Origin of the sequence: Actinomycetospora flava (assembly GCF_037400335.1) — a bacterium.
GTDB lineage: Bacteria > Actinomycetota > Actinomycetes > Mycobacteriales > Pseudonocardiaceae > Actinomycetospora > Actinomycetospora flava.
On the sequence record NZ_JBBEGM010000001.1, the window covers coordinates 843,576 to 900,171 of the forward strand.

A 56,596-nucleotide genomic window follows, 5' to 3' on the forward strand; every position below is an offset into this window, starting at 1 on the left:
TCGCGGCGTTCGACGAGCTCGCCGACCTCGCGGGTCTCGACGACGTCGACCGCGACGCCGCCCTGACCTTCCTGCTCGACGTCACGCGCGCGGCGGCGCTGGTGGAGCAGCAGTCGGCGGGCGGCGACGACCCGGCGGCGTGGTGGGCGGCGCGGGCCCCGGTACTCGGCCAGGTGCTCGACCCCGAGCGCTTCCCCCGCGCCGTGCGGGTCGGCGCGGCCGCGGGCGCCGCGCAGCAGTCGGCGCGCGACCCGGACCACGCCTGGCGCTTCGGCCTCGCCCGCGTGCTGGACGGGCTCGCGGCGCTGGTCGGCTGAGCTGCGCCGTCCGGCGCCTTGGCCCGCGCCCGCGGACACGCTTCCCTGGTCCGGTGGCGACGATGGTGCTCGTGCACGGCGGGTGGCACGGCGGATGGGTCTGGCACCCGGTCGCCGAGCGCCTCCGGGCGGCGGGCCACGAGGTGCACGCACCGACGCTGACCGGTGTCGGCGAGCGCGCGCACCTGCACGGACCGCACGTCGGGCTCGCGACGCACGTCGAGGACGTCGTCGCCCTGCTGGTCATGGAGGACCTGCACGACGTCCTGCTCGTCGGGCACAGCTCGAGCGGCGCGGTGATCACCGGCGTCGCCCAGCGCGCCGCGGACCGCCTCGCGGGGCTCGTCTACCTCGACGCCTTCGTCCCGGAGCCCGGGCGGTCCCTCCACGACCTCATGGCGCCGGCCCGCCGCGAGTTCTTCCTGAGCCGGGTGGACGGCGACGACCGGATCGTGCTCGACCCCGACGAGGCGATGGACGGCTGGGCGATCCGGGACCCCGCCCTGCGCGCCTGGGTCGGGCCGCGCCTGACCCCGCAGCCCCGGCGCGTGCCCGACGACCCGTTCCCCGACCTGCCGGTCCCGCCGCTCCCCCGCTGGTACGTCCACTGCACCGACAAGCCGGGTCCCGACGCCTTCGCGGGCATCGCGGCCGCCGCCCGCGAGGACGGGACGTGGCGCGGCGTCGAGGTCCTCGACACCGGCCACGACGCCATGGTCACCGACCCGGACGGGACCGTTCGGGTTCTGCTGTCGGTGCTGGGCTGAGCACGTGCCGGTCCCGCCCGGCGCCCCAGCCGACGATCACCAGCGGCACGACGAGCACCAGCATCACCGCGATCGGCACGGTCCAGCCGCCGCTCGCGTCGTGCAGCGCGCCGAGGGCGAACGGCCCGAGAGCGGCGAGCGTGTAGCCGATGCCCTGGGCCATCGCGGAGAGCTCGGCGGTGTGCTCGGTGTCGGGCGAGCGCAGCGTGATGAGCAGCAGCCCGAGGGCGATGTTCGAGCCCTGCGCGATCCCGAGCACCACCATCCAGAGGGCGGCCAGCGAGCCGGGGGCGACGAGCAGCCCCACGTAACCGACGACGTAGAACAGCGTCGTCGTCACGACCACCGCGCTCTGGGACGGGCGGCGCATGGCGAACGACGGGGCCGTCGCCGAGAACACGAGGCCGACGAACCCGGCGAGCGAGAGCAGCAGCCCGCCCTCGGCCGGCGTGCGCCCGGCGTCGACGAAGATCGTCGGGATCCAGGCCGACATCGCGTAGAACTGCAGCGACTGCAGGCCCATGAACATCGTGACCTGCCACGCGAGCGGGTCGCGCAGCAGCGCGCTGCGCAGCGTCTGGCCCTCCCGCGCGGGCGGCGGGGGCACCGTGCGGCGCCGGGCCCGCGGCAGCCACACCACCAGCGTCACCAGCGTGAGCAGGCCCCAGAGCCCGAGCGTGTCGCTCCAGTCCAGGCCCGTGACGCGCTGCAGCGGCACCGTGACCGCGGCCGCCACCGCGCCGCCGCCGGTGAGCACCATCGAGTAGGCGCCGGTCATGGCGCCGGTGCGGTGCGGGAAGTCGCGCTTGACCAGCGTCGGCAGCGACACGTTGCCGATCGCGATGGCGGTGCCGACGAGGATGCTGCCGACGAGGATCACCGCGAGCGCCGAGACGAGCCGCAGCGCGATCCCGACCGCGAGCACGACGAGCGCCGCGACGAGCAGCCGCTCGAGTCCCCAGCGGCGCGCGAGGCGGGGCGCGACGGGCGCGAGGAGGCCGAAGCAGAGCACGGGGAGGCTGGTCAGCAGGCCGGCGACGCCGCTGGAGACGCCGAGTGCCTCGCGGGCCTGGTCGACCAGCGGCGCCACGCCCACCACCGGCGGGCGCAGGTTGGCCGCGAGCAGCAGGACCGCGAACGCCGCGACGAGGCCGCCGCGGCGCACGGCGGTGGCACCGGTCGTGTCGGCCGGGGCGCTCACGACCAGGCCTGCGCGATCTCGGCCGCCCGGGCCCGCCCCTGCTCCCGTCCGGCGCGCGCGGACGCCGGCATCGACGCCGGGTCGAGGACGTTGGTGCCGAACGCCGCGACGGCGGTCTCGTCGGCGAGGACGGCGACCGCGGTGGTGTCCGGGTGCTGCTCCTGGCGGTGGTCGATCTCCTGGGTCACCGAGCGGAACGGGCCGCCCGCCGGCGGGTCGAGCGGGGCGACGACGAGCAGCCGGCCGGCCGGGCCCAGGAGGTCGAAGCCGTCGTCGTCCGCGCGCGCCACGTGCACGATCGAGGCCACACCGCCGTCGATGTAGCGCCGCGTGCCGACCGTCATCGGCGGCCACACACCGGGCACCGCGCAGCTCCCGGCGACGGCGTCGACGAGCCCGACGCGGGTCTCGCGGGTGAAGACCGCGAGGTGACCGGTCTCGGCGTCGACCGCGGTGATCCGCAGGTCGGTCTTCGGCCACTCCTTCACCGGCAGGCGGGCGTCGATCACCTCGCGGCGCTCGGCCTCGGGCGGCGTGTCCGCGGCGAGCGCCCAGGCGCCGAGCCGGGCGCGCATCTCCCCGGCGTCGCGGGCGCCGTCCATGGCGGCGGCGAGCTCGGCGCCGAGGGCCTGCATGTCGAGGTTCGGGGGCGGGGTGCCGGTGCCGCCGGAGGTGCCGGCGAGGTGCTCCTCGTGGACGGCGGCGAGGTCCACGCCCGTCGTGAGCAGGGTGCCGACGACCGAGCCGGCGGAGGTGCCGACGACGCGGTCGGCGAGCCCGAGGTCGACGCCGCCCTCGGCGAGACCGACGAGCACGCCCACCTCCCACGCGATGCCGGCGAGGCCGCCGCCACCGAGGACGAGCGCGCGGACGGGGCGGGAGCGATCGGCGTCGGTCACCGCGCCACCCTCTACCCCGTCGGCACGTTGCGCACAGCCGATGTCACGGATTGCACGATTCACGCCGGCGGCAGGCGCACGAGGAGATCGTAGAGGCGGGTGGTCTGGTCGGCGTCGAGGTTGTCGTCGCTCACGAGCAGGACCCGCAGCGCCCCGTCCGGGGTGCGCCCGAGCACCGTCATGCCCTCGATGTTGTCGAGCAGCGGGTTCGTCTGCGCCTGCCGCGTGCCGGCCCCGAGGCTCGGGCAGGTGCCGAGGTCGGCGAGCAGGGTGCGCGGGAGCTCCGGGGGGTCGCCGCGGGGGTCGGCGAGCGCGAGGTGCACGGTGTTGCCGACACCCGAGGTGTAGGAGCGCTCGAGGACCAGGAGGCGCCCGTCACCGGTGGCGGTCAGGTCGGAGACGTCGAGACCGGGGTCGGGGCGGTAGGTGTACCCCGGACCAGGCCAGGTGAGGAAGCGCCGCACCCCGGGGTCGTCGCCGTCGAGCGGGCCCTCCATGGCGGCCACGACCGCGCCGTCGCCCAGCACCGCGACGCCTTCGAGGGTGCTGTTGTACGAGGCCCGGTCGGCGACGTCCGCGGGGACGTCGAGCCGGCCGAGGAGCCGCCCGGAGGGGTCGAACCGGTAGACGGCGGGCTCGGTCTCCGACGTGACGAGGCGGGTGCCGCCGGCGTCGACGGCGAGACCCTCCGCGTCGAGGGCGTCCCCCGCCCCGTCGGCCAGCGGGAACGCGCCGGTGGGCTCGCGGGTGCGGGGGTCGAGGGTGAAGAGGACCGAGCGGTCGCTCAGCGCGAGCAGCGTGCCGTCGCGGTCGACCGCGAGCCCCGAGAGCCCGGCGACCGGCCACGTCCGACGCGCCCCGTACTCGCGGCCGTCGAGGGCGTCGGAGAAGCCGGTGATCGCCACGCTCGGCGAGCACGGCTGCGGGGCGACGGCGGCGGACCGGGCGCCGGGCGCCGACCCGCCGCCGCACGCGGCGAGCACGATCAGCAGGAGCGCGAGAGCCGCCGCTCTGGTCACCCTGCGCAGCGTGCCGCATCGGGGTGAACGACGGGGATCCCTCGCGCTTCCATGATCGAGGTGGCGTTGCGGACACTGGACGTCAGCGGCGCCACGCCGCTGACATTCAGCCGCCGCCCCGGGACTCGGCGTCGGCCACGCGTTCGATCACGGTGAGCACACTGTCCGGGTTCAGGGACATGCTGTCGATGCCCTGCTCGACGAGGAACTCCGCGAGGTCGGGGTGGTCGCTGGGGCCCTGACCGCAGATGCCGACGTAGCGGTCCTTGGCGTGCGCCGCCTCGATCAGCATCGTGATCATCTTCTTGACCGCGGGGTTCCGCTCGTCGAACAGGTGCGTCAGGCGGTCGTCGTCGCGGCCGATCCCGAGGGTGAGCTGGGTGAGGTCGTTGGAGCCGATCGAGAAGCCGTCGAAGCGGTCGGCGAACTCGTCGGCCTGCAGGATGTTCGACGGGATCTCCGCCATCACGTAGACCTGCAGCCCGTGCTGCCCGCGCTCGAGGCCGTACTCCGCCATCGTCTCCAGCACCCGGTCGGCCTCCTCCGGTGTGCGGCAGAACGGCACCATGACGATCACGTTGGTGAAGCCCATGCCCGTGCGCACCCGCTGCAGCGCCCGGCACTCGAGCGCGAACGCCTCGCGGTAGTCGTCGCTGTAGTAGCGCGACGCCCCGCGCCAGCCCAGCATCGGGTTCTCCTCGTCGGGCTCGAACTGCGTCCCGCCGAGCAGCCCGGCGTACTCGTTGGTCTTGAAGTCCGACAGCCGCACCACGACCGGCTCCGGGTACTGCGACGCGGCGATGGTCGCGACCCCGCGGGCGAGGTGGTCGACGAAGTACTCGCCCTTGTCGTCCCAGCCCGCGGTGAGCTCCTCGATCTGCTGCTTCGCCTCGGCGTCCTCCACCTCGTCGAGGTGCAGCAGGGCCAGCGGGTGCGCCTGGATGACGTTGTTGACGAGGTACTCCATGCGCGCGAGCCCGATGCCGTGCGCGGGCAGGCGCCACCACTGCATCGCGGCGGCCGGGCTGCCGATGTTCATCATCACGCGCGTCCTCGGCTGCGGCACCGACTCGAGGTCGAGCTCCTGCTCCTCGTAGGCGAGCAGGCCCTCGTAGACGTGCCCCTCGTCGCCCTCGACGCACGAGATCGTGACCTCGCGGCCGTCGGCGAGCTTCTCGGTCGCGTCGCCCGTCCCGACGATCGCGGGCACGCCCAGCTCGCGGCTCACGATCGCGGCGTGCGACGTCCGTCCGCCCCGGTCGGTGACGATCCCGGCGGCGCGCCGCATGATCGGCACCCAGTCCGGGTCGGTCATCTCGGTGACCAGGACCTTGCCGTCCTCGAAGCTGTCGACGTCGTCGGCCGACGCGATCACCTGCACCTCGCCGGCCGCGATCGCCTGGCCGATCGCGAGGCCCGAGACGAGCACCTCGCCGGTCTCGGTGAGGCTGAACGTCGAGAGCGTCCCGGCCCCGGCGCGCGACTGGACGGTCTCGGGGCGGGCCTGGACGACGAACAGCTCGCCGCTGCGCCCGTCCCGCGCCCACTCGACGTCCATGGGGCGCTCGTAGTGCGCCTCGATGACCGTGCCCCAGCGGGCGAGCTGGAGGATCTCGTCGTCGTCGAGGACGAGCGCGCGGCGCTCCTCGTCGGTGGTCTCCACGTTCTCGGTCGGCTCGTCCGCAGGGTCGGTGGCGTCGGTGTAGACGAGCTTGCGCTCCTTGGCCCCGACCGTCTTCGCGATGATCGGGACGAGCTCCTCGTGCTCCAGGAACGGCTTGTAGACCGTGTACTGGTCCGGGGTGACCTCGCCGCCGACGACGTTCTCGCCGAGCCCCCACGCGGCGTTGATGATGGCGGTGTCCGGGAAGCCGGTGTCCGAGTCGATCGTGAACATGACGCCCGCCGACCCGAGGTCGGAGCGCACCATCTTCTGCACGCCGATCGAGAGCGCGACGTCGGTGTGCTCGAAGCCCTGCTCGACGCGGTAGCTGATCGCGCGGTCGGTGAACAGCGACGCGTAGCAGTCCTTGCACGCCGCGAGCAGCGCGTCCGCGCCGGTGATGTTGAGGTAGGTGTCCTGCTGGCCGGCGAAGCTCGCGTCGGGCAGGTCCTCGGCGGTCGCGCTGCTGCGCACGGCCACATCGACGTCGCTGGTCCCGTACCGCTCCCCCAGCTCGGCGTACGCCGAGCGGATCGCCTCGGCCGTCGCCTCCGGGAACTCGGCCTGGTCGAACAGGTCGCGGACGGCCTGCCCGGCGTCGGCGAGCTCCCGCGCGCCGTCGGCCAGCTCGCCGAGGATGCTCGCGATCTTCTCGTCCAGCTGGTTGGCCTCGAGGAACGAGCGGTACGCCGCCGCCGTGGTCGCGAAACCGCCCGGGACCCGGATGCCCTTCCCGGCCAGGTTGCCGATCATCTCGCCGAGCGAGGCGTTCTTGCCGCCCACCTCCTCGACATCGCCGGAACCCACCGTCTCCAGCCACCGGACCTCGTCGGCCACCGTGTCCTCCTCCTCCGTGGGCCGCGCGCGCCGTCGTTCCCGCCACGGCGGTTGCGCACGGCCGAGCACCGGGCGGAGTCCCCCGCCCGGTACCCGCGGGAAACGGCGGAACGATTCAGGTGCGGCTCGGGTCGGACCAGGGCGGGTCAGGCCGGGTCAGGTCGGACGGACCAGCCGCGCGACGAGGCGCTCGATCTCGGCGTCCGGGTCGTCGGTCAGTCCCGTGTGCACCGGGCCGGGCTGCAGGACGGTGCTGCGCGGCGCGGTCAGCCAGCGGAAGCGCTCGCCCGGCGACAGCACCGCCGCCGGCCCCTCCCCCCGCACCGCGCGCTCCCAGGCCTCGACGGCGTCGCGCACCGCGTCGAGGTCGGCGCCGGCGTCGAGGGCGCGCACGCGCTCGACGTCGAGCGCGGTCCGGGCGTCGAGGTGCTCGCGGTGGCGGCAGTGGAGCAGGACGCCGACGTTGACGAGCTCGCCGCGCTCGATGTCGGGCACCACGCGCAGCAGGGCGTACTCGAACGTGTCCATCAGGCGGGCACCCACGCTTCCCGCGCGGCGAGGCGGCCGAGCAGGTGCTCGACGTAGGCCTCCCGCAGCGCGTCGGGCGACCGCTCGGCGTCGTCCAGCCAGACGTCGGGCACGCGGTAGACGACGTCGAACAGCAGGCCCCGGTCGATCCGCCCGGCGAGGTCCGCGTCGGCCTCCGCGCGCTCGGTGGCGACGGGGCCGAGGACGTGGTCGCTCGCGTCGTAGGGGCGCGCCACCGCGGCGGCCGCGCGGGCCCAGGAGTGGTGGAAGTACAGGCTGGCGCCGTGGTCGATCAGCCAGAGGTCGCGGTGCCAGCGCAGCAGGTTCGGGTTGCGCCAGGACCGGTCGACGTTCTCGACGAACGCGTCGAACCACAGCACCCGCGACGCCTCGGCCGCGTCGACGCGGTGGGCCACGGGGTCGAAGCCGATGGCGCCGGGCAGAAAGTCCATGCCGAGGTTGTCGCCGCCGCTGCGCGCGAGGAGCTCCTGGACCTCCCAGTCGGGCTCGGCGCGCGCGATCACGGGGTCGAGCTCGAGCACCACCAGCTCGGGGACCCGCAGCCCGAGCCGCCGGGCCAGCTCGCCGGCGATCACCTCGGCCACCAGCGCCTTCGGCCCCTGGCCGGCGCCGACGAACTTGGCGACGTAGGTGCCGAGGTCGTCGGCCTCGACGAGCCCGGGCAGCGACCCGCCCTCGCGCAGCGGGGTGACGTACCGGGTGGCGACGACCCGGCGCAGCACGGACACGGGCCCATCCAACACGCTCAGGGGGCGCCCGTTTCCGTGACCACGCCGAGGCGGCGCAGCAGGAACAGGCACGCCACCGCGATGTCGTTCCACGCCGTCACCGCCTCCGCCCGCGGCCAGTCGATCTTCTCGCGGAGGGCGCGCGCGGTGGGGAGGACCTTGGACAGGTCGCAGGCGTGCTCGTTCAGCGCGGCGAGCTTGCCGATGATCAGGTCGGTGGCCTCGACGACGGGCATGCGCACCGAGAGCACCTCCTGCTCGACGGCCCGGTCGAGCAGCGCCTCGTCGACGGGCTCGCTCGCCAGCCGGAACAGGACGTCGACCAGGGCGCCGTCGCTGTCGACCTTGAACAGCCAGTCCTCGGGCGGGTGCCGCACGGCGAGGCCGGCGGCGGCGAGCACCTCGGCGGCCCGGTCGGCCTGCGACTCGGCGACGACGAAGTCGACGTCGTTCTCCGGCTCCGGGCCGCCGAGCGCCCAGCCCGCGTAGCCCCCGGCCAGCGCGAACCCGATCCCGCCCTCGCGCAGGGCGACCGCGACCCGCTTGAGCGCCTCTCGGCGCTGCTCACCGCCCGGTTCGCTCATGCCGTGATCGCTACCCGCGTGGGCACGGCCCGAACCGGGGAACCATGGGTCTCGTGCGACTCGGGACCTGGAACGTGCTGCACGGCGCCGCGACCGCGACCGGCCCCGTCGACCTGCCCCTGTTCACCGACGCCGTCGGCGCGCTGGACGTCGACGTGCTCGGGCTGCAGGAGGTCGACCGGGCCCAGCCCCGCTCGGGCGAGGCCGACCTGACGAAGGTGGCCGCCGAGGCGATGGGCGCGACCGAGTACCGGTTCGCGCCGACCCTCCACGGCGTGCCGGGCGCCTGGGCGCCCGCGCCGGACGGGGAGCCGGGCGACACGCCGGCGTACGGCGTCGCCCTGCTCTCGCGGTTCCCGGTCAGCGCGTGGCGGGTGGTGACCCTGCCGCGCCTGCCCCGCGACGTGCCGCTGGTGCTCGGGCATCCCCGCCGCCTCGTCGTCGTCCGCGACGAGCCCCGCACCGCGCTGGCGGCCCGCGTCGAGGCCCCGCAGGGCCCGGTGACCGTCGTGACGACCCACCTGTCCTTCATCCCCGGCTGGAACCTGCACCAGCTGCGCCACCTCGTGCGGGCGCTGCGCGACGAGACGCCGCTCGTCGTCACCGGCGACCTCAACCTCGGCGTCCGGCGCGCCCGGCTGGGCAGCGGGCTGCGCGGGCTCGTGTCCGGGCGGACCTTCCCCGCCGAGGCCCCGCGCCGCCAGATCGACCACCTGCTCGGGCGCGGCGTCGTCGCCTCCACGCCGCGCGTGCACCACCCGCCGCTCTCGGACCATCGGGCGCTCTCGGCGACCGTGGTACCGGCGCCGTGACGGTTACTGGCTGGTATCGCTCGTTCAGCGAGCGGTACCAGCCAGTAACCGCGCGTCGGCCGGGGTGCGGAGCGAGGCGCGGAGCATGGCGACGGCGAGGCCGACGGTGCCGACCGCCTCGAACAGCTCGACCTGCAGGCCCGTGAGCACCGGCGCCTCGGGCAGCGGCACGAGCACGCCGAGCGCCGAGAGCACGAAGGCGACGCCGATCCAGCGCGGCACCGGCCCGTGCACGAGCAGGGCGACACCGACGAGCAGGACGCCGGCGACGAAGACGAGCCCCCCGACCGTTTGCAGGGTGACGAACGACGGCGCGTCGAGGATGGTGCCATCGGCGGGGACGAGGTCGGGGCGAATCCCGACGATCTCGCGGGCGACGAAGCCCTCGACGACGAGGTGCGACTGCGCCGACAGCGCGTTGCCGACCATGTAGAGGCCGAACCCGGCGAGTCCGAGCAGCCCGACGCGCGGGGCGAGCCAGGCGTACGCCGCGGGCAGCCCGAGCATGAGCAGCACCGCGCCGCCGTAGAGCAGCAGGTAGGCGGGTGGGCCGCCCTCCGCCGTCATCGAGGCCACCGAGTGGGACCGGCCGCCCACGACCGGGTGCAGCATCCCGCCTGCGAGCCCGGCGATGCCGGACGCGGCGAGCGCGGTGGCGCCGAGGGTGTGGACGAGACGGCGGGTGACGATCACAGGGGCTCCCGGGCTCCGCGGAGACCCGTTCGGCCTCCTGCTCCCCGTGATCGTCACCGTCCGTACTTGTGAACGGCTTGCAGACCGTCGCGCAGGCTCGTGGCCTCGGCGAGCCAGTGGGGCGCGCCGATACGCCGGGCGAGGTCGGCGGCGCGGTCGAGGGCCGCGGCGGCCTCCCGGGGCTCGCCGGCGGCGACGGCGGCGCGGGCGAGGACGAGGTCGACCGGGGCGAGGACGAGCTGGCCGTTGACGGTGTGCACGAGCCGCCCGCACCACGGGGCGAGGTCGGCGCGCGTCCTCTGCAGCACGGTCTCGTCGCGCAGGCGCGCGGCGGCCAGGCACTGCAGCGCGGTCTCGAGCAGCCAGGTCCCCTCGCGCGCCAGTGGCGGCAGCGGCCACCCGGTCCGGGCCCGCTCCTCCTGCCCCGCGTCGAGGCGGGCGTGCACCAGCAGCACGGCGACGAGCGCCGGGTCCCGGACGGCGATCTCCTCGACCTCGGCGAGCATCGGGGACGCGTCGCCCGCGGCCACGGCGAGCGTGGTCATCGCCCAGGCGCGGATCACGCGGCCGTTGGGGTCGCCCGTCGCGGCGAGGCGGGCGGTGAGGTCGTCGAAGGCGGCCCGGGCGACCTCGGTGCGGCCGGCGACGAGGTCGAGGGTGGCCTCGAACAGGGCGACCGAGAGCAGCAGGACCGGGAGCTGCCCGCCGGTCGCCGTGGCGGCGGCGTCGTCGAGGTGACGCCGTGCCTCGTCGAGCGCGCCCCGGCCGACCGCCTCGGCCGAGAGCACGAGGTGGGCGAGCGCCCGGTGCTCGGGCAGGCCCGCGCCGGTGGCGAGGGCGAGCATCTCCTCGCCGGTGCGGCGGTGGTGGTCGGGGTCGGGCACGGCGAAGGTGTGCAGGTACTCGACGTTGAGCGCGCGGCACAGCAGCCGCGCGTCGCCGATCCCGCGGGCGAGCGCGAGCGCCTCCACCGCGGCGGGCCGGCCGATCTCGAGGGCCCACGGCTCGCACTCGTGGGCGAGGGCGAGCAGCAGGTCGACGCGCAGCTCGCGGTCCTCGTGGCCGACGGTCGCGAGGAGCTCCTGCAGCCGGGCGATCGCGGGGCCGTTGTCCTCGTCGCTGGGCCGGGTGCTCCACAGCGTCGTCACGTCCCAGCGCCACGCCCGGGCCTCCACGGTGAGGTCGCCGAGGGCCCGGGCCGCGGCGACCGCCCGGGCGCGCTCGGCGCGGGCGGCCACGAGGTCCCCGCTCGCCGCCAGCGCGCGCACCAGCTCGCCCTGGGCCGCGATCCGGCTCGCCGGGGTGCCGGCGCCGAGGTCGTGGGCGCGCAGGACCGCGCGCCACCAGCGCACCGCGTCGTCGACCGCGCCGGCCTCGCGGGCGTCTCCGGCACCGCGCTGCAGGTGGGGCAGGGCGCGCGGGGCGGTCGCCGCCGACAGCGCGACCTCGGCGTGGTGGGCCAGCGCGTGGACGCGGTCGGGGTGGTCGCGCTCGAGCACGTCGAGCAGGGCGAGGTGCAGGCGCGCGCGGCGCAGCGGCGGGGTGCGCTCGGCGAACGTGTCGCGGATCAGCGCGTGCGCGAACCGCAGCCCGGTCTCGGGGCGCTCGACGAGCAGGCCGGCGACGACGCCGGTGTCGAGGTCGTCGAGCAGGTCGTCGTCGGCGAGCCCGCCGCGCAGCGGGTCGACGGCGAGCAGCAGGTCGACGTCGACATCCCGGCCGAGCACCGCCGCCCGGGTCAGCGTGGCCACGGCGCGCGCGGGGAGGCGCTCGACGCGGCGGTCGATCAGCTCGCGCACCCCGGCGGGCACCCCGCGCGCGGCGACCTCGACACCCTCCGACGCGACGAGGCGCCCGAGCTGGCCGAGGAACAGGGCGTGGCCCGCGGCCCGCTCCACCAGCGCGCGCCAGATGCCCTCGGGGAGCTCGCGCCCGGCGACCCGGCGCAGCAGCGTGCGCGCGGACGCCTCGTCGAGGCCGCCCAGCTGGACCCGGTCGGCGGTGCGCCCGGCGAGCAGCGCGAGGGTGCGGGCGAGGTCCTCGGACACCTCGTCGTCGCGGAAGCTCGCGAGCACGAGCACGGGATCGATCGACGTCGTGACCAGGTGGCGCAGCACCTGCAGGGTCTCGCCGTCGGCGCGGTGGACGTCCTCGACGATGAGCACCGCGAGCCCGTCCGTGCGCGCGGCGTCGAGGGCCGCCGCGAGCTCGCCGGCGAGCGTGAACGCGTCCCGCGCGGCGGGCGGTACGCCGTGCCGGCGGGTGAGCAGGTCGCGCCACGCCCACCCCGGCGGGGCGCCGTCGACCTCGGAGCACTGCGCGCGCAGCACTCCGCCGCCGATCTCCCCGGCGACCTGCTCGAGCAGCGCCGACTTCCCGCTGCCCGCGGCCCCCTCGACCCACGCGACGGCGGCGCCCCGCCCGCCGGCGGTGGCCCGGACCGCGCGATGCAACCGCGCCCGCTCCTGGGCGCGCCCGAGGAACGCCGTGCTGGTCGCAGCGAACGTGGCGTTCGCTGCTTCTACGCGCCCGAAGTCCCCGTTCGCGCCGCCTTCCGGGGTCGCCGGAGTGTCAGCGGCGTGGCGTCGCTGACGCTGAACGTCCGTAGCGCCACGCGCTCGATCGGGGCGGGGGGCGACCTCCCCCGCGAGGACCGCCGACTCGGCGGCGCGGAGGTCCGCGCCCGGGTCGACGCCGAGCTCGTCGGCCAGCCGCTCGCGGGTGGTCCGGACGAGCGCGAGCCCGTCGGCCTGGCGCCCGGCGGCGGCGAGGGTGCGCGCGAGCACGGCGGCGGTCCGCTCGCGCAGCGGGTCGTCGCGCAGGACGGCCTCGAGGTCGGCGAGCGCCTCGTCGGGGCGTCCGACCGCGGTGGCCGCGACACCCGCGAGCTCGGCGGCCGAGGCGCGGGTCGCGGTCAGCCGGTCGACCTCGGCCGCCGCCCACGGCTGGTCGGCCGAGGCCGCGTAGGGCGTGCCGGCCCAGCGTGCCCGGGCCACCGCGAGGTGCGCGAGGGCGCCGTCCGGGTCGTCGCCGGCCAGCGCCTGACGCGCCGCGGCGACGAGCGCGACGTAGTGCCAGGCGTCGACGGCCTCGGCGGGCAGCTCGAGCCGGTAGCCGGGGGCGGCGCTGACCAGCACCCGGGCGGGCCGGCGCGGTCCGCGGTCGGGCTCGAGCACCCGCCGCAGGTGCGACACGTACGCCTGCAGCGCGCCGATCGCCCGCGGCGGCGGCTCGCCGGCCCAGAGGTCCTCGACGAACCGGTCGGTGGGCACCACGGCCCCGTTCGCCGCGACCAGCAGCGCCAGCACGGCGCGCTGGCGGGGGCCGCCGAGGTCGAGGCGGCGACCGTCGAGGTGCGCCCGCACCTCGCCCAGCACGCCGATCTCGAGCACCGGGCCAGGCTACGGCGATCAAGCTCCGCCACCCGGGCCAGGCCGACCCGACCGGCGCGGGGGGCGCCCGGCGTCAGAGGTGACGCCGGGCGCCCCGGGCGGGGTGGGGAGCGGACTGGTCTTCGGACGGTTCCTCGCCGGCTAGCTGCAGCCGCTGGTGGAGCCGCAGCCCTCGCAGACGTAGCAGGAGCCGGCGGGCCGCATCTTGGTGCCGCAGGTGAGGCAGAGCGGCGCGTCGGCCGCCTTGCCCTGCTGCAGCTCGAGCAGCTCGGTGGAGCTGCCGACCGAGACGTCGGCCTTCCGCGCCGCCGGCGTGTGCTCCTCGGCGTCCGAGGACACCTCCACCGACGTGCGCAGCGAGTCGACGTCGACCGCCGGCTCGGCCGCGGGGGCCGGGGCGGCGGGCGCGCCGGTGCCGTAGTCGGTGGCGGCGACCTGGGCCGAGCGCTCGTCCGCGGAGAAGATGCCCAGCTGGGCGCGCTTCTCGTAGGGCAGGTGGTCGAGCGCGATGCGGCGGAACAGGTAGTCGACGACGCTGGTGGCCATGCGGACGTCGGGGTCGTCGGTCATGCCCGCCGGCTCGAAGCGCATGTTGACGAACTTCGACACGTAGGTCTCCAGCGGCACGCCGTACTGCAGCGCGATGGAGATCGCCATGGAGAAGGCGTCCATGACGCCAGCGAGCGTCGAGCCCTGCTTCGACATCTTGACGAAGATCTCGCCGAGGCCGTCGTCGGGGTACGAGCCCGCCGTCATGTAGCCCTCGGCGCCGGCGACCGCGAACGACACCGTCTCGCTCGGGCGCTTCTTCGGCAGGCGCTTGCGCACCGGGCGCTGCTCGACGACCGCGGGCGCGGCCTCCACCGTCTTCTCGCTGCTCGAGGACTTGCCGGTGGACAGCGGCTGCCCGACCTTGCAGTTGTCGCGGTAGATCGCGAGCGCCTTGAGCCCCATCTTCCAGGACTCGAAGTAGATCTCCTCGACGTCCTCGACGCTGGCCTGCTCGGGCATGTTGACGGTCTTGGAGATGGCGCCGGAGATGAACGGCTGCACGGCGGCCATCATCCGCACGTGGCCCATCGGCGCGATGGAGCGCTGGCCCATCGCGCAGTCGAACACCTCGTAGTGCTCGGGGCGCAGGCCCGGGGCGTCGATGACGTGGCCGTGCTCGGCGATGTACTCGACGATCGCCTCGCTCTGCTCCGCCTGGTAGCCGAGCAGGTCGAGCGCGCGCGGGATGGTCTGGTTGACGATCTGCATCGACCCGCCGCCGACCAGCTTCTTGAACTTGACCAGCGAGAAGTCCGGCTCCACCCCGGTGGTGTCGCAGTCCATCATGAAGCCGATGGTGCCGGTGGGGGCGAGCACGCTGGCCTGGGCGTTGCGCCAGCCGTTCCTCGCCCCGACCTCGAGGCCGGTCTGCCACTGCACGGTGGCGGCGTCGCGGACACGGCGGTCCTCGCCGTGCACGGTGCGGATCGCGTCGTTCGCCGCGGCGTGCTTGCGCATGACCCGGCGGTGGGCGTCGGCATTGCGGGCGTAGCCGTCGTACGGCGCGACCGCGCCGGCGAGCTCGGCGGAGCGGCGGTAGGCGGTGCCCGTCATCAGCGAGGTGATCGACGCCGCCAGCGCGCGGCCGCCCTCGGAGTCGTACGCCCGGCCGGTGGCCATGAGCAGCGCGCCGAGGTTGGCGTAGCCGATGCCGAGCTGGCGGAAGGCGCGCGTGGTGTCGCCGATCGCCTCGGTGGGGAAGTCGGCGAAGCAGATCGAGATGTCCATCGCGGTGATGACCAGCTCGACCGAGCGCACGAAGTCGTCGACGCGGAAGGTGTTGTCGTCGTCGAGGAACTTCATGAGGTTCAGCGACGCGAGGTTGCAGCTGGAGTTGTCCAGGTGCAGGTACTCCGAGCACGGGTTGGACGCCGTGATGCGCCCGGACTCCGGCGAGGTGTGCCAGTCGTTGATGGTGTCGTCGTACTGCAGGCCCGGGTCGGCGCACTCCCAGGCGGCCTCGGCCATGCTGCGGAACAGCGACTTGGCGTCGACGGTGTCGATGACCTCGCCGCTCATCCGCGCCCGCAGGCCGAACTCGGTGCCCGACTGCACCGCGCGCATGAACTCGTCGGAGACCCGCACCGAGTTGTTGGCGTTCTGGTACTGCACCGAGGCGATGTCGGCGCCGCCGAGGTCCATGTCGAACCCGGCGTCGCGCAGCACCCGGATCTTGCGCTCCTCGTCGCGCTTGGTGGCGACGAACTCGGCGACGTCGGGGTGGTCGACGTCGAGGACGACCATCTTCGCGGCACGCCGCGTGGCCCCGCCGGACTTGATGGTGCCCGCGGACGCGTCCGCACCGCGCATGAACGACACCGGGCCGGAGGCCGTGCCGCCCGAGGACAGCAGCTCGCGGGACGACCGGATGCGCGAGAGGTTCAGGCCGGCGCCGGAGCCGCCCTTGAAGATCAGCCCCTCCTCGCGGTACCAGTTGAGGATCGACTCCATCGTGTCGTCGACCGACAGGATGAAGCAGGCGCTGACCTGCTGCGGCGAGCTGGTGCCGACGTTGAACCACACCGGCGAGTTGAAGCTGAAGTACTGGTGCAGCAGCATCCAGGTCAGCTCGTGGGAGAAGACCTCGGCGTCCTCGGGCGTGGCGAAGTAGCCGTGCTGCGTGCCCGCCGCGGTGTAGGTGCCCACCACGCGGTCGATGAGCTGGCGCAGGCTCGACTCGCGCGCGTCGGTGCCCTGCGCGCCGCGGAAGTACTTGCTGGTGACGATGTTGACGGCGTTGACCGACCAGGCCTGCGGGAACTCGACGCCACGCTGCTCGAAGTTGATCGAGCCGTCGCGCCAGTTCGTCATCACCACGTCACGGCGTTCCCACACGACGTCGTCGTAGGGGTGGACCCCCGCGGTGGTGTGGACACGCTCGATCGTCAGGCCCCGCCGCGGTGCGGCGGTTCCGGACTCCTCGGACGTGGTGCCGACGGTCTCCGTCATCGGTGCCATCCCTCTGTTCGTCGCTCGCGACGGTCCGGCGGCGCTTCCCCACGCACCCGACCCGTCACTGTGTATCCCCGACCGTCAGTCCCCGGCCCGTGCCGCCGGCACGTCCCTCGCGTCCGCGGCGCCCACCGGCGTCTCCCCCGCAGTGTCGACCCGACCCCCGACATCGCCGTCGCGCGCCGCGGCGCGCAGGTCGGCGATCTCGGCCTCGAAGTCGGCCACGCAGGAGAAGTTGCGGTAGACGCTGGCGAAGCGCAGGTACGCCACCTCGTCGAGCTCGCGCAGCGGCCCCAGGATGGCCATGCCGACCTCCTGGCTGGGCACCTCCGCGGTGCCCGCGGCCCGGATCGTCTCCTCGACCCGGTGGGCCAGCTGGGCCAGGGCGTCCGGGTCGACCGGTCGTCCCTGGCACGCCCGAGCCACGCCGCGCACGACCTTCTCGCGGCTGAACGGCTCGGTGACCCCGCTGCGCTTGACCACGGCGAGCACCGGTTCCTCGACGGTGGTGAAGCGCTTCCCGCACGAGGAGCACGACCGGCGCCGCCGGATCGCCTGCCCCTCGTCGGCCTCGCGCGAGTCGACGACACGGGAGTCGTTGTGCCGGCAGAACGGACACCGCATGCCGACTCCCCCTCCCGCGTCGCGAGCCCCTCCGCGGAGTTGTCCCCAACCCTGGGGATCGGAGCCGGCTTCCCCGCCGTCCTGGGGACGGAACTGGGGAGAACCGGGCCCGGTCCGTGGATCGAGCGCCCCCGCCGGTGGAGCACCACCGTCGTTCCGGTGGAAGACCCTGTGGAAGGACCTTCACCAGTGTGCACAAGCTGTGGACTAACTACACCAGTGTAACCACTAGATGTTGGGGTGGGACGGTAGCGACGCGCCGACGCCCGATGCAACTCCCCAGCCGCCCGCCGGCCACCGGGGCGCCGAGCGGGCGTCGCCCGTGGATCAACGGCCCGCGAAGTGGAACAGCGGGACGGGCGGTGCCCGAGTGGGTGTACCGGCGACGCACCGGACGTCCGGCGGTCCCGCTGCTCAGCCGGCGGCGGGCACCACGAGCGGGCGGCCGGGGACGACGGCCGAGCCCTGCAGGCCGTTGAGCTCCTGAATCCGGGTGACGACGGCGCCGGTGTCGGCGCCCGGGGCGACGCGGCCGGCGACGTCGCTCAGCGACTCGCCCGCCCCCACGACCGCCACCGTCGTCCCCGTCGGCGCCGGCCCGGCCGGGGCGCCGGGCGGCACGACGAACCCGAGGAGCGCGCCGACGAGCACGCCCAGCAGCACGCCCAGCACCGCGACCGCGGCGACGCGGCGCCGGCGCAGGACGACGGGCGCGACCCCGACCGGGGCGCGCAGCTCGCCCGACGCGGGCGCCGCCCCTCCCCCGGCGACCCGCGGCCGCACCGCGGGCAGCACCGCGGGCGCGCGGCGACCGGCCGGGCGGACCGGCCCGCGCACGTCGTCCGGGCGGGCCGGGCGCGAGCCCGCGGGCTGCGGGCGCCCGGCGGGACGGGTGGCCGGGCGCGGCGGCGTCCCTCCGGCGGGAGCGGTCGCGTCCCCGGCACGCGGACCCGGGACCTCGGCGTCGCAGCGGCCCAGCGGACCGGTCGTCCCCACGGACATGTCGACCTCCTCGCATCGCACAGGCGTTCGATCGAACGCGTGTGCGATGTCTAGCATCGACCCCCGACAACGTCGACGAATCGACCGGCGTGTCGTTCGAACACGTGTTTGATCCCGTCGGTGCTCGGCGCTAGCTTCGGCGTCCGAACCCCCCGCCACCTGCGCGGGGCGCGGCACCCACCCGGGCGCCGCGGACGACGTCGGAAAGGACACGGCCATGGCACGCACGCCCCAGGGCCCGGGCGGCCCCGAGGAGCCGGGGGCGCGGCCCGAGGTGGCCGACGCCGTCGTGCCCGCCCGGGTGCACCCCTTCCCGGAGCCCGCGGACGCCGACGCGTCGCCGGGCCTCACCCCGCGCCAGCGCAAGGTCCTCGAGGTCATCCGCGACCACGTCGAGCGCAACGGCTACCCGCCGAGCGTCCGGGAGATCGGCGACGCGGTCGGGCTGACCTCGACGTCCTCGGTGGCCCACCAGATGCGCACCCTCGAGAAGAAGGGCTACCTGCGCCGCGACCCGAACCGGCCGCGCGCGCTGGACGTCCGCCTTCCCGAGGAGCTCGAGGGCGCCGGGGCCGAGGCTCCGGACCACACCGAGGAGCTCCGCGCCGACCGTCCCGCGCCGACCTTCGTGCCGGTCGTCGGCCGCATCGCCGCCGGTGGCCCGATCCTCGCCGAGCAGGCCGTCGAGGACGTCTTCCCCCTGCCGCGCGAGCTCGTCGGCGAGGGCTCCCTGTTCCTGCTGCGCGTCGCGGGCGACTCGATGGTCGACGCCGCCATCACCGACGGCGACTGGGTGGTCGTGCGCCAGCAGCCGGTGGCCGACAACGGCGAGATCGTGGCGGCGATGATCGACGGCGAGGCGACCGTCAAGACGTTCAAGCGCAAGGACGGCCGCATCTGGCTGCTGCCCCACAACGACGACTACGAGCCGATCCCGGGCGAGGACGCCACGGTGCTCGGCAAGGTCGTCGCGGTGCTGCGCCGCCTCTGATGGACGGGCGTCTCCTCCGGCTTGCCGGGAGGAGTCGCTCGACCTACGGTTCAGGTCATCTGATGACCTGAGGAGTGAGGGTGCGGGCGGTACGCCGGGGCGGGCTGGTGGAGCAGGTGATCGACGCGCTCACCGCGCCGATCGAGAGCGGGGAGTGGCCGCCGGGCCACCGGTTGCCGGCGGTCACCGACCTGGCCGCCGAGCTGGAGGTCGGGCGGTCGACGGTGCGCGAGGCCGTCCAGGCGCTCGCCCACCGCGGGCTGCTGGAGGTTGCGCAGGGCCGCGGGACGTTCGTCGCCGACCCGGGGCCTGGCCAGTGGATCCTCCAGCTGCGGCGCAGCGCGGCGCTCGACGTCTACGAGGCGCGGCGGGGCCCGGAGATCGAGGCCGCCCGCCTCGCCGCGCTGCGCCGCACCGACGACGACCTCGCCGCGATCGAGGCGGCGGTCGCGGAACGCCGGGCCGCGCGCACCTGCGGGGCCGTCGGCGAGTGGGCCGCCGCCGACCTCGCGCTGCACCGCGCCGTCGTGGCCGCGACCCACAACCCCGTCCTCGGCCGGCTGTTCGACGCCCTCGCCGACGGCGTGCACGACTCGTTCACCCACCAGAGCGCCGACCCGGGGTCGGGCGTCGACACCGCCGACGAGCACGACGCGCTCGTCGACGCCATCGCGCGGCGCGATCCCGAGGCGGCCGCGGCCGCGACGCGGGGCTACCTCGACGCCTGCGAGGGCGAGCTCCGAGTACTGCTGGGCGGGGCATCACCGGACGGGGCTCTCTCGGACCGGACACCGTGAGCGGTCGGCGCCGGGCCCTCGGCCTCGCGGTCGAGCACGGGATCGACGACCTCTACCAGGGCGCGGTCCCGGCGCTCGTGCCCGCGCTCGTCGCGGTCCGCGGCTGGGACCTCACGCGGGCCGGCGGGATCGTCCTCGCCGCCACCGTGCTGTCGTCGCTCGCCCAGCCGCTGTTCGGGCTGGTCACCGACCGCCGGCGGATGCCGCGGCTGCGCATCGTCGGGATGGTCCTCGCGGCCGCGGGGGTAGGCGCCGTCGGGCTCACCGACTCCTACCTCGCCACGTGGTGCGCGGTCCTGCTCTCGGGCCTGGGCGTCGCCGCGTACCACCCGGAGGCCGCCCGCGCGGTGCACGCGACGGGCACCGGCGACCGCGGGATGGGGTGGTTCACCGTCGGCGGGCTGGCCGGGTTCGCGCTCGGGCCCGCGGCGGTCGGGCTGGTGGTCGGCGGGCTGGGGCTGGCCGCGACACCGCTGCTCGCCCTGCCCGCCGCGGCCGCCGCACTGGCCGGTCTGCTCCCCCGCCGCCGGCCCGGGCCCGCGTCCGTGCCCGACGAGGTCGCGGCGGCCGCGGGCCGCGACGACTGGCGCCGCTTCGGCTGGCTGACCGGCGTGGTCGTCACGCGCTCGGTGGCGTTCTACGGGCTCAGCGCGTTCCTCGCCGTGCACCTCACCGTGCGCTTCGGGTTCGGGGCGGCGCTCGCCGCCACGACGCTGGGCATCTTCACGGGCGCGGGGGCCGTGGCGACGATCGCGAGCAGCGCGCTGACGCGGCGGTGGGGCCGCACCGCGGTGCTGCGCTGGTCCTACGTCGCCGCCGCGCCGCTGCTCGCCGGCACCCTCATCGCACCGTCGCCGGTGCTCGCGCTCGTCGCGACGGGCCTGCTCGGGGCGGCCCTGGGCGTGCCCGTGCCCGTCCACACCACGCTCGGCCAGGCCTACCTGCCCCGCCACCTCGGGCTCGCGGCGTCGGTGACGCTCGGGCTCGCGGTGAGCGCCGGCGGGCTCGCCTCCCCCGCCCTCGGCGCGCTCGCCGACCACCGGGGCACCACGCTCGCGCTCGCGGTCCTCATCGCCGGGCCGGTGCTGGCGGCCCTGCTGACGCTGGCGCTCAGCGACCCGGAGGCGGTGCGAACGGGGAGTCCGGACGCGTAGACGCAGCGAACGCCACGTTCGCTGCGTTCCGGGAACGCTGCGCACGCACCAGGTCGCGGACGCCGACGGCGACGACGCACGCGCCGACCGCCAGCACCGCGAGCGGGGTCCCGAGCCCCCAGAACCGCTCGGCCGCGCCGCCGCGGGACGCGACGAGCCCGCCGACGAGCACCAGCGGGACGAGCAGGACCGAGAGCACGCGGTGCAGGGCCGGTTCCATGGTCCGAGCCTGACCCGGGGCGCCCGCCCGCACCATGCGCGATCCCCGCAGCCAGCCTCAGGTAGAGACAGAGGCTGCGTCGCGGGCGCCGCGGCGCAGGTGGTCGGCGAGGTCCTCGACCCCGGGGCCGGGGCGGGCGCCGCGGCGCAGGACGAGCGTGCGGCGGGCGAACGGCTCGGCGAGCTCGCACACCGCGAGCCCGCGGGCCGGGTCGACCACGTGGCGCGGGACGACGGCGAGCCCCACCCCGGCCGCGGCGAGGTCGACGACGGTGCCGAGGTCCACGGCCCGCCCGCGGTGGCGGGGCACCGGGGCGTGCTCGCCCAGGTTGGCCTCGAGGGTCAGCGTCAGCGGCGCGTCGGGCTCGAGGCCGACCAGCGGGTGCTCGGCGACCTCGGCGAACGTCATCGCCTCCCGGCCCGCGGGGGCGCCGCCGGCCGGCCCGACGACGACCAGGGAGTCGTCGGTGAGGCGGTCCTCGGCGCGCCGCGGGTCCTCACGGGCGTCGACGACCACGACACCGAGGTCGGCCTGGCCGTCGGCGAGCATGCGGACGCTGTCGGCGCTACGGCGCTCGCGGGTGACGACGTCGACGTCCGGGTGCGCGACGAGGAAGCTCACCAGCGCGCGGGGCACCAGCCGGCGCATCGCCGAGCTCCCCGCCAGCAGGGTCAGCGGGGTGCCGGCCGGCCGCCGGTAGCCCGCCACCGCGCCCTCGAGCCGGCCCAGGTCGTCGAGGACGTCGCCCGCGTGACGCGCGAGCGCGCTGCCCGTTGGCGTCGGGCGCACCCCGCGGCGCCCGCGCACCAGCAGGTCGACGCCGGCGTGGTGCTCGAGCGCCCGGATGCGCGCACTCGCCGAGGGCAGGCTGAGGTGCAGGCGCGCCGCGCCCGCGGTGATCGAGCCCTCCACGACGACCGTCCGGAACAGGCGCAGATCGATCAGGTCGTAGCGCACCCGCCGGAGCCTACGGTCACGCCGCAGGCAGAGGAGCTCAGCCGCGGCGCCGGCGCACCACCGCGACGACGGCGACGACCGCGAAGACGCCCGCCGCGACGGCGAGGACGACGCCGATGCTCGCCAGCGGCTCCGGGAGGCCGGCGCGCTCGGAGGCAGCCGGTGACGCGGCAGGCGGGGCCGCGGACACCGACCCCGCCGCCCCCGACACGGCGTGCAGCGGCGCCGGCGGCCCGTCCTCCGGCGTCTCGCCGGTCGAGAGCAGGGTCCCGTCCGGGGCGAAGGCCAGCGCCTCGCCCTGCACCTCGTCCGGCAGCGGGACCCGCACGGGCGCCGCGCGCAGGGCCGCCACGACGTCGTCGGCGGTCGCGGTGCCCCCGGGTGCCGGGTAGAGCCACGCGTCGGCGTAGGTGCGCAGGGCGACGACACGGCCGTCGGCGGAGATCGCGCCGCCGGTGTAGGCCCCGGCGCCCAGCGACGTGATCGCCTCGCCGGGCACGACGACCTCGCCGGCCCGCCGCAGGGCCACCGTGCCGCCGTCGCCGACCGGCGACTCGGCCACGTAGACCCCGCTGATCCCGCCGAGGTCCTTGGTGACGATCACCGGCCGGTCGTCGCCGGGCATGAGCAGCGACTCGGCGTCGTGCGCGCCGTCGGGGTAGGTGAGCCGGGTGACGGTCTCCTCGCCGGACGGCGACACCCGCAGCACCGCCACCGTGCGGCGCTTGCGGTCGTTGTCGCCGATGTCGGCCGGCCACAGGGTGCCGTCGGCGCCGCGGGCGAGGTCCTCGACGTCGCGCCCCTGGTCGGGCACCCCGATCTCGCCGACCACCGCACAGGAGTCGTCGAGCCGGTACACGGTGCTCGGGTTGCCGCTGTCGTTGACGACCTCGTAGCCGCCGTCGTCCGCCACGACCAGCCCCGACGCCTCGGCGAGCCGGGGGTCGTCGAGGGTGCACCGCACCTGTGGGCCGCCCCACGCCACGCCCGGGACGAGCAGCCCGAGAACGACCAGCAGGACGAGCGCCAGCAGTCTCAAGGGTCGAGCTCCGTTGCGCTTGCGTCTCCCGCTCAGGGCACCCGCGCCGGATCGACCGCCGCCGCGCGCAGCGACGCCGCGAGCTCCTCGGACACGCGGGCGTGCAGCACGGTGCCCTCGGCGGTGTGGCGCTCGGCGAGCACCTCGCCGTCGGAGTGGGCCCGGGCCACGAGCGCGCCCTCGGTGTAGGGCAGCAGCACCTCGAGCTCGACGTCGGGGTGCGGCAGCTCCTCGGCGAGGCGTGCCTTCAGCCGGTTCAGCCCCTCGCCGGTCCGCGCCGACACGAACACCGCGCCGGGCAGGGCCCCGCGCAGCTCGGCGAGCGCCATCGGCTCGGCGGCGTCGACCTTGTTGACGACCAGCAGCTCCGGCGGCGCCGGCGCGTCGAGGCCGGCGATGACCTCGCGCACCGCGGCGATCTGGTCCTGCGCCGACGGGTCGGAGCCGTCGACGACGTGGAGCAGCAGGTCGGCGTCGGCGACCTCCTCCAGCGTGGAGCGGAAGGCGTCGACGAGCTGGTGGGGCAGGTGGCGCACGAAGCCGACGGTGTCGGTGAGCGTGACCTCGCGGCCGTCCTCGGTCTCCCAGCGCCGCGTGGTGGGGTCGAGCGTCGCGAAGAGCGCGTCCTGCACCAGCACGCCGGCGTCGGTGATCGCGTTGAGCAGGCTGGACTTGCCCGCGTTGGTGTAGCCGGCGATCGCCACCGAGGGCACGGCGCGCGACTGGCGGCGCCCGCGCTTGGTGTCGCGGACCGTCGACATGTCCTCGATCTCGCGGCGCAGCTTGGAGATGCGCCGGTGGATGCGGCGGCGGTCGGTCTCGAGCTTGGTCTCACCGGGACCACGGGTGCCGACGCCCCCGCCCCCGGCGCCGCCACCGCCGCCGGCGCCACCGCCCTGCCGGGACAGCGACTCGCCCCAGCCGCGCAGGCGCGGCAGGAAGTAGCGCAGCTGGGCCAGCTCGACCTGCGCCTTGCCCTCCCGGGAGCGCGCGTGCTGGGCGAAGATGTCGAGGATCAGCGCGGTCCGGTCGACGACCTTGACCTTGAGCTTCTCCTCGAGGTTGCGCAGCTGGCCGGGCGAGAGCTCGCCGTCGCAGATGACGGTGTCGGCGCCCGTGGCCTGCACCGTCTCGCGCAGCTCCACGACCTTGCCGGAGCCGACGAACGTGCCGGGGTCGGGCGTCTGGCGGCGCTGGATGAGGCCGTCGAGCACCTCGGAGCCCGCGGTCTCGGCGAGGCGGGCCAGCTCGACCAGCGACGCCTCGGCCTCGCGGGAGGTGCCCTCGGTCCAGACGCCGATGAGCACGACGCGCTCGAGGCGCAGCTGCCGGTACTCGACCTCGGTGACGTCGGTGAGCTCGGTGGACGACCCGGTGAGCCCGGGGACCCGGCGCAGCGACGTGCGCTCCTCGAGGTCGAGGGCGCCCCCCGTGGGCTCGTCCGCCGGCTCGACGGCCGGCTCACCCGGCTCGGCCGACCTGTCGAGCCGGATGTCGCTGGAGCGGCCCGACGCACGGGTCGGGATGTACGGGCGTGGGTCCTGCGCTGCGGGTTCTGTCATGTTGCCGTCCATGGTTCCACGACCGGCAACGGGAAAACCACCGCGAGGCGTCAGACGCGCGCCGGGAGCGCGGCGCCCCAGGTGCCGTGGGCGACCAGCTCGGCCGGTCCGGTGAGGGTCGTGGTGGCGCCGTCGACGCCGACGAGCAGGGTGCCGCCCGGCGTGTGCACGGTGACGGTGCCCGTGTGCCGGCCGGCGGCGTCGAGGGCGGCGACCGCCCCGGCGACCGTGCCGGTGCCGCACGACCGGGTCTCCCCCGAGCCGCGCTCGTGCACCCGCAGGCGCACCGCCCCGTCCGCGAGCGGGGTCAGGACCTCCACGTTCACCCCGTGGGGGAACAGCGACCGGTCGTAGGCGGGCGGCGCGGCGAGGTCGAGACCCTCGAGGTCCGTCCCGGTCACGCAGGCCAGGTGGGGGTTGCCGACGTCGACGGCGACGCCGGTGAGCTCCCGGCCGTCGACCACCGTGGTCGAGGCGGGCCCGAGCACGGCCGGGCCCATGTCGACGGTGACGGGACCGGTGCGGTCGACCGTCACCCAGCGCGTGCCCGCGCGCGTGGCGACCGGGTGGGTGCCGGGGGCGACGAGGCCGGCGTCGAGCAGGTAGCGCGCGAAGACCCGCACGCCGTTGCCGCACATCTCGGCCAGCGAGCCGTCGCCGTTGCGGTAGTCCATGAACCAGGTGGCGTCCCCGCCCTCGATGCCCGCGGCGACGGCGACCGGCGCGTCGGTCCGCACGACGCGCAGCACCCCGTCGGCCCCGATGCCGCGGCGCCGGTGGCACAGCGCGCGCACCAGCAGGCCCTCGTCGGCGTCCAGGTCGATCGAGCCGTCGGGGTCGGGCAGCACGACGAAGTCGTTCTCGGTGCCGTGTCCCTTCACGAACTCCACGTGGCCCAGAGTAACCGCGCACCGGGCGCGTGCGTGATCTGCAAAACATCCTGCTCCGCAAAAGTGCAGAGACTGCAAGATCGGCCTATCGTGGACGCCGTGACCACGGGACTGCGCGAGCGCAAGAAGCTCCGGACGCGGCGGGCGCTCGGCGCCGCCGCACTGGAGCTCGCGGTGACCCACGGCCTCGCCGAGATGACGGTCGAGCAGATCGCCGAGGCGGCCGACGTCTCACCGCGCACCTTCTTCAACTACTTCTCGTCGAAGGAGGAGGCGGTCGTCGCCGCCGACGTCGAGCGCGCCCGCGACATGGGCGAGCGCCTCGCCGAGCGCCCGGATGGCGAGCCGGTGCTCGAGGCTGTCCGGGCGGTGATGCACGAGATGCTGGGCGACACCCCGCGCTCGCGGGAGTGGATCGCCCAGGCGCGCCTCGTGAAGTCCGAGCCCACGCTCGTCCCCCAGCAGCTCGCCGCCTACGCCGCCGCCGAGCGGGAGCTCACCGCGATCATCGCCGAGCGCACCGGCCGGGGCCCCCAGGACCTCTACCCGGCGGTCACCGCCGCCGCGGTGATGTCCGCGATGCGCGTGGCCACCACCCGCTGGCTCGAGTCCGACGGGCACGGCGACCTCGTCGGCGTGGTCGACCAGGTGATCGACCTCCTCGCCGTCGGTCTGCAGTCCCCGCCGTCGCGGGCGCCCTGAGCGGCGACGTCCCCCAGCACGTCCACCACCCCTGCGCTCCCCTCCCGGAGAACCCCTGATGTCCGCACCGGCGACGACGCCGCCCGCTCTCGCGAACGGCGCTGAACCCCCCGCCACCCGCCACGTGCTGGTGGCCCTGTCGGGCCTGCTCATGGCCCTGTTCGTCGCGATCCTGTCCTCGACGATCGTGTCCAACGCGCTCCCCCGGATCCTCGCCGACCTCGGCGGGACCCAGGCGCAGTACACGTGGGTCGTCACGGCCTCGCTGCTCGCGATGACGGCGTCGACCCCGATCTGGGGCAAGCTCGCCGACCTCTTCTCCAAGAAGCTGCTCGTCCAGATCGCGATCACGATGTTCATCGTCGGGTCGATGCTCTGCGGCCTCTCGACCGGCACCGCCGAGCTCATCGGCTTCCGCGTCATCCAGGGCCTCGGCATGGGCGGGCTGATGGCGCTGGCCCAGGTCGTGATCGCCGCGATCATCCCGCCGCGCGAGCGCGGCCGGTACTCCGGCTACCTCGGCGCAATCATGGCCGTGGCGACGGTCGGCGGCCCGCTCATCGGCGGCGTCATCGTCGACACCATCGGCTGGCGCTGGTGCTTCTACGTCACCGTGCCGATCGCCGTCGTCGCGCTCGTCGTGCTGCAGCGCACCCTGACCGTCCCGACGGTCAAGCGCGAGGTGCACATCGACTACCTCGGCGCGATCCTCATCGCCGCCGGTGTCTCCGCGATCCTCATCTGGACCTCGCTGGCGGGCCACCAGTTCGCCTGGGGCTCGTGGACCTCGGTGGCCGTCGTGGGCGGCGGTGTCCTCGCGCTCGTGCTGGCCGTGGTCGTCGAGTCGAAGGTGCGCGAGCCGATCGTGCCGCTGCACCTGTTCCGCAACCCGACGGTCGCGCTGGCCACGGTCGCCGGTCTGTTCGTCGGCGTCGCGATGTTCGGCTCGACGGTCTATCTCAGCCAGTTCTTCCAGCTCGCCCGCGGCGCGACGGCCACCGAGGCCGGCCTGCTCACGCTCCCGATGATCGCCGGGCTGTTCCTCGCCTCGACGATCGTCGGCCAGCTGATCTCCCGCTACGGCCGCTGGAAGCCGTACCTGGTCGGCGGCGGGGTGCTGCTCACGCTGGGGCTGCTCGGCGAGGGCCTGTTCGTCAGCGCGACCGTGCCCTACGGCCTGCTCGCGGTGTTCATGGCGATGGTCGGCATCGGCGTCGGTGCCACCCAGCAGAACCTCGTGCTCGCGGTGCAGAACCAGGTCGCGATGAGCGAGATGGGCGCCGCCAGCTCCACGGTCGCGTTCTTCCGCTCGCTCGGCGGTGCCGCCGGCGTGGCCGCGCTCGGCGCGCTGCTCAGCACGCAGGTCACGAGCTCGATCACCTCGGGGCTCGCCTCGCTGGGCGTCCCGGCCTCGGCGACGGGCTCCTCGGGCGGGCAGATCCCGAACCTCGCGACGCTGCCCGAGCCCGTCCGGGTGGTCATCGAGAACGCCTACGGCGACTCGATCGGCCTGCTGTTCCTCGTCGCGGCGCCGCTGGCGCTGATCGCGCTGGTCGCGATCCTGTTCCTGCGCGAGGTCCCGCTGCGGCACACGATCGACATCGAGGAGACCGGGCCGGACTCCGGGTCCGCCGCCCTGCCGGCCGTCACGGAGACCGAGACGGGCGCGACGGGCACGGTCCCCGCGCGACGTCCCGCCCTGCGCGGCACCGTGCGCCGCGACGGCGAGCCCGCCCCGTACGCCGTCCTCACGGTCGTCGACGCCGACGGGCGCCAGCTGGGTCGTGCGGTCAGCGACGCGGACGGCGCCTACTCCGTCGACGCCGCCGAGGGGCGCCCGCACCTGCTCGTCGTGCAGTGGCAGGGCCACCCGCACGTCGAGGCGCTGGGCGGGGCCACCGGGCCGCAGCACCGGGACATCGCGCTGACCGGGACGTCCCCGCACAACGGCCGGCACGCGCTGCCGGAGGCGCTCGACGCCCCCACGGTCAGCATGGGCGCGCGCCGGTAGTTCCTGACCGAAGGGCCCCTTCGCTCGGCGAGATCGAGCGAAGGGGCCCTTCGGTCGTCGGCGAACGGCGCGAGACGGAGATCAGGGGCGACCTCGTCCACCGTCGGCGTCGGGCCACGTGGATGACGTCGCCCGTGATCTCCGGCGCGCGGAGACTCGCCATGATCAGCAGGCGGAAGCGCACCTCGACAGGGCCCGCGACGGCGCCTTTCGGCCTGCTGATCACCTCGAAGCGAGGTCCAGCACCGTCGCGACGAGGTCGGGCGCGGCGGCGTCGAGCCACCGGACGCGCGTGTCGCGCCGGAACCACGAGCGCTGGCGGCGCACCAGCCGCCGGGTGGCGACGACCGTGCGCCGGCGGGCCTCGTCGAGGTCGATCGCGCCGTCGAGGTGCTCGAGCACCTCGCGGTAGCCGACGGCGCGCGAGGCGGTCGCCCCGTCCCGCAGGCCCCGGGCGGCGAGCCCGGCGACCTCGTCGACGAGCCCGCCGGCGAGCATCGCGTCCACGCGGGCCGCGATCCGCTCGTCGAGCACCCCGGTGTCGCGGTCGAGCCCGACGAGCAGGGCGTCGTGCCGCGGACGGCCCGGGGTGGGCAGGCTCGCCGCGAAGGGGCGCCCGGTCAGCTCGACGACCTCGAGCGCCCGGACGATCCGCCGCCCGTTGCTCGTGAGGATGTCGCGCGCCGCGTCCGGGTCGCGGGCGGCGAGGCGGGCGTGCATCGCCGTCGTCCCGACCTCGGCGAGCTCGGCGTCGAGGCGGGCCCGCAGCGCCGGGTCGGTGCCCGGGAACTCGAGGTCGTCGAGGACCGCCTGCACGTAGAGCCCCGACCCGCCGACCACCAGCGGCACGCGTCCCCGCGCCCGGATCGCCTCGACCGCGGCGCGGGCGTCGCGCTGGTAGGCGGCGACGGTGGCGGTGTCGGTGACGTCGAGGACGTCGAGCAGGTGGTGCGGCACGCCGCGGCGCTCGTCGGGCGGGAGCTTGGCGGTGCCGACGTCCATCCCTCGGTAGAGCTGCATGGCGTCGGCGTTGACGACTTCCGCGCCCGGCCCGCGCCGGGACAGCTCGTCGGCGAGGTCGAGCGCGAGGTCGGACTTGCCGGTCGCCGTGGGGCCGACCAGGGCGATCGGGCGGGTCATCGTCGTCGAGGATCCCAGCGCCGCCGCGGGTCGCGCGAGGGGGAAGGGAGTTCCTGCGCGCTCGGCGGACCTGCTTGAATGCCCGAACCGTAGGAGCTGGAGGTGTCGGGGCCGATGACCGACGAGCAGGCTGCGGAGGCCGTCGACGGGGCGGGCCCCGACGGCGTCACCGAGGCCGCACCCGAGGCCGTCACCGAGACCGCGCCTGCGCCCACCCCGGCCCCCTCGCCGGAGACCTCGCCGGAGACCTCCCTGGAGTCCGCGCCTCCGGAGGCCGCCGCCCACCCGGCACCCCCGGCGCCCGTCCCCGGGCCGTCCGGTGCCGCCCCGGCGTTCCCGACCGTCGCGTCGGCGGCCGCCGACCCCGGGCGCTGGGGCCGGGTCGACGCCGACGGCACCGTCTGGGTCGCGACGGCCGACGGTGAGCGGGCGGTCGGGTCGTGGCAGGCGGGCGACGCGGTGGAGGGCCTCGCCCACTTCGCGGTGCGCTTCGACGACCTGCGCACCGAGGTCGACCTCCTCGTCCGCCGCCTCACGGCCGGCCGCGGCGAGGCCCGCACGATCCTGCGCAGCGCCACCACCCTGCGCGAGCGTCTCGTCGACGCCGCGGTGGTCGGCGACGTGGTGGGGCTCGGGCACCGTCTCGACGCGGTGGTCGCGGCCGCCGAGGGCGCCGAGGAGTCCGAGCGCGCCGCCCGCGCGGGGGCCCGCGACGACGCGGTCGCCCGCAAGGAGGCGCTGATCGCCGAGGCCGAGGCCCTCGCCGAGGAGACCACGCGCTGGAAGCACGCCGGCGACCGGTTCCAGGCGATGATCGAGGAGTGGAAGTCGGTCAAGGGGATCGACCGCAAGACCGACGACGCGCTGTGGAAGCGCTTCTCCCGCGCCCGTGAGACCTTCGCCCGCCGCCGGGGCGCCCACTTCGCGGAGCTCGACCGCGCCCGCACCGCCGCGAAGGCGCGCAAGGAGGAGCTCGTCGTCGAGGCCGAGTCGCTCACCGAGTCCACCGACTGGGGGCCCACGGCCGGGCGGTACAAGGAGCTCATGGCCGACTGGAAAGCGGCCGGGCGCACGAGCAAGGACGCCGACGACGCGCTGTGGGCGCGGTTCCGGGGCGCCCAGGACACGTTCTTCTCCCGGCGCTCGGAGGTGTTCTCCGCCCGCGACGCCGAGTTCACCGACAACGCCCGCGCCAAGGAGGCCTTGCTGGTCGAGGCGGGGCGCATCGACCTGTCCGACGTCGACGCCGCCCGGGCGGCGCTGCGTGACGTGCAGGAGCGCTGGGACGCGATCGGCAAGGTGCCGCGCGAGCGGGTGCGGGAGTTCTCGGCGCGGCTCAAGGAGGTCGAGGACCGCGTGCGCGCGGCCGTCGACCGCCGCTGGCAGGCCAGCGACCCGGAGACCGAGGCCCGGGTCGGGCAGTTCCGGGCCCGCGTCGAACAATTCGAGGCCCAAGCGGCCAAGGCGCACGCCGCGGGCGACCGCCGCCGCGCCCAGGAGGCCGAGCGCCAGGCCGCCCAGTGGCGGGAGTGGCTGGCGGCCGCGGAGGACGCCACCCGCTAGCCCCTCAGAACGGGGGCGGGTCGTCGGGGTCGTGGCGGGCCGGCGGTTCAGGGGCTGGTGGGGTGCTGGCCTTGCCGAATTTGGCGGCGAAGCGGCGTCGCCAGTCGTCGAGGTGCTCGGTGTCCTGGTCTGGGCAGCCGTCGTCGGGCAGTGGTCGCGGGCGCTGCGCCGGGCTGGGCGCGGGGAGTGGTCGCAGGATGCGTGGTGGTCGGGTGGTGTGGGTGATGCCGGCGCGGGTGCGGATGATGAACCAGCCGGGTAGGGGTTGGCGGACGTGCCAGCCGGCGTGGTGTTTGGCGCGGTGGTCGTGGCTGCACCAGGCGCCGAGGTTCCAGGTCACGGTCGGGCCGCTGTGGGCGTGGTCGCGGGTGTGGTCGATCTCGGCGCGGTGCGCGGCGCGGCGGCACCACGGGACGATGCAGTGCCGGTCGCGGGCGCGGGTCCAGCGCTCGGCCTCGGCACCCGGCCGGCGGCGCCGCCACTGGTCGGGCCCTGAGTCGGCGTCGGGGGGTAGCCCGAGCCGCCCGGTGGTCTCGAGGTCGGTGAGCCGGGCGTGGAGCTCGCGCAGCAGCGGAGCCCATGGGCCGTGATCGTCGGGGTCCAGGGCGGCCAGGAGTGTCGTCGGAACGTGGAGTTCGACGATGGCCCCGGTCCGGGTCGCGCCCGGTGCCCGCCCCCGCACCCGTGCCTGGTTGCGGGGGCGGGGTGGTCGGCTGCGGGCGAGCAGGACGTGCTGGAGGTGCCCGTCGTCGTCGACGAGCACGACCCGCCACTCCCCGCGGTGCCGTTGTGCGATGAGGTCGCGGGCCACGGGGGCGGTGACCGCCCCGAAACCGGGCACGGTGGCGGGGTGCTGGTCGAGCCCCAACGCGGTGGTCAGCCGCAGGCGGACTTCGACGGTGCCGTGGCGCACCCGCCCAGACCGTGGCTCCACCGGCTCGGGCTCGACCACCGGCTCGGACTCGCCCAGCGGGCAGGGCCGGCCGGGCCGGCCGGACTGATGGGGGAGGTCGGGGAGGTCCAGGACGCTCTGGCCGGACGACCGCGGCGCCACGACGACATCGAGGGCGTGGCGACCACCGGCCGGCCCGTCGCCGGGGCCCTCGTCCACCGGCCCGCCGTCGGGCTCGCTATCCGGTCCGCCGTCACGGCCCTCGGGCCCGCCCTCGTCGGGGCCGTCGTCGTCGTCGGAGTCGTCGGGGCCACTGTCGTCGGGGTCGGGCTCGGCGGGGCCGCCGGTTCCGTCACCGTCGGGCCCGCTGTCGGGGTCGTCGGGGTGGTTGGCGGCGTGGTACTCCGCGGTCAGCAGCGCCACGACTTCGGGGTCGGTCATGCCGGCGGTGGAGCCGTCGAGCAGCCGGGTTCCGACATGCAAGCGCAGCTGGTTGATCGGGGTCAGCACCCCCGCCGCGTGCAGCTGGGCGGCCAGGGCCTCGACCCGCGACATCGACGCGATGCCGTCCGCCGCCGGCGCGTCGAGCAGCGACAACGTCGCCGTCCCCGACGGGTTCGCCCGCAGCTCCAACCGGCCGCGGGCCTCCGCCCGCCGACGGCGACGCTCGGCCCACTCCGGGTCGAGCGCCAACGCGATCTCGCCGACCCGCTCGCGCAGCGCCATCACCGGAAGCTCGCCGGCCTCCGGCAGGACCTCGGCCACCGCGAGGCGGGCGTGCTCGGCGGACAGATCACGGACGCCTTCGCTGATCGCGCGGACCTTGGACTCGTCCAACACGCCCGACCACAGCGCCTCCCCGAGGGTGGGCAGCCGGGAGAACAGGTCGTCGGCCAGCTCCAGGCGCCGCGAGGCCATGGTGCGTGAACAGCCCAGCACCCCGGCCACCTCGTCACCGGAGAACTCGTCCGAGCTCGGCAACCGCCGCCGGCGCCCGTCGGCGTCCTCCACCGCCAACCCGAGCTCCCGCAACCCGGCCAGCAACTGGGCCTCCGCGCGGTTGTGCACCGCGAACCGTGCCCGCACGAATGCCGCCAGATCCGGGCCGTCCAACCCGGCCGGGTCGATGGTGTCGAGCAGCGCGTGCAGATCCGCATCCGGGGCACGACCCGACAGCCGGGCCGCCAGCCCAGGCCACTGATCCTGCTCCACGCTCACGGGAAGAACGCTAGAACCGACCCCCGACAGTCCCGCCCGAGAAACCCCAGGTCGGAGAACCAGCAGAGGTCACAGAACGGTCACGATCCCTACCGTCGCGAGAAGGCGTAGCTCGCCCACCGCCCGGCGAGCACGATCATCGCGAGCAGCGCGAGCCACAGCCCGACGCCGGGGCCGCTGCCGGCGCTGGTGTTCTGCGACCAGATCGCCCACAGGCCCGTCACCGACGTGATCGTGCAGCCGGCCGCCGTCACGAACACCGCGGGCCAGCGCCCGGTGAGCAGCGTGACGGCCGTGCCCACCACCCCGAACACGACCGCCAGCGTGCCGAACAGCCGCGGCAGCCCGGTGACGCCGGGGCGGCCGAGGACGACCTCCCAGCCCGACGCGCCGAGCCCCGTCCACGGCAGCACCGCGGCGAGCAGGAGCACGAGCACCGCGACGGCGGCGACCAGCGCGCCGGGCCCGAAGTCGACGCGCCCGGAGGGTGCGGGGGCGGTACGGGAATCGGTCACGGGGCTCAGACCTCCGTCAGGGTCGCCGAGCAGGGCGTGGGCTCCGGCGCGGCGGCAGCCGGCGGGCCGAGCGTCGGCAGGCCCAGCCCGGTGGTGCGCGGCGTCGTGGGCCGCTCCCCCGCCGCGTGGGCGTCGCCGGCCCGCGTGCGGCGGTGGGTGAGGACGTCGCCGTCGGCGACGACGTGGTGCGGCGCGCCGTAGGTGGCACGGACGGTGACGACGTCGCCGGGCCGGACCGACCCGTCGAGAGCGGGCCCGACCGGCGTGAAGTGGACGAGCCGCCCGTCGCGGGCCCGCCCGCTCATCCGGCGGGTCGCGGTGTCCTTGCGCCCCTCGCCGGTGGAGACGATCAGCTCGAGCTCGCGCCCGACCTGCTCCCGGTTGAGCTCCAGGGAGATCTCCTCCTGCAGCGCCACGAGCCGCTCGTAGCGCTCCTGGACCACGGCCTTCGGCACCTGGTCGGGCAGCGTCGCCGCGGGGGTGCCGGGCCGCGGCGAGTACTGGAACGTGAAGGCCTGCGAGAACCTCGACGCCTTGACCACCCGCAGCGTCTCGACGAAGTCCTCCTCGGTCTCCCCGGGGAAGCCGACGATGATGTCGGTGGTCAGCGCCGCGTCGGGCATCGCGTCCCGCACGTCCGCGACGATGTCGAGGTAGCGCTTCGCCCGGTACGAGCGGCGCATCGCCTTGAGCACCCGGTCCGACCCGGACTGCAGCGGCATGTGCAGCTGGGGGCAGACGTTCGGCGTCTCGGCCATCGCGGTGATGACATCGGAGGTGAAGTCGCGCGGGTGCGGGCTGGTGAACCGCACCCGCTCGAGGCCGTCGATCTCCCCGCACGCGCGCAGCAGGTCGGCGAACGCCGTCCGCCCCGTCGCCCGGTCGGAGAACCCCACCCCGTAGGCGTTGACGTTCTGGCCGAGCAACGTCACCTCGAGCACGCCCTCGGCGACGAGCGCCTCGACCTCGGCGAGGATCTCGCCCGGGCGCCGGTCGACCTCCTTGCCGCGCAGGGACGGCACGATGCAGAAGGTGCACGTGTTGTTGCAGCCCACCGAGATCGAGACCCACCCGGAGTAGGCGGAGTCGCGGCGCGCGGGCAGGTGCGACGGGAAGGTCTCGAGCGCCTCGAGGATCTCGACCTGGGCCTCGCCGTTGTGGCGGGCGCGCTCGAGCAGCGCCGGCAGCGACCCGGTGTTGTGCGTGCCGAACACGACGTCGACCCACGGCGCCCTGCGCACGACGGTGTCGCGGTCCTTCTGCGCGAGGCAGCCACCGACCGCGATCTGCATGCCGGGCCGCGCGGCCTTCTCCGGGGCGAGGCGGCCGAGCTGGCCGTAGAGCTTGTTGTCGGCGTTCTCGCGGACCGCGCAGGTGTTGAACACGACGAGGTCGGCGCCGTCGGCGTCGTCGGTGTGGGAGTACCCGGCCTCCTCCAGCACGCCGGCGAGGCGCTCGGAGTCGTGCACGTTCATCTGGCACCCGTGGGTGCGGATGTGGAAGGTCGCCGCGGTCATCGGGGCCCAGGGTAGGCCTCGGGGGTGCGACGATGCCGCGCGTGGTGGTCTCCCGGCGCACGGTCCTGCTGACGGCCCTCGCGGCCGCCGGCGCGTCCGCCGCCGGCTGCGCCGGGCCGGCCGACGGCGAGGCGCCCGTCGTCGTCGCGACGGGTGGGCCGCAGGGGGTCTACCGGCGCCTCGGCGACGCACTGGCCGGCGTCTGGGGCGTCGACCCCGGCGTGCCCACCGGCGTGCTGGGCAGCGAGGGGTCCGTCGACAACGTCGGCATGCTCGTCTCCGGACGCGCGCGGGTCGCGTTCTGCGCCGCCGACGTCGCGGTCGACGGCGCGGTCGACGGGGCCCGCCCGCGCCACCCGCTGCAGGCGCTGGCCCGGGTGCACGACGACGCCATCCACGTCGTCGTCCCCGCGGAGTCGCCGGTCCGCCGCCTCGCGGACCTGCGCGGACGCCGGGTGTCGGTGGGCGCCAAGAACTCCGGGGTCCTGGTGATCGCGCCCCGGCTGCTCGCCACCGTGGGCCTCACCGCCGAGCGCGACATGGCCGCCGTGATGCTCGCCCTCGACGACTCGATCGCGGCCCTCGAGCGCGGCGAGATCGACGCGTTCTTCTGGTCCGGCGGCGTGCCCACGGCGGGCGTCGACCAGCTGGCCCGCACCCGTCCGGTACGCCTGCTCGACCTCGGCGAGGAGACCGCGCGCCTGCGCACCGGCTACCCGGTCTACGACGTGACGACGGTGCCGGCGGGCACCTACCGGCTCGCCGACCCCGTGAGCACGACCTCGGTGCGCAACGTCCTGCTGGTCACCGCGGACATGCGGCCCGCCCTCGCGGAGTCGCTGGTCCGCTCGATGCTCGACCGCCGTGACGCCCTCGCCCTCGCCGACCCCGCCGGGCGCAGCATCGACCCGCGCACGGCGATCGGCACCCAGCCGGTGGCCCTGCACCCCGGCGCGGTCGCGGCCTACCGGGCGTTCAAGGGGGTCTGAGCACCGGCGTCGGCCGCGCCGACCTCCCCCGCGGCGTCCCGCGCGGCGGCCGGCGGCAGGCGCAGGACCACGCGCAGGCCGCCGTCCTCGGGCAGCTGCAGCACCAGCTCCCCGCCCGCCCTCTCCGCCGAGCGCGCGGCGATGGCCAGGCCGAGCCCGGTGCCGTCGATGCCGGTGCCGTCGCGGCCGTTCTGGGCCGGCGCCCGCCAGAACCGGTCGGTCGCCCGCTCCAGCTCGGAGGGGTCGAGCCCGCAGCCGTGGTCACGCACCCCGATCTCGACCCGGCCCTCGACGCGGGCGGTCGACAGCTCCACCTCGGTGCCCGGCGGGGCGTACTTCAGCGCGTTGTCCAGCACCGCGTCGAGCACGGCGACCACGGAGTCGACGTCGGAGCGCGCCACGAGCCCGCCCGGCCCGCGGCGGCGCAGCGAGAGTCCCTCGTGCTCCGCGAGCACCCCCCACGCGTCGGCGCGGTCGTCGAGCAGCGGGTCGAGCGGCATCGGCACCGGCTGCGCGGGGCGGCCCTCGGCCCGGGCGAGGGCCAGCAGCGCGTCGAGCACGTGCGCGAGCCGCTCGGTCTCCTCCAGCGCCGCGCCGTGCTCCTCGCGCAGGGCAGCCATCAGGTCGGGGTCCACCCGCGCATCCGGCGCGGCGAGCGCGGCCCCGACGTTCTGCATCCGCAGCCGCAGCGCCGTCAGCGGGTTGCGCAGCTGGTGGCCCGCGTCGGCGACGAACGCCCGCTGCGACTCCAGCGCGTGGGTCACGCCGGCGGCCATCTGGTCGAAGTGCCTGCTCAGCCGCCGCAGCTCCGGCGGGCCCCGGCCGTCGCCGACCGGCCGCGGCGCCCGCCCGGCCCGCACCGCCGCGGCGACCTGCGCGGTGCCCTCGTCGAGGCCCTCCACCGGCGCGAGGATCCAGCGCACCAGCGGCAGCGCGAGCCCCGCCGCGACCGCCAGCGCCACCAGGCCCGCCGCGGCCAGCGCCGCCCACACGCGCAGGGTCTCCGCCCGCGCGGGCGCGGTCGGCGAGATCGTCACCGCCGCCCCGCGGACCTCGCCGCCGACCAGCACCGGCTCCGCCAGCAGCAGGGGCGCGGTGTCCCAGGGCCACACCGGTGCCGGGGGCTCCGAGCGCTGCCCCGCGAGCGCCAGCGGCACCCGGCGGGCGGCGGGCTCGGGCACCTCGGCCCGCGACGACGCGAGCACCCGGCCCTCGCGGTCGACCACGAGCGCGGCGATGCCGTAGACCTCGTCGTAGCGGGCGAGCTCCGCCGCGAGCGCGCTGGTGTCCCCGTCCCCCACGGCGCGCTGGGCGAGCGCGGCGAAGCGCGAGGTGTCGCCCAGCCGGTCGGCGAACAGCCGCGACGTCGCGGTCGACGCCGACGCCCCCGCCAGCGGCAGCCCCAGCCCGAGCAGCAGCAGCCCGACCAGCACCGAGAAGACGACGAGCAGCCGCGTGCGCATCGCTACGCCCCCGGGTCGAGCCGGTAGCCGACGCCCCGCACCGTCGCCACCATCCCGGGCCGGCCCAGCTTGGTGCGCAGGGTGGCGACGTGGACGTCGAGGGTGCGGTCGGCGCCCGGCCAGCGGCGTCCCCACACCTCGGCGACGAGACGGTCGCGCGTGCACACGGCCCCGTCGGCGTCGGCGAGCAGGGCGAGGACCGCGAACTCCTTGCGGGAGAGCGCCACCTCGGCGCCGTCGACGGTCAGCGTGTGCCGGGCGCGGTCGAGCACGACGCCCTCGCGCAGCTCCGCGACGGCGTCGGGCGCACCCATCGACGGCACGGGCGCCCGGCGCCGGCGCACCGCGTGGATGCGGGCCACGAGCTCGCCGACGTCGTAGGGCTTGACCAGGTAGTCGTCGGCGCCGTGGTGCAGGCCGAGGATGCGCTCGTCGACGCTGCCGCGGGCGCTGACGACGATCACGGGGACGTCGCCGGCCTCCCGGATGCGCCGGCACACCTCGAGCCCGTCGACGTCGGGCAGGCCGAGGTCGAGCAGCACGACGTCGGTGCCGGGCAGGTGGGGCAGCACCGCGAGCCCCTGGCTGACCCGCTCGACCTCCATCTCGTGGCGGGACAGGGCGGCGCGCAGCGCCGCGGCGACCCGGTCGTCGTCCTCCACCACGAGCACGCGCACTCCGGCCTCCTCCCCCGCGATGTCCGCTGCGTTACGGAGTGGCGGGGTAACCCTAAGTCTTCCTCAAGAGCGTGGACGCCCCGTTCGGGGCGCTGGCACCTTCCGTTCACCGCCGCCCGGTGGTGCGACGTGGAGGAGCGTGAGCATGGCTGACGAGACCGCCGGCACCCCGATGGTGCGCATGACCGGCGTCAACAAGCACTTCGGCGACCTGCACGTGCTGCGCGACATCGACCTCGAGGTCGCCCGCGGCGAGGTCGTCGTCGTCCTCGGCCCGTCCGGTTCGGGCAAGTCGACGCTGTGCCGGGCGATCAACCGCCTCGAGCCGATCGACAACGGCACCGTCGAGATCGACGGCACGCCGCTGCCCGCCGAGGGCCGCGACCTCGCGAAGCTGCGCGCCGACGTCGGCATGGTGTTCCAGCAGTTCAACCTCTTCGCCCACATGACGATCCTCGACAACGTCACGCTCGCGCCGACCCGTGTGCGCGGGACGTCGAAGTCCGAGGCCCAGGAGCGGGCCCGCGCGCTGCTCGACCGCGTGGGCATCGGCAACCAGTCCGACAAGTACCCCGCGCAGCTCTCCGGCGGCCAGCAGCAGCGCGTGGCCATCGCCCGCGCGCTCGCGATGGAGCCGAAGGTCATGCTCTTCGACGAGCCGACCTCCGCCCTCGACCCGGAGATGGTCGGCGAGGTCATCGACGTCATGGGCGGCCTCGCGAAGGACGGCATGACGATGGTCGTGGTCACCCACGAGATGGGCTTCGCCCGCCGCGCCGCGCACCGGGTCGTGTTCATGGCCGACGGCGAGATCGTCGAGGACACCACCCCGGACAGCTTCTTCTCCCGGCCCGCCACCGAACGGGCCCGCGACTTCCTCGGCAAGATCCTCACCCACTAGAAGTTCGGAAGGAGCCGTCCCATGAGACGCCTCGTCTCGCTTCGCTCCCTCGGCGTGCTCCTCGCGGTGCTCGCGATGGCGTTCGGCGCCGCGTGCGGCCGCGAGGGCAGCCCCGGCGGTCAGCCGGTCGCGGGCTCACCGGTCGCCCAGAACGTCCAGGTGCCCGGCTCGCCCACCTTCGCCGCGATGCAGCAGCGCGGGCGCCTCGTCCTGGGCGTCAAGAACGACCAGCCCGGCCTCGGCATCCAGGACCCGACCACCGGCCAGTACACCGGGTTCGACATCGAGATCGGGCGCATGGTCGCCGCGGGCCTCGGCTTCGCCCCCGAGCAGATCGAGTACCGGGTCATCCCGTCGGCCGCCCGCGAGGACGCGATCTCCCGCGGCGACGTCGACCTCTACGTCGGCACGTACACGATCAACGACAGCCGCAAGCAGCGCGTCGGCTTCGCCGGGCCGTACTTCGTCGCCGGCCAGGACCTCCTCGTCCGCGCCGACGACCAGTCGATCACCGGCCCGCAGACCCTCCAGGGCAAGCGGGTCTGCTCGGCGACCGGCTCGACGCCGATCCAGCGTGTCCGCGAGCAGAACCTGACCACGAACGTGGTCGAGTTCCAGAACTACTCGCAGTGCGTCGACGCCCTGCGCGGCGGTCAGGTCGACGCCGTCACCACGGACAATGCGATCCTGCAGGGGTACGCCGCCCAGACCCCCGACCAGCTGCGCGTCGTCGGCGTGACGTTCTCCGAGGAGCCCTACGGCATCGGCATGAACCGCGACGACGTCGCGCTCCGGAACAAGGTCAACGACCTGCTCCAGCAGTCCGAGAACGACGGCACCTGGACGCGGCTCTACAACGAGACGCTGGGACGCTCCGGCACCCCGGCTCCCCAGCCCCCGCCCATCGAGCGCTACTAGGCGCTCCGCGCACGTGAGTGATTCGGGTCGTCATGACGACCCGAATCACTCACGAGGGGAGACCCATGGACGTCCTGTTCGGCAACCTCTCCGAGTACCTGACCCGCTTCGGCGGCACGATCGGCCTGTTCGTGCTCTCGGCGATCGCGTCGCTGGTCCTGGGCGTGGTCCTCGCGGCGATGCGGGTCAGCCCGGTCCCCGCGATGCGCGCGACGGGCACGGCGTACGTGACGCTGCTGCGCAACACCCCGCTGACCCTCGTGCTGTTCTTCTTCGCCCTCGGCTTCACCAAGCTCTTCTTCTACCTGCCGTTCTTCCTCCTCGCGGTCATCGGCCTGTCGCTCTACACGGCCGCGTTCGTCTGCGAGGTCGTGCGCGGCGGGATCAGCACGGTGTCCGCGGGCCAGTCGGAGGCGGCCCGCGCGCTCGGGCTCGGCTTCACCCAGACCCTCACGCTCGTCGTGCTCCCGCAGGCGGTGCGCTCGGTGATGCCGCCGCTGACGAGCGTCCAGATCGCCCTGCTGAAGAACACCACGGTGGCCGCGGGCTTCTCGGTGTTCGAGGCCGGCGGCTTCTACCGCGCGGTCAACGAGCAGGGCGGGTCGACGCTCGTCGCCCTGCTCTGGGTCGCCGTCGGCTTCATCATCCTCGTCATCCCCCTGACGGTGCTGCAGCGCCGGCTCGAGAAGCGCTGGAGCGTAGCCCGATGAGCGCCCCGACCGCGGTCCTCTTCGACGTCCCGGGGCCCCGCGCGAAGGCGCGCAACACCGCCGCCGGCGTCGTCACGCTGCTGCTGGTGGCCGCGCTGATCGCGGTCATCGTCTGGCGGCTCGCGGCCACCGGGCAGCTCGACGCCCGCGTGTGGGAGTGGATCCTCTACGAGAACGTCCAGCTCGCGCTGCTCGACGGGCTGGTCAACACGCTGCGGGCGTTCGTGTCCGGCGCCGTGCTCGCCCTGATCCTCGGGGCTCTGCTGGCGCTCGGGCGGCTCTCGGACCACAAGTGGCTGCGGAGCCTGTCGAGCGGGGTCGTCGAGCTCTTCCGGGCCGTGCCGCTCGTCGTGCTGATGTTCCTCTTCTACTACGGCCTGCCGTCGGTGGGGATCACGGTCTCGACCTACGCCGCCGTGGTGCTCGGCCTGACGCTCTACAACGGCGCCGTGCTCGCCGAGGTGTTCCGGGCCGGCGTGCTCGCCGTCCCCCGCGGGCAGTCGGAGGCCGCGTACGCCCTCGGCCTGCGCAAGTCGGGCGTCATGCGGTTCGTGCTGCTGCCGCAGGCGGTGCGCTCGATGCTCCCGGCGATCGTCAGCCAGCTCGTGGTGCTGCTCAAGGACTCGGCGCTCGGCTTCCTCATCACCTACCCCGAGCTGCTGTTCCAGGCCCAGTTCCTCGGGTCCAACGCGGCGCTGGGCTCGCCGCTCATCCCGGTGGCGATGGTCGTCGCGGTCATCTACATCGCGCTCTGCCTGCTGCTGTCGTGGCTGGCGACGTGGCTGGAGCGCCGGTCGCGGCGCAACCCGGCCGTCATCGCGGTCGCGCCCACCGAGCGTGCGGACGCGACGTGACCTCCCCGTGAGGATCCGGTCGGCGCGTCCCGACGAGCTCGAGGCTCTCCGGGCCGTCGAGGTCGCCGCGGGCGCGCCGTTCCGCGACGTCGGCATGGACCCGATCGCGGACGACACCCCGCCCTCGACGGTCGTGCTCGCGGGTGCCCTCGAGCGCGGCGGGCTGTGGGTGGCGGCCTCCTCGACCGACGACCGTCCGGTCGCCTACCTCATGGACGACGTCGTGGACGGCGAGGCGCACCTCGACCAGGTCTCCGTGCACCCGTCCCACGCCCGCCGCGGGATCGGGGCGCGGCTCGTCGAGCACCTCGTCGAGCGCGCCCGGGCCGCCGGGCGCACCGCGGTCACGCTGACGACCTTCGTCGACGTCCCGTGGAACGGGCCGTACTACGCGCGGCTGGGCTTCCGCCCGCTCGCCGAGGACGAGCTCGGGCCCGGCCTGCGGGCGATCCGCCGCACCGAGGCCGCCCGCGGCCTCGACCGCTGGCCGCGCACGGCCATGCGTCGCGACCTCGCATCCGGGTGATCAGCGGGCCACACCTGCTACTCTCCGTACTCGTCGCAGCTGGGGGGTGCGGTGTGGACGATGCCGACGACGCGGGACGAGCACCGCGGACCCGATCGCGGGCGTGGTGGTCGCTCGTCACGCTGGCGCTGGTCGCGGGCACGGTGTGGCTGCTGTGGCAGGCGGGCACGGCGGTGTGGGACGCCGGGGTGCTGCTGGTGCGCGGCGAGGTCGTCTCGGCCCGCGTGGTCGAGGTCGACCTCCACCGGAAGCTCGGCATGGCCGACGAGCTCCTCGTCGTGCCCGCCGGCGGCGACGTCGCCGCCCCGATCAGCACCCACCGCGAGGACATCCCGGTCGGCGCCGTCGTGGACGTCGTCGTCGACCCCGACGACCCCGCCCGCGCCGACCTCGCGAGCGACGGCTGGCCGTGGCTCGCGACCACCATGCCGCTCTTCCTCGCCGTCGTCTGCGGCGTCACGGCGCTGCTGACGCTGGGGTTCGCGCTGGGGGTGCCGATGCCGTCCGAGGAGGACGAGCCCGGACGGACGCCCGAGGAGGCCGACGACACCTAGACACACGACGGACCCGTGTCCTCGGGACACGGGTCCGTCGCGTCGGGCCTCGTCAGGTCGTGCCGACCGGGCCGATCCGGTCGGCGTCGAGCGCCGAGCCGTTGTCCGGGCCCGGGTTCTCCAGCGACTGCGCCCCGGTGGCGCCGCGCTGCTCCAGGTCCTGGCGCTTGAAGATCTTCTTGCCGAGCCAGACCAACGGGTCGTACTTCCGGTCGACGACGCGCTCCTTCATCGGGATGAGCGCGTTGTCGGTGATCTTGATGTGCTCGGGGCAGACCTCGGTGCAGCACTTGGTGATGTTGCAGTAGCCGAGGCCGGCGTCCTCCTGCGCGTCCTCCTTGCGGTTGCGCACGTCGAGCGGGTGCATGTCCAGCTCGGCGAAGCGCATGAGGAAGCGCGGGCCGGAGAACGGCTCCTTGTTCTCCTCGTGGTCACGCACCACGTGGCAGACGTTCTGGCACAGGAAGCACTCGATGCACTTCCGGAACTCCTGCGAGCGCTCGACGTCCACCTGCGACATCCGGTACTCGCCCGGCGCCACGCCCTCGGGCGGCGCGAACGCGGGGACCTCGCGCGCCTTGGCGTAGTTGAAGTCGACGTCGGTGACGAGGTCGCGGATCACCGGGAACGTCCGGATCGGCGCGACGGAGATCTCCTCCTCCTCGCCGAACGTCGACATGCGCGTCATGCACATCAGGCGCGGGCGCCCGTTGACCTCGGCGCTGCACGACCCGCACTTGCCGGCCTTGCAGTTCCAGCGCACCGCCATGTCCCCGGCCTGGGTGGCCTGGAGCCGGTGCATGATGTCGAGGACGACCTCGCCCTCCTCGACCTCGACGCGGTAGTCGACGAAGTCGCCGCCCTCCGCGTCGCCCCGCCAGACCTTGAACTTCGCCTGGTAGCCCATGCCTACGCTCCCCCTCCGGTGAGCTCGCCGCCCGGGTCGCCGCCGGTCTCGACGGTGGTCGAGCTCCGCTCCGCTTCGTCTCCCGCGTCCTCCGTGCCCCGCTGCGTCCGCGGGGGCGCGTCCGAGCGGTGTCCGCCCAGCTCGTCGCCGGTGTAGTACTTCTTGAGCTCGTCCATCTCGAACAGGTCGAACAGGTCCGAGCGCATGGACGGCTGGCCCTGGTGCTCCAGGCGCACCTCGCCGTCGCGCAGTGAGCAGACGAGCAGCTCGCGACGCCAGTTCTCGTCCATCGTCGGGTAGTCGTCGCGGGTGTGGCCGCCGCGGCTCTCCTGCCGCTCGAGCGCGGCCATCGCGATGCACTCGCTGACCATGAGCATGTTGCGCAGGTCGAGCGCGAGGTGCCAGCCCGGGTTGTAGGCCCGGCGCCCGTCGACCGCCACGCGCGGGATCCGGTCGCGGAGCTCGTGGAGCTTCTTGAGCGCCAGCTCCATCTCGTCGGCCTTGCGGATGATGCCGACGAGGTCGTTCATCGTCTGCTGCAGTTCCTGGTGCACCGTGTAGGCGTTCTCGCCGCCCGAGTTGTGGATCGGGCGCTCGACGTCCTCGCGGGCCGACGTGACCGACGCGTCCGACACCGACGGGACCTCGGCCAGCGAGTCGAGGTACGCCGCCGCCCCGGCCCCGGCGCGGCAGCCGAACACCAGCAGGTCGGACAGCGAGTTGCCGCCGAGCCGGTTGGAGCCGTGCATGCCGCCCGCGACCTCGCCCGCGGCGAACAGCCCGGGCACCGCGGACGCCGCCGTGTCCGGGTCGACCTCGACCCCGCCCATGACGTAGTGGCAGGTCGGGCCGACCTCCATCGGGCCCGCGGTGATGTCGACGTCGGCCAGCTCCTTGAACTGGTGGTACATCGACGGCAGGCGCCGGGTGATCTCCGCGGCCGGCATGCGGCTGGAGACGTCGAGGTAGACGCCGCCGGCCGGGGAGCCGCGACCCTCCTTGACCTCGTTGTTGATCGCGCGCGCGACCTCGTCACGGGGCAGGAGCTCCGGCGGGCGCCGGTTGTTGTCCGCGTCGGTGTACCAGCGGTCGCCCTCGTCCTCGCTCGTGGCGTACTGCTCGCGGAACACCTCGGGGATGTAGTTGAACATGAAGCGCACGCCCTCGGAGTTCTTGAGGACGCCGCCGTCGCCACGGACGGACTCGGTGACGAGGATGCCCTTGACGCTGGGCGGCCAGACCATCCCCGTGGGGTGGAACTGGACGAACTCCATGTTCAGCAGCTTCGCCCCGGCGCGCATGGCCAGCGCGTGGCCGTCGCCGGTGTACTCCCACGAGTTGCTGGTGACCTTGAACGACTTGCCGACGCCGCCGGTCGCGAGCACCACCGCCGCGGAGTGGAAGCAGACCAGCTCGCCGGTGGGGCGCTGGTAGCCGAAGGCGCCCGCGATCCGGTCGCCGTCCTTGAGCAGCTCGGTGACCGTGTACTCGTGGAAGACCTTGAGGTCGGACTCGTAGTCGCCCGTGCGCTTGAAGTCCTCCTGCTGCAGCGACACGATCTTCTGCTGCAGGGTGCGGATGAGCTCCAGCCCCGTGCGGTCGCCGACGTGGGCCAGGCGCGGGAAGTTGTGGCCGCCGAAGTTCCGCTGGCTGATCTTGCCGTCGGGGGTGCGGTCGAACAGCGCGCCGTAGGTCTCGAGCTCCCAGACCCGCTGCGGCGCCTCCTTGGCGTGCAGCTCGGCCATGCGCCAGTTGTTGAGGAACTTCCCCCCGCGCATGGTGTCGCGGAAGTGGACCTCCCAGTTGTCGCGCGGGTTCGCGTTGCCCATCGACGCGGCGATCCCGCCCTCGGCCATGACCGTGTGGGCCTTGCCGAACAGCGACTTGCAGATGATCGCGACCCGCTTGCCGCGCAGGCGGGCCTCGATCGCGGCGCGCAGGCCCGCACCGCCGGCGCCGATGACGACGACGTCGTAGGTGTGGTGGGTGACGGCGGCCTGGTCGGCCGCGCCCTCGCCCGCCGCCTCGAATGCTGTGGTGGTTCCGGGGTCAGTCATCAGTTCACGATCCGCAGGTCGGAGATGGTGCCGCTCGCGACGAGCATGACGTAGAGGTCGGTGAGGATCAGGGTGCCGATGGTGATCCACGCGAAGAGCATGTGGCGCGCGTTCAGCTTCGAGACGCCCGTCCAGATCCGGTAGCGCACGGGGTGCTTCGAGAAGTGCTTGAGGCGCCCGCCGGTGATGTGCCGGCACGAGTGGCAGGACAGCGTGTAGAGCCACAGCCCGATGACGTTGACCAGCAGGATCAGCGTGCCGAGCCCCAGCCCGAACGACGTCTGCCCCGTGGCGGGGTCGGTGCTCTGGAACGCCAGCACCATGTCGTACGTGTTGAGGATCGAGATCAGGCCCGCGACGTAGAAGAAGTAGCGGTGCGCGTTCTGCAGGATCAGCGGGAACCGGGTCTCGCCGGTGTACTTCGTGTGCGGCTCCGCCACCGCGCACGCGGGCGGCGACGACCAGAACGCCCGGTAGTACGACTTCCGGTAGTAGTAGCACGTCAGCCGGAACAGCAGCAGGAACGGCAGCGAGACCAGCGCGTAGGGCAGGAACCACGGCAGCGCCGGGAACCACTGGCCGAGGTGGCTCGCCTCCGGGATGCAGGAGGCCGTCACGCACGGCGAGTAGAACGGCGAGAGGTAGTGGTACTCCTCGACGTAGTACGCCGAGCCCCAGAGCGACCGGATCGTCGCGTAGACGACGAAGGTCGCGAGCCCCAGCGCGTTCGCCAGCGGCGGGAGCCACCAGCGGTCGGTGCGCAGGGTGCGCTGGCGGATGTCGGGGCGTCCCGGCGCCGGCGGCCGGTACGTCCCGGAGTCGTGTGTGGTGGTCACGGCACCGGTCCTGTCTGGGGTCCTCGTCTGCGATGACGTCGTCCCGCGTCACCCGGCCGCCGCGTTCCGGACAGCACGCCGGAGTCGGCGGGGCGACGCTCTGTGGTGGGCCGCACACTACGACGCGCCAAACCTCGGTGTCGCCCGGGTCACCCCGGTGCCGGGGCGTGACGATGGCCACGTCCGTGATCGACCCCGTCCGCGGGCGATCTAGTGGTGATCGGACTCCGGGTCCGAGAGGAGATCGTCGAGGGCCTCGTCGTCACCCTCCGCGACCGGACTCCCGACGGGGCTCTCGGCCAGCGCCTCGCGCACGACGGCGTAGGCGACCCCCGCGTCGTAGCCCTTGCGGGCGAGCATCCCGACCAGGCGCCGCGCGGCCACCGCGTGCTCGAACCGTGTGAGCGAGGGCAGCCGACGCTCGACGAGCGCCCGGGCGCGGGCGCGCTCGTCGTCGCGGCTGATCTCGTCGACCGCCGCGCCGGCCGTCTCGCGCTCGACGCCCTTGCGGTGCAGCTCGCCGGCCAGCGCGCGCTTGCCGAGGCCCTGGTGGCGGTGCCGCGAGGACACCCACTGCTCGGCGAACGCGGCGTCGTCGACGAGCTTGGCCGCCGCGAGCCGGTCGAGCACGCGGCCGGCGACGTCGTCCTCGACACCCTTGCGGGCCAGCGAGTCGGCCAGCTCGGCGCGCGAGCGGGCGCGGGTGGTGAGCAGGTTCAGGCAGATGGTGCGCGCGACCGTCTCGGGGTCGGCCGGCGGATCGGCGGCGGGGTCGGGGCCGGTGCCGTCGGGGTCGGGTGGCTCCGGCGCGCGCCCCCGCGACGACCGGCGCCGCCCGACCCCCTCGCGACCGCTCACCGGGTCAGAAGTCGACCGGGGCGGCGGCACTGTCGTCGGCGTCGAGCTTGGGGCCGATGCCGAGCTTCTCCTTGATCCGCTTCTCGATCTCGACCGCCACGTCGGGGTTGTCCCGCAGGAACTTGCGGGCGTTCTCCTTGCCCTGCCCCAGCTGGTCGCCCTCGTAGGTGTACCAGGCCCCCGACTTGCGGACGATCGCCTGCTCGACGCCCATGTCGATCAGCGAGCCCTCCTTCGAGATGCCGTGGCCGTAGATCATGTCGAACTCGGCCTGCTTGAACGGCGGGGCCACCTTGTTCTTCACGACCTTGACGCGCGTGCGGTTGCCGACCGCGTCGGCGCCGTCCTTGAGCGTCTCGATGCGGCGGATGTCGAGCCGGACCGAGGCGTAGAACTTCAGCGCCTTGCCGCCCGTGGTGGTCTCCGGCGAGCCGAACATGACGCCGACCTTCTCGCGCAGCTGGTTGATGAAGATCGCCGTCGTGCCCGAGGCGTGCAGCGCACCGGTGATCTTGCGCAGCGCCTGGCTCATGAGCCGGGCCTGCAGGCCGACGTGGCTGTCGCCCATGTCGCCCTCGATCTCGGCGCGCGGCACGAGCGCGGCCACCGAGTCGACGACGATGACGTCGAGCGCGTTCGAGCGGATCAGCATGTCCATGATCTCGAGCGCCTGCTCACCGGTGTCGGGCTGCGAGACCAGCAGCGCGTCGGTGTCGACGCCGAGCGCCTTGGCGTACTCGGGGTCGAGCGCGTGCTCGGCGTCGATGAACGCCGCGATGCCGCCCTGGGCCTGGGCGTTGGCGACCGCGTGCAGCGTCACCGTCGTCTTGCCCGAGGACTCCGGGCCGTAGATCTCGACGACGCGCCCGCGGGGCAGGCCGCCGACGCCGAGCGCCACGTCGAGCGCGATCGAGCCGGTGGGGATGATGTTGACCGGCGCCCGGCCCTCGTCGCCCAGCCGCATGACCGAGCCCTTGCCGAACTGCTTGTCGATCTGGGCGAGGGCGAGCTCGAGCGCCTTGTCACGATCCGGTGCCTGTGCCATGGGGATTGCCACCTTGCTCGATGGGGGTGTCAGGGGTCTGACTCTCGGGCGCCGACGCTAGGCGGCGGGTCCGACATCGCGGTGCCGGAGCCGGCTGCCCTGGGGACGGACGGAACGGTTGTGGACGGACGGCGGCGACGCTGACGTCGCAGGACGACCGTACGGAGCAGGGTAGACGAACAGGTGTTCGATCCGGGAGCCCGGGCGGGCCCCGGGCGTGTCGACACCCCTCATCGTCGTTCGGCGGGCACCTCGAACTCCGCGCAGACCGCCCGCCAGACGTCGCGCGGTTCGTCGCCGTCCTCGAGCGCCTGCTCGACGGTGCGCCCCTGCAGGGCGCCGAAGACGTGGTCGCGGGAGATCGAGCCGGCCCGGACGGCGCCGAACTCGTCGTCCATCAACCGGCGGAAGTGGGTCAGCCGCACGTCTCCACGATAGGTCGGGACCGGCGGGTCCCGGCCGACCGGACCTCACGGACCGGGCACACCGGCGCGCGTAGCCTCGGGCGCCGTGGTGCACCCTCTCGCCGCCGCCTCGCTCGACCCCACCGGCGGCACGCTCGGCACGATCGTGGCCCTGCTGGGCCTGATCGCGGCGCTGGTGGTGCTCCTGCGCTGGTGGTTCCAGAACCGGCGCTGACGCTCGGGGCGTCACTGCACGTCGAGGTGCCGCAGCCGCGGCCAGAAGCTCTCCCAGGGCGCGAGCCGCCCGGTCGCGAGCCACAGCGTCGCGTCGTCCCCCGCCCTCCCGACGGGACGGACGTCGGCGAACCACGGCCGCAGCTCGTCCGCGGTCGACCCGAGGTAGAGCACCGCGTCGACGTCGTCGGCGGGCGGCGGGAAGTACCCGTAGCTGCGGTTGCTGCTCAGGGCCGGCGGCAGCGCGTCCTCGGGGGCCGCGACGTCGAGGTAGGCGGCGTAGATGTACGACTCGGCCATCACCGCGGTCCGCGCCCGCTGCCCGGCGGGCAGCGCGTCGTAGGCCGCCACGGTGGCGCCCGCGACGGCGTCGCCGACCTCCGGCGCGGCCATCGCCGTCGACAGCGGCATCATCGCGAGCGCCGCGGCGGCGCTCACCGCGGCCGCGGGCCAGGCGACCCAGCGCAGCCGCCGGCGGCCGGCCTCGCGCCGGCGCTGCAGGCCGACCGCGCCCACCGCGGCGAGCAGCCCGTAGAGGCCGGCGAGGTAGTACGGGCGGCCTAGCGTCACGGAGAAGAAGGCGTAGAGCACGACGGCGGTCAGAGCGAGGTAGCGCAGCTCGGCCAGCGCCGGGTCGCGGACGAGGCGCCCGAGCCCGTAGAGGACGAGCGGCACCCCCATCACGCCCGCCGCCGCGATCATCCCGAGCATCACCCCGGAGAGGCCGCCGTAGAGGAACTCGGCCTCGGACGCGACCACCGACCCCATCCGCAGCTGCGGCCACCCGTTGAGCGCCTGCCAGACCAGCGTCGGCGCGGCGATCACGAGCGCGGCGGCCGCCCCGATCCACAGATGCCGGCGGCGCAGCACCGTGCGCGGCCCCAGCACCAGGACCGACAGCAGCAGCACGGCCGCCAGCAGCAGGATCTGGAACTTCGTCTGCGCCCCGACGCCGACGACCACACCGACGGCGAGGAGCAGGCGGTCGTCGCGCACGCGCCACCAGCGCACGAGCAGCCAGCCCAGGGCGAGCCAGAGGACGGGCTCGAGGGTGTAGGGCGTCGTCCAGTGCCCGCCGATGGCGAGCCAGAGCCCGGTGCCCTGGGCGATGGCCGTGAGCGTCTGGGCGCGCCGGTCACCGCCGAGCTCGCGCGCGACGAGGGCGGCGAGCACCACGGTGGCCGCGGTCGCCGCGATCGCCGGCAGCCGCAGGACCAGGACGTTCCCGGGCGCCACCAGGTCCATCAGTGCCGCGAGCAGGGGCGCCACGGGCGGCTGGTCGGCCGAGCCCCAGTCGAGGTGGTCGCGTCCGATGGCGAGCATCAGCGCCTCGTCGAAGAACCATCCCGGTCGCCACGCGACGGCCAGGTGCGCGGCGGCGACCAGGGCGGCGACCGTCCCGACGGGCCACCGCGCGAGGCGGTGCACGGGGCGGGGTGCGGGCGTCGTGACCGGCGCGGGGACCTCGGTGACGGACATGGCGATGATCGTCGCGGGCCGCGGGCGGCACCCACCACGGCGCGACGTCGACGGTCCGGCGCCGAAAGGACGATCCCCGGTGGACCTTCGACCGGGGCCGGTGTCCGACGGTGCCGCTAGCGTGACCGTCGTGCCGACCACCGGGCTCGCCCCGCGCCTCCGGGACGCCGGCGCGGTCGCGCTCTCGCTGCTCGGCGTGTACCTCGCGCTGTGGGTCGAGCCCGCGACGCTGCCCGGTGAGGCGGCGGCGTGGTGGTGGGTCGACCTGGCCGGCGGGGTCGCCGCCGCGGCGCTCGTGCTCGCCCGGCGCCGGTTCCCGATCGGGTCCGCCCTCGTCGTCTACGCGCTCACGGTGCTGTGCACGTCGGCGTGGCTGGCCGGTGCCGTGGCGACGTTCTCGATCGCCGTGCGCCGGCCCTGGCCCACCGCGGCCGCCCTGGGCGTGTTCTCCCTCGCCCTCGGGCCGCTCCAGGGCCTCGTCCGCCTGCAGACGCCCGAGAACGCCTCCTGGGCCACCCTCGCGTGGGCCGCGGGCACGACGGTCGTGGTGGTGGCCACGGGCGCCGCGGTCCGGGCGCGCCACGAGCTCATGGACTCGCTCGTCGAACGCGCCGAGCGCGCCGAGCGCGAGGCCGCCCTGCGCGCCGACGCCGCGCGCACCGCGGAGCGCACGCGCATCGCCCGCGAGATGCACGACGTCCTCGCCCACCGGCTCTCGATGGTCTCGCTGCACGCCGGGGCCCTGGCCCACCGGCGCACGGCGTCGCCCGACGAGATCCGCGACGCCCTCGAGGTCGTCCGGGCGGGCGCGCGCGAGGCGCTGGTCGACCTGCGCGCGATCCTCGGGGTGCTGCGCGACCCGGACGCCGACCCGGCGGGCCCGGCCGAGGTGGGCACCGCCGCGATCGCCCCGCAGCCCACGCTCGCCGACCTCGACCGCCTCGTCGACGGGGTCCGCGCGGCGGGCACCCCGGTGACCCTGCGGACCGACCTGGACGGCGCGGCGGTGCCCGACGAGTGCGGGCGCACGCTCTACCGCATCACCCAGGAGACGCTCACCAACGCGGCGCGCCACGCCCCGGGCCTGCCGGTCGACGTGCGGCTGTGCGCCACCGACGGCGGCGAGGTCGAGCTCGACGTCAGCAACCCCCTGCCGCCCGCGGGTGCCGGCGGTCCATCCGGCAACGGGCTGCTCGGCATCACCGAACGGGTCGAGCTCGCCGGGGGTCGGGTGCTGGCGCTGGGGCCGCACCACGGGCGGTTCCGGGTCGCGGTGCGCGTCCCGCGGCGCTCCGGGGAGCGGGCGGGCGTGCTCGCCGAGGCCCGGGAGGAGATGGCGTGACGGCGCCGACGCGGGTGCTGGTGGTGGACGACGACGCCCTGGTGCGCTCCGGCCTGCGTCTCATGCTGGGCGAGGCGGAGGACATCGTGATCGTCGCCGAGGCGGCCGACGGCGACGAGGTCCCGGCGGCGGTCGTCGAGCACCGCCCGGACGTCGTGCTCATGGACCTGCGGATGCCGCGGGTCGACGGGGTGCGCGCCACCGCGGAGCTGCTCGCCGGGCACGACCCGCCCGCCGTGCTGGTGCTGACGACCTTCGACTCCGACCAGGACGTGCTCGCGGCGCTGCGCGCGGGCGCCACCGGCTACCTCGTCAAGGACACCCCGCCCGCCGACATCGAGGACGCGATCCGGCGGGTCGCGGCGGGCGGCACCAGCCTGTCGCCGTCGGTGACCCGGCGGCTGATCGCGGCCGCGACCGGGCGGGAGCGGCAGGCCGGGCGTGGCGCCGAGGCCGGCGCCCGCCTCGCGGGGCTCTCCGAGCAGGAGCGCGCGGTCGCCGCGGCCGTCGGGCGGGGCTGGAGCAACGCCCGCATCTCCACCGAGCTGCTGCTGTCGCTGTCGACGGTGAAGACGTACCTGTCCAGCGCGCTCACCAAGCTCGACCTCGAGAACCGCACCCAGCTCGCGCTGCTCGCCCACGACGCGGGGCTGTCCACCGGGGACGACGGCGGCGACCTCACCCCAGGAGCCCGCTGACCGCCTTCACCACGAGGTAGATCCCCACCGCGCCGACCAGCCCCCCGAGCAGCACGCGGGAGTTGCGGTGCCCCCACGCGTGCGCCGACCGCACGATCTCCATGGTGCGGTCGGGCCGCAGCAGCACCAGGACGAGCGCCGCGACGGGCGCCGCGAACCGCAGCAGCGTGTACACCGACACCTGCAGGATCCCGTCCACCGCGCCCGGATGGGTCTGCAGGATCGCCACGAGCGCGGCGAGGTAGTAGAGCCCGGGCAGGTTGGTCAGCACCCCGGCCCCGATCACCATCGGCAGCGTCGGGGCGCGCAGCCGGCGGTCGAGGGCCTCGGGCAGGACGGTGCTGCGTTCCCGCCGGCGTTCGCGCCCGGGCCTGCGCAGCTTGATCGGGTGCCCGGCGAGGTGGAGGCCCGCCCACACCACGGCGATCACCCCGAGGACGAGGTCGACCCACAGCCGACCTGCGGTGGCCTCCGAGGACCGCGTGCCGGTGTGCAGCCAGGTGACGACGACGATCCCGACGCCGAGGGTGACGGCGGCGCCGGCCACCACGTAGGCGACGAGCAGCCGCCGCGCGCGCTCCGAGAGCAGCAGGGCGTAGACGATCGCGAGCGTCACTCCGCGCACCGCGCTGACCAGCCCGAGGACGAGCGCCTCGGGGCTCATCGCTCGTCCTCCGGCACCGGGCCGAGCCGCAGCGCCATCAGCGACCGGCCGACGAAGGACGCGGTCAGGACCCCGGGGACGCCGTCGACGGTCACCCGCCACGTCACGTCCTCGCCCACCAGCTCCTTGCGCGTGACGTCGCGGACGACGGGCCCCGCGAGCAGCTCGGCGAGGTCGGCTCCCTCGAACGGCGCGTCGACCGCCGTGTCCGCGCCGTCGAGCAGGGCGCGCAGGGCGGCGACGTCGCCGCCGGTCCAGGCCTGCTCGAAGGCCAACGCCGCGAGGAAGACCGCGGCCTGGCCCCGTCCCCGCCGCCGCAGGTCCCGCAGGAACACGACGTCACGGTTGGCCTTCGACGCGGCGCCGAGCAGCCCCCCGGCGGGCGTGCGGGCGAGCTCGAGGACCCGGACGGCGACCTGCCGGTAGCCGCTCGCCGGCGTCAACGTGCCCGCGGCGAGGAGCTGGTCGATCCGCTCGATCGACGCCAGCTCCTGGTAGAGCGAGAGGTTGCCGGCGAGCTCGTTGCGCCGGTCGGCGATGTCGAGCGTCGTGCGCGGCTCGTCGTCGCGCCGCGTCGGGTTGATCTGCACGACCCAGAGCTCGTCGGGGTCGTCGTCGAGCAGCGGGGCCACCGGCGGGTTCTGCGAGAACAGCCCGTCCCAGTAGGCGCCGCCGTCGACGTGGACGGCCCGGAACAGCGTGGGGATCGCGGCCGACGCGAGCACGGTGTCCGGGGTGATGCGGTCGCGGCGGCTGTCGAACGCGCGGAACGCGCCGCTGCGGACGTCGACGGCGCCGAGCACCAGACGCGGGTGGGCGGCGTCCGCGTCGACGGCGAGCGCGTCGAAGTCGACGTGGCGGCGCAGGAGGCGGCGGAACTCCCCGCGCCCGTCGAACGGCGGCGGCACGAGGTACGGGTTCAGCGGCGGCGCGAGACCGAGGCTCTGGACGAGCCCCGCGCCGACGGCCGCGGCGTTGGCGAGCCGCTCGAGCGGGCCGCGCGCCGCGTTGTCCTCCCAGAAGCCCTCGAGCAGGGCGGGGGCGTCGGCCACCCGGCCCTCGCGCAGCGCCGACCACACCAGCAGCGCGTTGATCGCCCCGCCCGACGTACCGCTGACCGCGACGATCTCGTGCCCGTCGAACGCCCCGCTCTCGACCAGGTGGGCGACCACGCCCGCCGTGAACGCGGTGTGGCTGCCGCCTCCCTGGAAAGCCAGCGCGATCCGCACCCGGTAAGGCTAGCGGTGTCCGATCCGGTCAAGAGTGGTTGTCGGGGGTCGAGGGCACCATGGAGTCGTGAGTGTTCTCGACCGCTTCTCCCCCGCCACGCGCGACTGGTTCACCGGCGCGTTCGAGGGCGCGACGCCCGCGCAGGCCGGGGCGTGGGAGGCGGTCGCCGACGGGCAGCACGCGCTCGTCGTCGCGCCCACCGGCTCGGGCAAGACGCTCGCGGCGTTCCTCTGGGCGCTCGACCGGCTGGCCACCACCCCGCCGCCCGGCGAGCCAACGCGCCGCTGCCGCGTCCTCTACGTCTCGCCGATGAAGGCACTGACCGTCGACGTCCAGCGCAACCTGCGCTCCCCGCTGGCCGGGCTGGGCCAGGCGGCGCAGCGCCTCGGGCTGCCCCGCCCCGACGTCACGGTCGGCTCCCGCACCGGCGACACCCCGGCCGACGAGCGGCGCAGCTTCCAGCGCACGCCGCCGGACATCCTCGTCACCACGCCCGAGTCGCTGTTCCTGCTGCTCACCTCCGCGGCGCGCGAGTCGCTGCGCGGGATCGACACGGTGATCGTCGACGAGGTGCACGCCGTGCTCGCCTCCAAGCGCGGGGCGCACCTGGCGCTGAGCCTCGAGCGCCTCGACGCGCTGCTCGACGCCCCCGCCCAGCGCATCGGCCTCTCGGCCACCGTGCGCCCGATCGACGAGGTCGCCGCCTTCCTCGGCGGCGGGCGCCCGGTGCGGGTCGTCGCGCCGGAGTCGACGAAGACCGTGCAGGTCCGCGTCGAGGTGCCCGTCGAGGACATGGCGGCCCTCGATTCCGGGGGCGACAACTCCTCCGGTCCGGGTGTGGAGGAGGAGGTCGAGGGCTCGGCGGCGGGCGCCGCCCAGCGCGCATCGATCTGGCCCGCGGTGCAGGAGCGGATCCTCGACCTGGTCGGCGAGCACCGCTCGACCATCGTGTTCGCCAACTCCCGGCGGCTGGCCGAGCGGCTCACCGCGCGGATCAACGAGCTCGCCACGGAGCGGGCGCACGCCGAGGCCGAGGACCGGCCGCCGGTGGAGCTCGACGACACCGACGACGAGTCCGACGAGCTCGCCCCGGTGATCGGGCCCTTCCCCGCCGAGGCCGTGGGCCAGTCGGGCACGGCCGAGGCCGCCGAGGTGATCGTCGCCCGCGCCCACCACGGCTCGATGAGCCGCACCCAGCGCACCCAGGTGGAGGAGGCGCTGAAGTCCGGCCACCTGCCCTGCGTCGTCGCCACCTCGAGCCTCGAGCTCGGCATCGACATGGGCGCGGTGGATCTCGTGATCCAGGTCGAGGCGCCGCCGTCGGTGGCCAGCGGGCTCCAGCGGGTCGGCCGCGCGGGCCACCAGGTGGGCGCGGTGTCCACCGGTGTCGTCATGCCGAAGTACCGGGGCGACCTCGTCTCGTGCGCCGTGGTCGCCGAGCGCATGGCCGGCGGGGCGATCGAGGCGATGCACTACCCGCGCAACCCGCTCGACGTGCTCGCCCAGCACGTCGTGTCGATGACGGCGATGGAGCCCTGGTCGGTCGACGACCTCACTGGCCTCGTCCGCCGCGCGGCGCCGTTCGCCGGGCTGCCGGACTCGGCGATGCAGGCCGTGCTCGACATGCTGGCCGGGCGCTACCCGAGCGACGACTTCGGCGAGCTGCGCCCGCGCATCACGTGGGACCGGGTCACCGACCAGCTCTCCGGCCGCCCGGGCGCCCAGCGGCTCGCGGTCACCAGCGGCGGCACGATCCCCGACCGCGGGCTCTACACGGTGGTCACGCCCGGCTCCGGCGAGGGCGGCACCGGTGGTTCGCGGGTCGGCGAGCTCGACGAGGAGATGGTCTACGAGTCCCGGGTGGGCGACACCTTCCTGCTCGGCTCGACCAGCTGGCGGGTCCTCGACATCACCCGCGACCGGGTGGTCGCCGAGCCCGCGCCCGGCGTCCCGGCGCGCATGCCGTTCTGGAAGGGCGACGCGCTGGGCCGC

General features: G+C 74.9%; 52 protein-coding genes (2 of these 52 only partly in view). 20 read left to right on the top strand and 32 right to left on the bottom strand.

Annotated elements, in window-relative coordinates:
• Together WCD58_RS04160 and WCD58_RS04165 are read left to right on the top strand one after the other, a co-directional pair.
• Positions 1-317 carry the final stretch of a TetR/AcrR family transcriptional regulator C-terminal domain-containing protein gene (locus WCD58_RS04160; protein WP_337699777.1) on the top strand. 427 nt of this gene lie to the left of the window's left edge, so 317 of the gene's 744 nt are visible here — the last part of the coding sequence; its start codon lies off the left edge, out of view; its stop codon occupies positions 315-317.
• Positions 318-379: 62 nt separating this feature from the next.
• Positions 380-1,084 carry an alpha/beta fold hydrolase gene (locus WCD58_RS04165; RefSeq protein ID WP_337700795.1) on the top strand — a complete coding sequence of 235 codons (705 nt, stop codon included), beginning with the start codon at positions 380-382 and terminating at the stop codon, positions 1,082-1,084.
• Here WCD58_RS04165 and WCD58_RS04170 read toward each other — a convergent pair.
• The 7 genes from WCD58_RS04170 to WCD58_RS04200 form a co-directional block, all read right to left on the bottom strand.
• The gene (locus WCD58_RS04170; RefSeq protein ID WP_337699779.1) at positions 1,035-2,285 is read right to left on the bottom strand and encodes a CynX/NimT family MFS transporter; all 1,251 of its coding nucleotides are present in this window, start codon (positions 2,283-2,285) and stop codon (positions 1,035-1,037) included. The two genes, WCD58_RS04165 and WCD58_RS04170, sit on opposite strands and share 50 nt — an antisense overlap.
• Complete coding sequence (locus tag WCD58_RS04175; protein WP_337699780.1) at positions 2,282-3,184, bottom strand: patatin-like phospholipase family protein; 903 nt, start codon at positions 3,182-3,184, stop codon at positions 2,282-2,284. Before WCD58_RS04175 ends, WCD58_RS04170 begins: the two co-directional genes overlap by 4 nt.
• A gap of 59 nt (positions 3,185-3,243) precedes the next feature.
• Positions 3,244-4,203 carry an esterase-like activity of phytase family protein gene (locus WCD58_RS04180; RefSeq protein WP_337699782.1) on the bottom strand — a complete coding sequence of 320 codons (960 nt, stop codon included), beginning with the start codon at positions 4,201-4,203 and terminating at the stop codon, positions 3,244-3,246.
• Between the two features lie 106 nt (positions 4,204-4,309).
• Positions 4,310-6,703, bottom strand: a complete 2,394-nt coding sequence (gene ppsA, locus WCD58_RS04185) for a phosphoenolpyruvate synthase (protein WP_337699784.1) — start codon at positions 6,701-6,703, stop codon at positions 4,310-4,312.
• Positions 6,704-6,859: 156 nt separating this feature from the next.
• A complete protein-coding gene (locus tag WCD58_RS04190; RefSeq protein WP_337699786.1) occupies positions 6,860-7,231 on the bottom strand; it encodes a DUF3037 domain-containing protein in 372 nt (123 codons plus the stop codon).
• Complete coding sequence (locus WCD58_RS04195; protein ID WP_337699788.1) at positions 7,231-7,980, bottom strand: HipA family kinase; 750 nt, start codon at positions 7,978-7,980, stop codon at positions 7,231-7,233. The genes WCD58_RS04190 and WCD58_RS04195 overlap by 1 nt, the downstream gene beginning before the upstream one ends.
• Positions 7,981-7,997: 17 nt before the next feature.
• Positions 7,998-8,564, bottom strand: a complete 567-nt coding sequence (locus WCD58_RS04200; RefSeq protein WP_337699790.1) for a nucleotidyltransferase — start codon at positions 8,562-8,564, stop codon at positions 7,998-8,000.
• 53 nt (positions 8,565-8,617) lie between these two features.
• On the opposite strand from WCD58_RS04200, the gene WCD58_RS04205 reads away from it, so the two are divergent.
• On the top strand, positions 8,618-9,376 hold the full coding sequence (locus WCD58_RS04205; protein ID WP_337699792.1) for an endonuclease/exonuclease/phosphatase family protein: 759 nt from the start codon (positions 8,618-8,620) through the stop codon (positions 9,374-9,376).
• 24 nt (positions 9,377-9,400) lie between these two features.
• Here WCD58_RS04205 and WCD58_RS04210 read toward each other — a convergent pair whose 3' ends face one another.
• From WCD58_RS04210 to WCD58_RS04230, 5 genes are all read right to left on the bottom strand, one after another.
• A complete protein-coding gene (locus WCD58_RS04210; protein WP_337699794.1) occupies positions 9,401-10,069 on the bottom strand; it encodes a hypothetical protein in 669 nt (222 codons plus the stop codon).
• Between the two features lie 53 nt (positions 10,070-10,122).
• Entirely contained in the window at positions 10,123-13,461 is a 3,339-nt protein-coding gene (locus tag WCD58_RS04215) for an ATP-binding protein (RefSeq protein WP_337699796.1), read from the bottom strand.
• Between the two features lie 141 nt (positions 13,462-13,602).
• Positions 13,603-16,461: a vitamin B12-dependent ribonucleotide reductase gene (locus tag WCD58_RS04220; protein ID WP_337699798.1), complete on the bottom strand. Its 2,859-nt coding sequence runs from the start codon at positions 16,459-16,461 to the stop codon at positions 13,603-13,605.
• 84 nt (positions 16,462-16,545) lie between these two features.
• Complete coding sequence (nrdR, locus tag WCD58_RS04225; RefSeq protein ID WP_337699799.1) at positions 16,546-17,088, bottom strand: transcriptional regulator NrdR; 543 nt, start codon at positions 17,086-17,088, stop codon at positions 16,546-16,548.
• Positions 17,089-17,502: 414 nt separating this feature from the next.
• On the bottom strand, positions 17,503-18,090 hold the full coding sequence (locus tag WCD58_RS04230; protein ID WP_337699802.1) for a LysM peptidoglycan-binding domain-containing protein: 588 nt from the start codon (positions 18,088-18,090) through the stop codon (positions 17,503-17,505).
• Positions 18,091-18,307: 217 nt separating this feature from the next.
• Here WCD58_RS04230 and lexA point away from each other — a divergent pair, with 217 nt between their 5' ends.
• The 3 genes from lexA (at position 18,308) to WCD58_RS04245 (ending at position 21,032) form a co-directional block, all read left to right on the top strand.
• Complete coding sequence (lexA, locus tag WCD58_RS04235; RefSeq protein ID WP_337699804.1) at positions 18,308-19,081, top strand: transcriptional repressor LexA; 774 nt, start codon at positions 18,308-18,310, stop codon at positions 19,079-19,081.
• A gap of 80 nt (positions 19,082-19,161) precedes the next feature.
• Positions 19,162-19,878: a FadR/GntR family transcriptional regulator gene (locus WCD58_RS04240; RefSeq protein WP_337699806.1), complete on the top strand. Its 717-nt coding sequence runs from the start codon at positions 19,162-19,164 to the stop codon at positions 19,876-19,878.
• Positions 19,875-21,032 carry an MFS transporter gene (locus WCD58_RS04245; RefSeq protein ID WP_337699808.1) on the top strand — a complete coding sequence of 386 codons (1,158 nt, stop codon included), beginning with the start codon at positions 19,875-19,877 and terminating at the stop codon, positions 21,030-21,032. The genes WCD58_RS04240 and WCD58_RS04245 overlap by 4 nt, the downstream gene beginning before the upstream one ends.
• Here WCD58_RS04245 and WCD58_RS04250 read toward each other — a convergent pair.
• The 5 genes from WCD58_RS04250 to dapF are packed head-to-tail and all read right to left on the bottom strand — an operon-like array spanning position 20,989 to position 25,709.
• Positions 20,989-21,252: a hypothetical protein gene (locus tag WCD58_RS04250; protein ID WP_337699809.1), complete on the bottom strand. Its 264-nt coding sequence runs from the start codon at positions 21,250-21,252 to the stop codon at positions 20,989-20,991. The two genes, WCD58_RS04245 and WCD58_RS04250, sit on opposite strands and share 44 nt — an antisense overlap.
• 57 nt (positions 21,253-21,309) lie before the next feature.
• Positions 21,310-22,209 (bottom strand): LysR family transcriptional regulator, encoded by a 900-nt coding sequence (locus tag WCD58_RS04255; protein ID WP_337699811.1) that lies wholly within the window; start codon positions 22,207-22,209, stop codon positions 21,310-21,312.
• Between the two features lie 37 nt (positions 22,210-22,246).
• Positions 22,247-23,248: a hypothetical protein gene (locus WCD58_RS04260; RefSeq protein ID WP_337699813.1), complete on the bottom strand. Its 1,002-nt coding sequence runs from the start codon at positions 23,246-23,248 to the stop codon at positions 22,247-22,249.
• 32 nt (positions 23,249-23,280) lie between these two features.
• On the bottom strand, positions 23,281-24,810 hold the full coding sequence (gene hflX / locus WCD58_RS04265; protein ID WP_337699815.1) for a GTPase HflX: 1,530 nt from the start codon (positions 24,808-24,810) through the stop codon (positions 23,281-23,283).
• A gap of 50 nt (positions 24,811-24,860) precedes the next feature.
• Positions 24,861-25,709, bottom strand: coding sequence for a diaminopimelate epimerase (gene dapF, locus WCD58_RS04270; RefSeq protein WP_337700798.1), 849 nt, complete (start codon positions 25,707-25,709; stop codon positions 24,861-24,863).
• Positions 25,710-25,799: 90 nt separating this feature from the next.
• Between dapF and WCD58_RS04275 the strand changes: the two genes are divergently transcribed.
• Both WCD58_RS04275 and WCD58_RS04280 read left to right on the top strand, forming a co-directional pair.
• The gene (locus WCD58_RS04275) at positions 25,800-26,402 is read left to right on the top strand and encodes an acyl-CoA-like ligand-binding transcription factor (RefSeq protein ID WP_337699817.1); all 603 of its coding nucleotides are present in this window, start codon (positions 25,800-25,802) and stop codon (positions 26,400-26,402) included.
• Positions 26,403-26,460: 58 nt separating this feature from the next.
• Entirely contained in the window at positions 26,461-28,413 is a 1,953-nt protein-coding gene (locus tag WCD58_RS04280; RefSeq protein ID WP_337699819.1) for an MFS transporter, read from the top strand.
• A gap of 222 nt (positions 28,414-28,635) precedes the next feature.
• On the opposite strand, the gene miaA is transcribed toward WCD58_RS04280, so the two are convergent.
• A complete protein-coding gene (gene miaA / locus WCD58_RS04285) occupies positions 28,636-29,553 on the bottom strand; it encodes a tRNA (adenosine(37)-N6)-dimethylallyltransferase MiaA (RefSeq protein WP_337699821.1) in 918 nt (305 codons plus the stop codon).
• A gap of 114 nt (positions 29,554-29,667) precedes the next feature.
• On the opposite strand from miaA, the gene WCD58_RS04290 reads away from it, so the two are divergent.
• Positions 29,668-31,116: a DUF349 domain-containing protein gene (locus WCD58_RS04290; RefSeq protein ID WP_337699823.1), complete on the top strand. Its 1,449-nt coding sequence runs from the start codon at positions 29,668-29,670 to the stop codon at positions 31,114-31,116.
• Positions 31,117-31,120: 4 nt separating this feature from the next.
• On the opposite strand, the gene WCD58_RS04295 is transcribed toward WCD58_RS04290, so the two are convergent.
• The 3 genes from WCD58_RS04295 to miaB form a co-directional block, all read right to left on the bottom strand.
• Positions 31,121-33,226, bottom strand: a complete 2,106-nt coding sequence (locus WCD58_RS04295; RefSeq protein ID WP_337699825.1) for an HNH endonuclease signature motif containing protein — start codon at positions 33,224-33,226, stop codon at positions 31,121-31,123.
• Between the two features lie 89 nt (positions 33,227-33,315).
• Entirely contained in the window at positions 33,316-33,741 is a 426-nt protein-coding gene (locus tag WCD58_RS04300; RefSeq protein WP_337699827.1) for an Rv2732c family membrane protein, read from the bottom strand.
• 5 nt (positions 33,742-33,746) lie between these two features.
• Positions 33,747-35,258, bottom strand: coding sequence for a tRNA (N6-isopentenyl adenosine(37)-C2)-methylthiotransferase MiaB (gene miaB, locus WCD58_RS04305; RefSeq protein ID WP_337699830.1), 1,512 nt, complete (start codon positions 35,256-35,258; stop codon positions 33,747-33,749).
• A 32-nt stretch (positions 35,259-35,290) separates the two neighbouring features.
• On the opposite strand from miaB, the gene WCD58_RS04310 reads away from it, so the two are divergent.
• Positions 35,291-36,247 (top strand): TAXI family TRAP transporter solute-binding subunit, encoded by a 957-nt coding sequence (locus WCD58_RS04310; protein WP_337699832.1) that lies wholly within the window; start codon positions 35,291-35,293, stop codon positions 36,245-36,247.
• Here the strand turns inward: WCD58_RS04310 and WCD58_RS04315 are convergent.
• Entirely contained in the window at positions 36,223-37,710 is a 1,488-nt protein-coding gene (locus WCD58_RS04315; RefSeq protein ID WP_337699834.1) for a sensor histidine kinase, read from the bottom strand. The genes WCD58_RS04310 and WCD58_RS04315 overlap by 25 nt on opposite strands.
• A 2-nt stretch (positions 37,711-37,712) precedes the next feature.
• Positions 37,713-38,387, bottom strand: coding sequence for a response regulator transcription factor (locus WCD58_RS04320; protein WP_337699836.1), 675 nt, complete (start codon positions 38,385-38,387; stop codon positions 37,713-37,715).
• A gap of 172 nt (positions 38,388-38,559) precedes the next feature.
• On the opposite strand from WCD58_RS04320, the gene WCD58_RS04325 reads away from it, so the two are divergent.
• The 6 genes from WCD58_RS04325 to WCD58_RS04350 all read left to right on the top strand — a co-directional run bounded on the left by WCD58_RS04325 (position 38,560) and on the right by WCD58_RS04350 (position 42,850).
• Positions 38,560-39,288 carry an amino acid ABC transporter ATP-binding protein gene (locus WCD58_RS04325; RefSeq protein WP_337700800.1) on the top strand — a complete coding sequence of 243 codons (729 nt, stop codon included), beginning with the start codon at positions 38,560-38,562 and terminating at the stop codon, positions 39,286-39,288.
• Positions 39,289-39,309: 21 nt separating this feature from the next.
• Positions 39,310-40,206 (top strand): glutamate ABC transporter substrate-binding protein, encoded by an 897-nt coding sequence (locus WCD58_RS04330; protein ID WP_337699838.1) that lies wholly within the window; start codon positions 39,310-39,312, stop codon positions 40,204-40,206.
• A gap of 65 nt (positions 40,207-40,271) precedes the next feature.
• The gene (locus tag WCD58_RS04335; RefSeq protein WP_337699840.1) at positions 40,272-40,916 is read left to right on the top strand and encodes an amino acid ABC transporter permease; all 645 of its coding nucleotides are present in this window, start codon (positions 40,272-40,274) and stop codon (positions 40,914-40,916) included.
• The gene (locus tag WCD58_RS04340) at positions 40,913-41,770 is read left to right on the top strand and encodes an amino acid ABC transporter permease (protein ID WP_337699842.1); all 858 of its coding nucleotides are present in this window, start codon (positions 40,913-40,915) and stop codon (positions 41,768-41,770) included. Before WCD58_RS04335 ends, WCD58_RS04340 begins: the two co-directional genes overlap by 4 nt.
• Before the next feature lie 7 nt (positions 41,771-41,777).
• The gene (locus WCD58_RS04345) at positions 41,778-42,296 is read left to right on the top strand and encodes a GNAT family N-acetyltransferase (RefSeq protein ID WP_337699844.1); all 519 of its coding nucleotides are present in this window, start codon (positions 41,778-41,780) and stop codon (positions 42,294-42,296) included.
• 53 nt (positions 42,297-42,349) lie between these two features.
• Complete coding sequence (locus tag WCD58_RS04350) at positions 42,350-42,850, top strand: hypothetical protein (RefSeq protein WP_337699846.1); 501 nt, start codon at positions 42,350-42,352, stop codon at positions 42,848-42,850.
• A gap of 52 nt (positions 42,851-42,902) precedes the next feature.
• On the opposite strand, the gene WCD58_RS04355 is transcribed toward WCD58_RS04350, so the two are convergent.
• The 6 genes from WCD58_RS04355 to WCD58_RS04380 form a co-directional block, all read right to left on the bottom strand.
• Positions 42,903-43,757, bottom strand: coding sequence for a succinate dehydrogenase/fumarate reductase iron-sulfur subunit (locus tag WCD58_RS04355; protein WP_337699848.1), 855 nt, complete (start codon positions 43,755-43,757; stop codon positions 42,903-42,905).
• Positions 43,758-43,759: 2 nt separating this feature from the next.
• Positions 43,760-45,814, bottom strand: a complete 2,055-nt coding sequence (locus WCD58_RS04360) for a fumarate reductase/succinate dehydrogenase flavoprotein subunit (RefSeq protein ID WP_337699850.1) — start codon at positions 45,812-45,814, stop codon at positions 43,760-43,762.
• Positions 45,814-46,650 carry a succinate dehydrogenase subunit SdhC gene (sdhC, locus tag WCD58_RS04365; protein ID WP_337699852.1) on the bottom strand — a complete coding sequence of 279 codons (837 nt, stop codon included), beginning with the start codon at positions 46,648-46,650 and terminating at the stop codon, positions 45,814-45,816. Before sdhC ends, WCD58_RS04360 begins: the two co-directional genes overlap by 1 nt.
• A 210-nt stretch (positions 46,651-46,860) precedes the next feature.
• Complete coding sequence (locus WCD58_RS04370) at positions 46,861-47,508, bottom strand: regulatory protein RecX (RefSeq protein WP_337699854.1); 648 nt, start codon at positions 47,506-47,508, stop codon at positions 46,861-46,863.
• Between the two features lie 4 nt (positions 47,509-47,512).
• Positions 47,513-48,553 carry a recombinase RecA gene (recA, locus tag WCD58_RS04375; protein ID WP_337699857.1) on the bottom strand — a complete coding sequence of 347 codons (1,041 nt, stop codon included), beginning with the start codon at positions 48,551-48,553 and terminating at the stop codon, positions 47,513-47,515.
• Positions 48,554-48,783: 230 nt separating this feature from the next.
• On the bottom strand, positions 48,784-48,978 hold the full coding sequence (locus WCD58_RS04380) for a DUF3046 domain-containing protein (protein WP_337699859.1): 195 nt from the start codon (positions 48,976-48,978) through the stop codon (positions 48,784-48,786).
• Positions 48,979-49,063: 85 nt separating this feature from the next.
• Between WCD58_RS04380 and WCD58_RS04385 the strand changes: the two genes are divergently transcribed.
• Positions 49,064-49,192, top strand: a complete 129-nt coding sequence (locus WCD58_RS04385) for a hypothetical protein (protein WP_337699861.1) — start codon at positions 49,064-49,066, stop codon at positions 49,190-49,192.
• 11 nt (positions 49,193-49,203) lie between these two features.
• Here WCD58_RS04385 and WCD58_RS04390 read toward each other — a convergent pair whose 3' ends face one another.
• Positions 49,204-50,670 (bottom strand): glycosyltransferase family 39 protein, encoded by a 1,467-nt coding sequence (locus WCD58_RS04390; protein WP_337699863.1) that lies wholly within the window; start codon positions 50,668-50,670, stop codon positions 49,204-49,206.
• 130 nt (positions 50,671-50,800) lie between these two features.
• On the opposite strand from WCD58_RS04390, the gene WCD58_RS04395 reads away from it, so the two are divergent.
• Positions 50,801-52,012: a sensor histidine kinase gene (locus WCD58_RS04395; protein WP_337699865.1), complete on the top strand. Its 1,212-nt coding sequence runs from the start codon at positions 50,801-50,803 to the stop codon at positions 52,010-52,012.
• On the top strand, positions 52,009-52,710 hold the full coding sequence (locus WCD58_RS04400; protein WP_337699867.1) for a response regulator transcription factor: 702 nt from the start codon (positions 52,009-52,011) through the stop codon (positions 52,708-52,710). The genes WCD58_RS04395 and WCD58_RS04400 overlap by 4 nt, the downstream gene beginning before the upstream one ends.
• Here the strand turns inward: WCD58_RS04400 and WCD58_RS04405 are convergent.
• Both WCD58_RS04405 and WCD58_RS04410 read right to left on the bottom strand, forming a co-directional pair.
• Positions 52,691-53,374 carry a GAP family protein gene (locus WCD58_RS04405; RefSeq protein WP_337699869.1) on the bottom strand — a complete coding sequence of 228 codons (684 nt, stop codon included), beginning with the start codon at positions 53,372-53,374 and terminating at the stop codon, positions 52,691-52,693. The genes WCD58_RS04400 and WCD58_RS04405 overlap by 20 nt on opposite strands.
• The gene (locus WCD58_RS04410; RefSeq protein ID WP_337699871.1) at positions 53,371-54,603 is read right to left on the bottom strand and encodes a patatin-like phospholipase family protein; all 1,233 of its coding nucleotides are present in this window, start codon (positions 54,601-54,603) and stop codon (positions 53,371-53,373) included. The genes WCD58_RS04405 and WCD58_RS04410 overlap by 4 nt, the downstream gene beginning before the upstream one ends.
• A 67-nt stretch (positions 54,604-54,670) precedes the next feature.
• Here WCD58_RS04410 and WCD58_RS04415 point away from each other — a divergent pair, with 67 nt between their 5' ends.
• A protein-coding gene (locus WCD58_RS04415) for an ATP-dependent helicase (RefSeq protein WP_337699873.1) crosses the window boundary here: on the top strand, positions 54,671-56,596 show its beginning. 2,850 nt of this gene lie beyond the right edge of the window; the window shows 1,926 of its 4,776 coding nt (coding positions 1-1,926); it begins with the start codon at positions 54,671-54,673; its stop codon lies beyond the right edge, outside the window.

What these genes read in the sequence shown, in the direction of transcription:
- WCD58_RS04310 (WP_337699832.1), top strand. Translation starts at nt 35,291, where the DNA reads ATGCCGCGCGTGGTGGTCTCCCGGCGCACGGTCCTGCTGACGGCCCTC.
- recA (WP_337699857.1), bottom strand. Translation starts at nt 48,553, where the DNA reads ATGGCACAGGCACCGGATCGTGACAAGGCGCTCGAGCTCGCCCTCGCC.
- WCD58_RS04165 (WP_337700795.1), top strand. Translation starts at nt 380, where the DNA reads ATGGTGCTCGTGCACGGCGGGTGGCACGGCGGATGGGTCTGGCACCCG.
- WCD58_RS04405 (WP_337699869.1), bottom strand. Translation starts at nt 53,374, where the DNA reads ATGAGCCCCGAGGCGCTCGTCCTCGGGCTGGTCAGCGCGGTGCGCGGA.
- hflX (WP_337699815.1), bottom strand. Translation starts at nt 24,810, where the DNA reads ATGACAGAACCCGCAGCGCAGGACCCACGCCCGTACATCCCGACCCGT.
- WCD58_RS04330 (WP_337699838.1), top strand. Translation starts at nt 39,310, where the DNA reads ATGAGACGCCTCGTCTCGCTTCGCTCCCTCGGCGTGCTCCTCGCGGTG.
- WCD58_RS04355 (WP_337699848.1), bottom strand. Translation starts at nt 43,757, where the DNA reads ATGGGCTACCAGGCGAAGTTCAAGGTCTGGCGGGGCGACGCGGAGGGC.
- WCD58_RS04315 (WP_337699834.1), bottom strand. Translation starts at nt 37,710, where the DNA reads ATGCGCACGCGGCTGCTCGTCGTCTTCTCGGTGCTGGTCGGGCTGCTG.
- WCD58_RS04280 (WP_337699819.1), top strand. Translation starts at nt 26,461, where the DNA reads ATGTCCGCACCGGCGACGACGCCGCCCGCTCTCGCGAACGGCGCTGAA.
- miaA (WP_337699821.1), bottom strand. Translation starts at nt 29,553, where the DNA reads ATGACCCGCCCGATCGCCCTGGTCGGCCCCACGGCGACCGGCAAGTCC.
- WCD58_RS04390 (WP_337699863.1), bottom strand. Translation starts at nt 50,670, where the DNA reads ATGTCCGTCACCGAGGTCCCCGCGCCGGTCACGACGCCCGCACCCCGC.
- WCD58_RS04190 (WP_337699786.1), bottom strand. Translation starts at nt 7,231, where the DNA reads ATGGACACGTTCGAGTACGCCCTGCTGCGCGTGGTGCCCGACATCGAG.
- miaB (WP_337699830.1), bottom strand. Translation starts at nt 35,258, where the DNA reads ATGACCGCGGCGACCTTCCACATCCGCACCCACGGGTGCCAGATGAAC.
- WCD58_RS04335 (WP_337699840.1), top strand. Translation starts at nt 40,272, where the DNA reads ATGGACGTCCTGTTCGGCAACCTCTCCGAGTACCTGACCCGCTTCGGC.
- WCD58_RS04325 (WP_337700800.1), top strand. Translation starts at nt 38,560, where the DNA reads ATGGTGCGCATGACCGGCGTCAACAAGCACTTCGGCGACCTGCACGTG.
- WCD58_RS04250 (WP_337699809.1), bottom strand. Translation starts at nt 21,252, where the DNA reads ATGGAACCGGCCCTGCACCGCGTGCTCTCGGTCCTGCTCGTCCCGCTG.
- WCD58_RS04230 (WP_337699802.1), bottom strand. Translation starts at nt 18,090, where the DNA reads ATGTCCGTGGGGACGACCGGTCCGCTGGGCCGCTGCGACGCCGAGGTC.
- WCD58_RS04200 (WP_337699790.1), bottom strand. Translation starts at nt 8,564, where the DNA reads ATGAGCGAACCGGGCGGTGAGCAGCGCCGAGAGGCGCTCAAGCGGGTC.
- WCD58_RS04290 (WP_337699823.1), top strand. Translation starts at nt 29,668, where the DNA reads ATGACCGACGAGCAGGCTGCGGAGGCCGTCGACGGGGCGGGCCCCGAC.
- WCD58_RS04360 (WP_337699850.1), bottom strand. Translation starts at nt 45,814, where the DNA reads ATGACTGACCCCGGAACCACCACAGCATTCGAGGCGGCGGGCGAGGGC.
- WCD58_RS04220 (WP_337699798.1), bottom strand. Translation starts at nt 16,461, where the DNA reads ATGACGGAGACCGTCGGCACCACGTCCGAGGAGTCCGGAACCGCCGCA.
- lexA (WP_337699804.1), top strand. Translation starts at nt 18,308, where the DNA reads ATGGCACGCACGCCCCAGGGCCCGGGCGGCCCCGAGGAGCCGGGGGCG.
- nrdR (WP_337699799.1), bottom strand. Translation starts at nt 17,088, where the DNA reads ATGCGGTGTCCGTTCTGCCGGCACAACGACTCCCGTGTCGTCGACTCG.
- WCD58_RS04340 (WP_337699842.1), top strand. Translation starts at nt 40,913, where the DNA reads ATGAGCGCCCCGACCGCGGTCCTCTTCGACGTCCCGGGGCCCCGCGCG.